The following is a 55,952-nucleotide window of genomic DNA, read 5'->3' on the forward strand; positions in this document are numbered from 1 at the left end:
TGGGGCGTGCTCGGCAGCACCCTGCCGGTCCGGTTCCCGGAGTCCCTGCGGCTGCCCGACTGCGCGCTCACGCCGTTCGCGGTCCAGCCCGGCCAGGTACTGCTCCCGGAGCGCTGCGGGGTGGCGCTGCGCGTCGACGGCTCCTTCGGCACCTGGGTGGGCACCTGGCGCCCCGCAGAGCGGCAGCTCCATCAACTCGCCGCCCCCGAGGGCTGGCTGGCGGGCAGCGGCCTGTGGACACCGGACGGCGTGCTGAGACTGCCGTACGCCACCCGGGACGAACCCTGCGCGGTGGCCCACCTGATCCCGCCGGCCACGCCCGTGGAACCGGAGCCGGCCACACCGGAAGTGACGCTTCCGGAGCCCGCCACGCCTCGCCCCGTCCCGTTGCAACAGGCTCCCCTGGGCCGACTTGTAACGAACTAGCTGCGGTTGGCGTGGCCGCCTGGATTCGCCCCGTGGTGCGCCGGATAAAATCGCCCGGCTGTAAGAAAGATCATGTTGACGGGGTGAACTCACCAGATGAGCGACGCAAGCACGACGCAGCCGCTGTCCGCCGACGCCCAGGAGGCGGCCGGTCACGGCCGGCACCGGGGTCAGGTCTCGGCTCAGGACGGCACCACGGCCCCCAGCGGGCGGCACCGCAAGCCGGCCGAGGACAAGGCCGAGGCGGCTGCCTGACAGTACGCCGAGGGGGCTCCGCCGTCCATACCCGGACGGCGGAGCCCCCTCGCACATCACGCCCTACGGCGGTACGCGCTTCACGGCTGCTCCCTCTTCAGGCCCAGCACCTCCGCCGCCGCGAACGTCTCGTCCGTCGGCCGGTCCGCGAAGTGGGCGCCCAGGACGGCGTCCAGCTCCTCGAAGCCGAAGGTGTCCCCCTTGCTGTCGAACTTCGCCCGCACCCGCGGCCGTTCGACCACCGCGACCATCCCGCCGTGCACCACGAGCAGCTGCCCGTTGACGCGTGCGGCGGCCGGTGACGCCAAGTACCCGACGAGCGGCGCGACATGCTCGGGCGCGAGCGGGTCGAGGCCCTCGGCGGGCCGGTCGAGCCCGGCGAAGACGTCCTCCGTCATCCGGGTCCGGGCGCGCGGACAGATCGCGTTGACCGTCACGCCGTACTTGGCGAGCGCCAGTGCGCTGGACGTCGTCAGTCCGACGATCCCGCCCTTCGCCGCCGCGTAGTTGGGCTGCCCCGCCGATCCGGCGAGGAACGCCTCCGAGGAGGTGTTCACGATCCGCCCGTACACCGGGGCGCCCGCCGCCTTGGACCGCTCCCGCCAGTGCGCGGAGGCGAAGCGGGTGGTGTTGAAGTGGCCCTTGAGGTGGACCCGGATCACCGAGTCCCACTCACCCTCCGCCATCGAGAAGACCATACGGTCGCGCAGGATGCCCGCGTTGTTGACGACGATGTCGAGCCTGCCGAACTCCGTGATCGCCGATTCGACCAGGTCACGGGCGCGCCGGAAGTCGGAGACATCGCCGGTGTGGACGAGGGCGGTGCCGCCTGCCGCGCGGATCTCGGCCGCGACCTCCTCGGCCGGGCCCGCAGACGCCTCGCCGGAGCCGTCGCGCCCGGGCTGCCCGTAGTCGTTGACGACGACCGCCGCTCCCAGCCGGGCCAGTTCCAGTGCCTCGGCCCGGCCGAGCCCGCGCCCGGCCCCGGTGACGATCGCCGTGAGCCCTTCCAGTGGCAGTGACAGCTGTGCCGTCCGTGGGTCCGCCATCCGTGGGTCCGCCCCTCAGATCTCTATGCAGGTGCGCAGGGCGGTCCCGGTGCGCATCTGGTCCAGGGCCTCGTTGATCTCCGCGAGCGGGACGCGGTGGGTGATGAGCCCGGCGAGGTCGATCCGGCCGGCCCGCCACAGGGCGATGGTCCGCTCGTAGGAGGTCAGGACGTCCCCGCCGCCGTACATCGAGGGCAGGATCCGCTTCTCGTCGAAGAACAGCTCGAACATGTTGAGCTGGAGGTGGTCGTCCATGGCGCCCGCGCCGACGACGACGAGGGTGCCGCCGCGCCGGGTGTTCTCGTAGGCGGTGCGGGCGGTGGCGGAACGGCCGACGACCTCGAAGACGTAGTCGAAGCCCTCGCCGCCGGTGACCTCCTGCTTCGCGCCCGGCAGTTCCTCCGGCGAGACCGCCCGCGTGGCGCCGAACCGGAGCGCGGACTCACGGCGGGAGGCGACGGGATCGACGGCGACGATCTCGGCGGCGCCCTTGAGCCGCGCGCCCTGCACGGCGGAGATGCCGACCCCGCCGCAGCCGATGACGGCGACCGACGAACCGGCCGCCACGTCGGCGGTGTTGAGCGCGGCGCCCAGGCCGGTGGTCACCCCGCAGCCGATGAGCGCGGCGATGTCGAAGGGCACGTCGTCGGGGATCGGGACCGCGCAGCCCGCGTCCACGACGACCTCCTCGGCGAAGGTGCCGGTGCCCGCGAAACCGAACACATCCCCTCCGGGACGCCGGAAGTTGGGCGTTCCCGCGTTCATGAACCCGGCCAGGCACAGTTCGGTCTGGCCGCGCTTGCAGGCGGGACAGGCGCCGCAGGCGGGCAGCCAGCAGACCACCACCCGGTCACCGGGCTTCACCCGGGTGACGCCCTCGCCCACCTCCAGGACCTCGCCCGCGCCCTCGTGTCCGGGCACGAACGGCGCGGGCTGCGGCAGCACCCCGCCCATCGCGGAGAGGTCCGAGTGGCACAGCCCGGTGGCCCGGACCCGGATCCTGACCCGGCCCGGGCCGAACCCGACCGCCTCGACATCGTCGAGGACCTCCAGCTTGTCCTGGCCGATCTCGTGCAGTACGGCTGCGCGCATGGTGCGGCTCCCCTCAGGGCGTCCAGGGTTCGGTGTCGGGTTCGGTATCGGGTTCGGTATCGGGTTCGGTATCGGGTTCGCTGTCGGGTTCGGGTTCAAGTTCAGGAGTGTTCGACGATCGTGTCGGCGAGGACGGCGGCGTCGTCGCGCTCGACGGCGCTCACGGCCACCCGTACCTCGCCCTGCCCGCGCCACATCCGGATGCACAGGGTCTCGCCGGGGAAGACGACCCCGGCGAAGCGGGTGGTGTACGACCGCACCCGGCTCACGTCCCCGTCGAGCAGGGTGTCGACGACCGCCTTCAGGGTGATCCCGTAGGTGCACAGGCCGTGCAGGATGGGCCGGTCGAACCCGGCGCGCTTGGCGAACTCGGGGTCGGCGTGCAGCGGGTTGTAGTCGCCGGAGAGGCGGTAGAGCAGCGCCTGGTCCTCGCGCACGGCCCGCTCGACGGTCCGGTCCGGCTCCCCGGCGGGCGGGTCGAGGCGTCCGGACGGCCCCCGGTCGCCGCCCCAGCCGCCCTCCCCGCGGACGAAGATCTGGGCGTCGTTGGTCCACAGCGGGCCGTCGGCGTCGGCCACCTCGGTGCGCATGACGAGGACGGCGGCCTTGCCCTTGTCGTACACGGCGGCGATACGGCCCGTCGCGGTGGCGGCGCCCTCGGTCGGCAGGGGGCGGTGGATCTCCAGGCGCTGGCCGCCGTGCAGGACGCGGGCGAGGTCGACGTCGACGCCGGGCATGGACAGTCCGCTGATCACACCGGGTGAGCCGGAACCCGCGACGGTGGCGAAGCTCGGCAGGACGTGCAGGCGCGACTCCAGGGTGTACCGCAGCTCGTCGGGGTCGGTGGCGGGGGTCCCGGCGCCGATCCCGAGGTGGTAGAGCTGGACGTCCTTACGGGTCCAGGAGATCTCGCCGGACCGGGGTTCGGCGGCGAGGGCCTTGGCTGCGTCGATGGGCATGGGGCTCCTGTGTGTCCTTCGAGGGCACGGTCCTGTCGTCCTGTCCAAGACCTCGGTGCGACCGTCCGCACCGATCGGGCGCACCGAGGCCGTCGCGCGCCGATCTAGAACGCGTTCCAGTCCGGCGCCTTTTGTATAGCCCAGGGCTCGACAGTTGTGAAGGCTCCTGACGGAGTGTCAGAGACGGTGGCAGGGATGGTGGCGGAGATCCGGGCGGCCGGGCCTGCGGGAGGGCCCGGGGCTGTGACATTTGTACCGGCCGACCGGTGACATCACGATCTGCCGGAGCGCCGCCCGGGGCCGTAGCGTCGAGGATGTGGACACCGCTGGAACGGGGGCAGCAGAGATGACGAGGTCGACACCGGGTGCGGACCGGTCCGGGCGGAGGCGTGCGCTCGCCTCCCGGGCGGAGGCCTGGAGTGCGCGCGTACGACAAACCGCGCAGCGGCGCCAGGAGTGCAAAGAGGCCGAGCCCCCGGGCCCGCCGCCGCACCCCTTCGCCCTGCTCCCCTGGCTGCTGCTGGGCATGGGCGCCTTCTCCAACCTCTTCCAGGGCGAGACCCCCAACCCGCTGCTCGGCGGCCTGGGCGTGCTCACCTTCAACTCCTGCTACATCTACGTCGCCCTCCGCGCCTTCGTGAAGGAGAAGCGGGAGTCGCTCTCCACCCGGGTGGCGCTGGCCGTCATGGCGCTGGTGACCATCGGCCTCGCCCTCGGCTACGGCGGCAGCTGGGTGCTGTTCTTCCCGCTGCTGGGCCTCGCCACGGGCGCGTCCCTGCGCGGCCGGCCGCTGAAGTTCGCCGGGGTGGCGCTGGCTGTCGTGGCGGGCGCGGTCGCCTTCCACCGCGAGGGCTGGGGCGGTCTGGACACCGCGTACGCCACCTGGATCTCGACGATCGTGACGGCCGTGATCCTGAGCCTGTCCGAAGCCGTCCGGGAGCTGCGGGCGGCGCGCGAGGAGCTGGCCCGTCAGGCGGTCGACCAGGAGCGGCTGCGCTTCTCCCGCGATCTGCACGATCTGCTCGGGCACACCCTCTCGGTGATCGTGGTGAAGTCGGAGGCGGCCCGCAGGCTGGCCCCCGCCCGGCTCGACGCGGCCCTGACCCAGATCGCGGACATCGAGTCGGTGGGCCGGCAGGCGCTGACGGAGATACGGGAGGCGGTCACCGGCTACCGCGAGGGCAGCCTCGCGACCGAGCTGGACCGGGCCCACTCGGCGCTGACCGCGGCGGGCGTCGAACCGGTGGTGCACCGGTCGGGCTCGCCCGTGGAACCGCGGACCGCCGCCCTGCTGGGCTGGGTGGTGCGTGAGGCGGTCACCAACGTGGTCCGGCACAGCGGCGCCACCCGCTGCGAGATCACGGTGTCGGGGACACCGGAGCGGGTCTCCCTCACGATCACCGACAACGGCACGGGCGCCACCGACCCCGACGGCACGGGCGCCACCGACCCCGACGGCTACGGAACCGAGCGCACCGGCACGGGCCTGACCGGCCTGCGCGAGCGCCTGGCGGCGGCAGGCGGCTCGCTGACGGCGGGCCCGGGCCGGCGCGGCGGCTTCACGGTCACCGCGGAGCTCCCGGTGGAGCCGGGCTTCCCGGGACCGGAGCGACCGCGCGCGGTGGTCGGCTTCGCCGCACCCGCAAGGGAGGTGCCGTCCCTGCAGGCCGGCTCTACGCTGGGGCCGTGAACGACATGCCCGGTGGCCGACCGGTGAACGAGATGCCCCGCGACCGCCGTCCCGCCCGCTCGATCAGGGTCCTGCTGGCGGAGGACCAGGGCATGATGCGCGGGGCGCTGGCGCTGCTGCTGGGGCTGGAACCGGACATCGAGGTCGTCGCGCAGGTGGGCACCGGCGACGCGATCGTGGACGCGGCCCTGGTCCACCGCCCCGATGTGGCCCTGCTCGACATCGAACTGCCCGGCATCAGCGGCCTGGACGCCGCCGCCGTCCTGCGCGAGGAGGCGCCCGGCTGCCGGGTGCTGATCCTGACGACGTTCGGCCGGCCCGGCTATCTGCGCCGGGCCATGGAGGCGGGGGCCTCCGGGTTCCTGGTCAAGGACGGTCCGGTGGAGGAGCTGGCGGAGGCGATCCGCCGGGTGCTGACCGGCGAGACGGTGGTCGATCCGGCGCTCGCCGCGGCCGCGCTCAGCGCCGGCCCCAGCCCTCTCACGGCCCGCGAGTGCGACGTACTGAAGGCGTCGGCGGACGGGGCGACGGTCGCCGACATCGCGGCGCGGCTGCACCTCTCGGAGTCCACCGTCCGCAACTACCTCTCCGCGGCCATCGGCAAGACCGGCACCCGCAACCGCACGGAGGCCCTGCGCGAGGCCCGCCACCAGGGTTGGCTGTAGCGCAAGGGGGCGTCAGGGCCGGGGCCGTCAGGAGAAGGTCAGATCCCGGCGCGGGTGCGCCGCAGCACCCGCAGCGAGCCGGTGTCGGAGACCTCGGTGAAGGCGCCGGAGGCCAGGGCGCGCAGGTAGACCCGGTAGGGAGCCTGCCCGGTGAACTCGTCGACGGGGTCGGGGAAGACGTCGTGGATGACGAGGAGGCCGCCCTCGGCGACATGCGGGGCCCAGCCCTCGTAGTCGGCGGTGGCGTGCTCGTCGGTGTGACCGCCGTCGACGAAGACGAGACCGAGCGGCGAGTTCCAGATCTTCGCGATCTGCGGGGAGCGTCCGACCAGGGCGACGACGTGCTCCTCCAGACCCGCCCGGTGCAGGGTGCGGCGGAAGGTGGGCAGCGTGTCCATCAGCCCGATCTCGGGATCGACGGTCTCCGGGTCGTGGTACTCCCAGCCCGGCTGCTGCTCCTCGCTGCCCCGGTGGTGATCGACGGTGAGCGCGACGACCCCGGCCTCCCGGGCCGCGTCGGCCAGCAGCACCGTGGACCGCCCGCAGTAGGTCCCGACCTCCAGCAGCGGCAGCCCGAGCGCCCCGACCTCGACGGCAGCCGCGTACAACGCGAGCCCCTCGTCCACAGGCATGAACCCCTTGGCCGCCTCGAACGCGGCGACTACCTCGGGCTTGGGGACGGCGGCGCCGGGCATGGAGTGCCTTTCGGTCGTACGTCGGATCAGCGGGCCCATGCTGCCGTACCCCCGCCCGCTCATGCGACAGGGGGTACGGCAGTGGTGTTCCAGGGGCGCCGGGGGTGCACTTTCAGGGGCGCACGCGGAGTGGTCTTTCCGGGACGCCAGGGTGCACTTTCAGGGGCGCGGGGAGTGTTCTTTCAGCGGCCGGGGGCGCTCTCTCAAGGACGCGGGGAGTGGTCTCTCAACGGCCGGGGCGCTCTCTCAAGGACGCGGGAAGTGGTCTCTCAGCGGCCGGGGGCACTCTCTCAGGGACGGCGGGGGGGGTGGTCTTTCAGGGGCGCGGGGAACTGCGCGACAAGCCACGACGAACCCGCACCCCCAAAACAACGACACCCCCCGCCCCACACACAGGCGCTACGCGGTAACCGTCTCCCCCGGCAGCGACAGATCCAGCTCGACGGCCCGCTCCTCCCCATGATGGGACGCGGACGAGGCGAGCGGCCCATGCCCGAAGGCCTTGGCGGCGACGACATACGCCCCTCGCGCGGGCACGGTCAGCGCATAGCTCCCGTCCTCGCCCGAGACGGTCGCCCCGGCCTGCCGCCCCCGGTGGTCGATCAGCGTGACCGTGGCCCGGGCCACCGGCGCGCCCACGGCGTCCAGCACCAGCCCCCGGAAGCCACGCAGCACCTCCTCGGCGCGCTCGACGATCTCGTCCTCGGCGCTGCCGGCGAGCACCTGCGGCGCCCGCTTCGCCTTCGGCAGCATCAGGGCGAAGAGCAGCCCGACGGCGACGGCGCCGGTGGCGATCAGGAAGGAGACGCGGAAGCCGTGCATGGTGGGGACGGCGACGCCGTTCACGTCGTTCGCGGTGTTGGCGAGCACCATGCCGATGACGGCGCTGGACACGGACGTACCGATGGACCGCATCAGGGTGTTGAGGCCGTTGGCCGCGCCGGTCTCGGAGGCCGGGACCGCGCCGACGATCAGCGCGGGCAGCGAGGAGTAGGCGAGGCCGATGCCCGCGCCGAGGACGACCGCGATGACCAGGCTCTGCCAGGCCGCGCTCATCAGGCCGAGTCCGGCGCCGTAGCCGACCGCGATGATCACCATGCCGAGGATCAGGGTGACCTTGGGACCGTACTTGGCGGACACCCGGGCGTAGACGGGCGCGGTGAACATCATGGTCAGGCCGAGCGGGGCGACCAGCAGTCCGGCGACGACCATGGACTGGCCGAGGCCGTAGCCGGTGGCGGTGGGCAGCTGGAGCAGCTGCGGAAGGACGAGCGAGACGACGTAGAAGCTGACGCCGACCATGATCGAGGCGAGGTTGGTGAAGAGGACGGCGGGGCGGGCCGTGGTGCGCAGGTCCACCAGCGGGGCGGCGACGCGCAGCTCGTACACGCCCCACAGGACGAGGACGACGGCCGAGGCGGCGAACAGGCCGAGGGTGGTGCCGGAGGTCCAGCCCCAGTCGCTGCCCTTGGTGATCGGCAGCAGGAAGAGGACGAGGCCGGCGGAGAGGCCGAGCGCGCCCGGCAGGTCGAAGGAGCCCTCGGCGCGCATCGGGGACTCGGGGACGACGAGGAGGGTGAGGACGATGGAGAGGACACCGAGGCCCGCGGCGCCGTAGAAGAGGGCGTGCCAGTCGGCGTGCTGGGCGACCAGGGCCGCGGCGGGCAGGGCGAGGCCGCCGCCGACGCCGATCGAGGAGCTCATCAGGGCCATCGCGGAGCCGAGCTTCTCGCGGGGCAGCATGTCGCGCATCAGACCGATGCCGAGGGGGATGGCGCCCATCGCGAAGCCCTGCAGGGTGCGGCCCACGATCATCGGGAGCAGGGTGCTGGTGAGGGCGCTGACCAGGGCGCCGACGACCATCACGGCGAGGCTGAGGATCAGCATGCGCCGCTTGCCGTAGAGGTCGCCGAGGCGTCCCATGATCGGGGTGGCGACGGCGCCGGACAGCAGGGTGGAGGTCAGGACCCAGGTGGCGTTGCTCGGGGCGGTGTCCAGCAGCTGCGGCAGGTCCTTGATGACCGGGACGAGCAGGGTCTGCATCACCGCGACCACGATGCCCGCGAAGGCGAGCACGGGGACGACGGCTCCGCTCGCCTGGCGGGTGGGCCGGTCGGTCGTGTGCGTCATGGGGTGGGGGCCTCCGGGGCGGGATGTTCAGGGGTACGTGGAAGCTGAACCTGTATGCACGGGCAACTATTCCGATGCTTTGGCGTACTAACAATTTCTTTAGCTTCTCTTGGGAAACCAGCCCGGGCCGAAATCCCGGTGCAAGGGGCACAAGCCGGTTGAGACCATGACGCCCATGCTGAAGTCCGCCGCCACCACCCGCCCCCGGACAACCCTCCGCACCCCTGCCCCCGCCTGGCTGGTCGTGGCCCTCGCGTGCGCCGGCCAGTTCCTCGTCGTCCTGGACGTGTCCGTCGTGAACGTCGCGCTCCCCTCGATCCGCGCGAACCTGGGCATGAGCCCCTCGGCGTTGCAGTGGGTGGTGAACTCCTACGCCATCGCCTTCGCCGGTTTCATGCTGCTCGGCGGCCGGGCCGGAGACCTCTACGGCCGCAAGCGGATGTTCCTCACCGGGCTCGCCCTGTTCACGCTGGCCTCCCTGGCAGGCGGCCTCGCCCAGGCGGGACCGCAGCTCCTGCTCGCGCGGGCCGTGCAGGGCCTGGGTGCGGCGGTCCTCGCCCCGTCGACGCTGACGATCGTCACCTCCGCCGTGCCCGAAGGGGCCGCGCGGGCACGGGCGATCGCCACGTGGACGGCGGTCGGCGCGGGCGGCGGCGCCGCGGGCGGGCTGGTCGGCGGGGCGCTGGTGGACCTGATGTCCTGGCGCTGGGTGCTGCTGATCAACGTGCCCGTCGGAGCCGTCGTCCTGCTCGGCTCGCTGCGCGGCCTCGCCGAGAGCCGGGCCGGAGACGGACGGCGCCTGGACCTCCCCGGAGCGCTCCTGGTCACCGCCGGCCTCGCCACACTGGCCTACGGCGTCTCCCGGACGGAGGCCGACGGCTGGACCGCGGCGGCGACCCTCGTCCCGCTGGCCGCCGGACTCGCCCTCATCGGGCTCTTCCTCGCCGTCGAGGCGCGCACGGCGGCCCCGCTGATGCCGCTCGGACTGTTCCGGCTGCGCTCGGTGTCGTCGGCTAACGCGGCGATGTTCCTGTGCGGCTCCGCGATGTTCTCGATGTGGTTCTTCATGACGCTGTACGCGCAGAACGTCCTCAGCTACGACCCGCTGGAGGCCGGTCTCGCCCTGGTGCCCAGCTCCCTGGCGATCATCCTCGGATCCAAACTCGCGCCCCGTCTGATGCGGACGGCCGGCGCCCGCACCGTGGCCACGCTCGGCACGCTCGTCGCCGCGGTCGGCTTCGGCTGGCAGTCGACGATGAGCGCCGACACCGGGTACGTCACCGGGATCATGCTGCCGGGCGTGCTGATGATGCTGGGCGCGGGCCTGGCCTCGACCCCGCTCGCCTCACTGGCCACCTCCGGGGCCGCTCCGGGCGAGGCCGGTCTGGTCTCGGGCCTGGTCAACACCTCGCGCACGATGGGCGGCTCACTGGGCCTGGCGGTCCTGTCCACCCTCGCGGCGGCCCGCACCGGCGGCATCGGTACGCCGCAGGCCCTGACGGCGGGGTACGCGCTGGCCTTCCGGACGGGGACGGGGGTGCTGCTGGTGGGGGCGCTGCTGATGCTCCTGTGGCTCCCCCGGAGAATCTCCGCACACTCCGTCACCGCCTGAGGCAACGGTCCGCCCCCCTCATGGCCTCCTTCGTATATCCAGGAGGCGCACAAGGGGGAATCGAAACAGGCCGGGGACACCGAGTTCCAGGCCTTCGTCATCGGCCGCCGGCCGCGGCGCCGCTCCGGCCCCTCGCCGGGGGCATCCTCGCGACCGGCACGGACCAGGGCGCGGAATGGCGCGTCACCCTCGATGTCCGGCCGGCGCCGGTCGACGTCGAGGACGCCCGTTCCTCGATGAACGCGATGGCGGGGTAGGGCTGGGCCCCGGGCGGGAACACCCCCGGGGAGCCGGTCGGCAGAAGCGCCTGGCCAAACGGCCGGGACGAGACCATGGCGGGCAAGGACATCGACGCCGTCGCGGTCCCCCTCGCCCCGGCCTCCGGCGGACCTGGGCGCCTGGTGATCGGCCATGTGGCCAAGACCGCCGGGCAGGTGACCTGCCGGCTCCCCGTACGACTGGTTCGTCTGCCTGGCCCCGCAAGGCACGGAGTACAGGCCGGCGGAGGTGACGGGACAGCGCGGCGGCCGGGCGGGGGCGCGGTTCCCGGGTCCGGGCGGGGGTGCCCGTTAGGGTGGCGGGCGTGTCTTACACCGGTCCGCACTCCGAGCCCTTCGGCCCCACCGACCCGTACGACCCCTACGGCTCACCTCGGCCACGCCGCTCACCGCTGCGGCGCACGCTGACCGTGGCGCTGGCCGCGCTCGTGCCCGGGGCGCTGCTGGGATGGCTGGTGTACGAGGCGCTGGGCGGATCGGGAAACGGCGGGAACAGCGGGAACGGGGCGGCGGGGGCGGGGGCCCCGACAGGGGCCGTCGGCTCACCCTCCGGCGCCATCCCCGACGACAAGGCCGACACCCTCTCCTCCTCGGCCTCCGCCTCCGCTGCCTCCCCCGGCCAGGCCCCCGCCACCCCCCTCAAGGGCAAGGTCGTCGTCATCGACCCCGGGCACAACGTCACCAACTCCCAGCACACCGCCGAGATCAACCGCAAGGTCGACATCGGCACCAACCTCAAGGAGTGCGACACCACGGGGACGTCCACCAACTCGGGGTACAGCGAGGCGAGGTTCACCCTCGATGTGGCGCACCGGCTGCGCACGCTGTTGCAGGAGCAGGGCGCGACGGTGAAGCTGACCCAGGACGGGGACCGGCCGTTCGGTCCGTGCGTCGACGAGCGGGCCCGGATCGGGAACGCGGCGCATGCCGACGCGGTGGTGTCGATCCACGCGGACGGATCGGCGGAGGGCAACCGGGGCTTCCATGTGATCCTGCCGGGCCTGGTGCACGAGGGCGCCGCCGACACCCGGTCGATCGTCGCCCCGTCGAAGGACCTGGGGAAGCTGATCGCGGCCGACTTCGCGCACAGCACGGGCAGTTCACCGTCCAACTACATCGGCGACGGCACCGGCCTCGACACCCGCAAGGACCTCGGCGGTCTGAATCTGTCAACGGTGCCCAAGGTGTTCATCGAGTGCGGCAACATGCGCGACACCAAGGACGCGGCCCTGCTGACCAGCGCCGCCTGGCGGCAGAGGGCGGCGCAGGGCATCTCCGAGGGAATCTCGGATTTCTTGGGGAATTGACGACCGATAGGCCTTCTCCCGCCTCGGTACAGCGCCGGTCTCGTCACACGTGAGGGCCTGCGCGGTCTCAATCTGTCAACGGTTCCCCACGCGTTCATCGAGTTCGGCCCCCCGCGCGATACCAAGGACACGGCACCGCTGACCAGCGGCGCCCGGAGGCAGACGGCGGCGCAGGGGATCTCTGAGGGAATCGTGAGTTTCCTGGGCGGGTAGTGATCCGCACGCTGATCCCGGCGGACAGTCCGATCGCGCGGGCGATAGTGTCGTCCCTGCGATCAGGGGGTTCCACGCGCTTCACACCGGGGCCCGAGGGCGGCATGGTGACAGCGACGCCTGAACCGGACGTACCGATGACGACGAGACGACTGACGAAGGACCTGAAGTGAATATCCGCTCCCTCACTCGAGGCGACGGCGTGGTGATCGGAGCAGCGGTGTTGCTGTTCATCGCGTCGTTCCTCGACAACTATTCGTACGACGGCGCTTCCGACAGCATCGACATCCCGAGCCTGTGGTCGAACGGACCGGTTCTCCTCAGCGTCGTCCTGGCGGGTCTCATCAGTGCCGCGCTCGTCGTCGTCTCCCGCGCCCTGCCGCAGCCCCGCAAGGTGGCCGGTCTGGAGCTGGGTCCCTTCGGCGTCGCGTTCGCGGTGTTCGCCGCGTGGAGCGCTCTCGGCAACGTCATCGACCCGGTGGGCGGCCTGGACAACTTCGAGGGCAGCTCCAACGCCCCCAGCGCCGGCACGGGCCTGATCATCGCCCTGATCGCCACCCTGATCATGGCCGGTGCCGCCGTCGCCACCCCCCTCGTGCCCGCTCTGCAGGCCGGGCTCGTCCCCGCGCCCAAGCCGCCGACGCCTCAGCCGTACGGGGCCCAGCCGCCGGCCGGTTACGGGTATCCGGGGGCTCAGCAGCCGGGCGGGTTCGGTGGGCAGCCGCAGCCGGGGCAGGCGTTCGGGGGGCAGCCGGGGCCGGCCGCGCAGCCGCCGGCGCCGGACTTCTCGCCGTTCTGGTTCGCGGTGCCGGTGCCGCGGCCGCTGTACGCGGAGGACGGTGCGCCGATGCCGATCGCGGAGCTGGCGCCGGGTACGTGGTACCTCGCGGTCGAGCAGGGGGCCCAGGGTCTGGTCGCCCAGACGCAGGACGGGCGGCGTGGTGTGCTGCGGGACACCTCGGGCATCCAGCGCGGCTGAGTTCGCGGTCCTCGCCGCACTCCTTCACACGGCCCCTCGCCCTTCCGGGTGGGGGGCCGTTGTCGTACAGTCGCAGCCCGGTCCCGGATCTGACGGTTCGTCAGGAGGCGGCTATGCGGCTCGGTCTCGCGCTCGGCTACTGGGGTCGTGGCCCCGCGCCCGGTCATGTGGAGCTGGCGCTGGAGGCGGAGCGGCTCGGGTACGGATCGGTGTGGACGGCGGAGTCCTGGGGGTCGGACGCGTTCACTCCGCTGACCTGGATCGCGGCGCGGACCTCGCGGATCGGGCTGGGGACGGCGGTGGCGCAGATGGCGGCGCGTTCCCCCACGACGACGGCGATGCAGGCGCTGACGCTGGACCATCTGTCGGGCGGGCGGATGATGCTGGGGCTGGGGCTGTCGGGTCCGCAGGTGGTGGAGGGCTGGTACGGGCGGCCGTTCCCGAAGTCGCCGCTGACCGCGACCCGGGAGTACGTGGAGGTCGTACGGCAGGTGCTGGCGCGGCGTGCGCCGGTGGAGCTGGAGGGGCGGTTCCACTCCCACCCGTACCGGGGAGCGGACGGTACCGGGCTGGGGCGGCCGCTGAAGTCGATCACTCATCCGTTGCGTGCGGATCTGCCGGTGCTGCTGGGTGCGGAGGGGCCGCGGAACGTGGCGCAGACCGTGCGGATCGCGGACGGGTGGCTGCCGTTGTACTGGTCGCCGAGCCGACCGGATGCGTACGGGCCGGGGCTGGAGGGGCTGCGGGAGGGGTTCGTCGTGGCGCCGCTGGTGCGGGCCGCGGTGTGCGCCGATGTGTCCGAGGGGCTGTTGCCGGTGAAGGCGATGCTCGGGTTCTACATCGGGGGCATGGGGCACGCGACCCGTAACTTCCACGCCGATCTGATGGGGCGCATGGGGTACGAGGAGGAGGCGCGGCGGATTCAGGAGCTGTTCCTGGCGGGGCGGCGGGAGGAGGCGGTGCTGGCGGTGCCCGACGCCTTCGCGGACGAGATCTCCTTGGTCGGTCCGCGGGAGCGGATCGCGGAGCGGCTCGAGGCGTGGCGGAAGGGGCCGGTGACGGATCTGCTGGTGGTGGCTCCGGATCCGGGGACGTTGCGGGTGCTGGCCGAGCTCAACTCGTAGACGGATAAAGGGGTTCGGTGAGGGCGTAGGGGGTGGGGTGGAGCAGGACGCGCCGGGTGTCCTGGCGGCCGAGTTCGTCGTGGTAGGCGATCTGGTGGGCCAGGTACTGGTGTTCGCAGATGAGGGAGAGGGGGCGATGGACTCGCTGGGTGCCGGGGGTGCCGTCGCGGTTGGCGACGAAGACGAGCAGGCTCAGGGGTAGGAGAGGGTGTCGCCGTTGTCCGTCGGCTGGGGCTCGGCCACGCCCGCCTTGACGAGGGTTCCGGCGTAGTCGCGGAAGGCACCGAGGACGAGCGGGGTGGCGAAGGGCCGGAGCGAGGCCACCGATTCCTCCTGCCGGTCGAGGACGAGTTCGGCGGCGGGCCGGCCGGAGGAGGAGCCGCCGTACCTGGGGGTCCTTGGAGAGGTCCGCCTTGGAGGCCATCCTGGCGTCGAGGGGCGAGGGGCAGCGCGCCGACGACGTACCGGGGCACGCGACTGGCCCACCAGATCGACCAGCCCGCCAGCCAGCGGGCCACCTCGTGGATGAACCGGACGAACTCATTTGCCGCGATTGGCGTCCAGCAGGTACATGGTGATGTGCTCGAAGGGGCGCGGGGTGTTGCCGGAGACGAGCAGCGCGATCAGTCCGGCGAGCCCACGACCTGTTCACCCTCGACGAGGCGTGGGCGAGGGTGGTGGCGGGCTACGGGCTGGCGGCGGTGGTCTACCTGTTCGTCGGACACGCGATCGCGAATCGAGTCCACCGCCGCTGATGACACCGCTGCCGTCACTCGCAGCAGTCCACCTCAAGCCCCCAAGGCAGCTGCTCCCCGCCGAACACCGCACACGTGGCCTCATGCCCGCCCAGCGCGGCCACCGCGAGCAGCAACGACCCGGCAGTCCACGCGGTCAGCTCCTGCGGCCATATCGCCCGGTCCTCGAAGACATAGCCGGTCCAGTACAGCCCCGACTCCGCGTCCCGCAGATGCTGGATGGACTGGAGGATCTCCAGCGCCCGGTCGGACTCCCCCACCGCCCACAGCGCGAGGGCGAGTTCGGCCGACTCCCCGCCCGTCACCCACGGGTTGGGCACGACGCACCGCACACCGAGTCCGGGTACGACGAACCGCTGCCAGTCCTCCTCTATACGGGACTTGGCCTCCGCTCCGGTCAACGCGCCGCCCAGCACCGGGTAGTACCAGTCCATGGAGTAGCGGTCCTTGTCGAGGAACCGCTCGGGGTGGCGCCGTATGGCGTGCCGCAGCGCGCCCGCGGCCAACTCCCAGTCCGGCTGGGCCTCCTCCCGCTGCTCGGCGATGGCGAGCGCGCAGCGCAGCGCCTGGTGGATGGAGGAGGAGCCGGTGAGGAGCGCGTCGGCGGTGGGGGTGCCGTCGTCGCCCTGCCGCCAGCCGATCTGGCCGCCGGGCTGCTGGAGCCGCAGCACCCATTCGACGGCGGCGTAGACGGCCGGCCACATGCGGTCGAGGAAGGTGTCGTCACCGGTGGAGAGGTAGTGGTGCCAGACGCCGACGGCGATGTAGGCGACGAAGTTGGACTCGCGGCCGGTGTCGGTGACGTCGTCGAAGGCGCCGTCGGCGTAGGCGGCGTACCAGGAGCCGTCCTCGTTCTGGTGCCGGGCGAGCCACAGGTAGGCGCGCTCGGCGGCCTCGTGCTCGCCGGCCGCGTCCAGGGCCATCGCCGCCTCGGTGTGGTCCCACGGGTCGAGGTGGTGGCCCCGGAACCACGGGATCGCGCCGTCCTCCCGCTGTACGGCGAGGATGCCGGCGACGGTCGCGGCGGCCTGCTCGGCGGTGAGGACCCCGGGCAGGACGAGGTGTTCTGTCCGGGGGGTGGTCACTTGGCCGCCACCCGGGGCAGGTGCGGCTTGGTGGCGTAGGCGACGAAGCTCTTGCCGATGAGCGGGTTGAGCGCCTGTTCGGCGACCCGGGTGGCCAGCGGCTTCTTCATGATGTCCCAGACCAGGAGCTTGTGGTACGCCCGCACGGGCAGCGCCTTGTCGTTGTCGACGCCGAACGCGCACTTCAGCCACCAGTACGGCGAGTGCAGCGCGTGGGCGTGGTGGGTGCCGTACGGCTTCAGTCCCGCCTCGCGGATCTTCCCGAGGAGTTCGTCCGCCCGGTAGATGCGGATGTGGCCGCCCTCGACCTCGTGGTAGGCGTCGGAGAGGGCCCAGCAGACCTTCTCGGGGCCGTAGCGGGGCACGGTGATGGCGATCCGGCCGCCGGGCTTGAGCACCCGGACCATCTCGGTGAGCACCCCCTTGTCGTCGGGGATGTGTTCCATGACCTCGGAGATGATGACGACGTCGAAGGACTCGTCGGGGAAGGGCAGCGCGAGGGCGTCGCCCTCCATGGCCGTCGCGGTGGCCCCTTCCGGCGCCTCCCCGGCCTCCTTCATCGCGGCGAACCACTTGGCGACCTCGCGGATCTCCTCGCCGTTCTGGTCGAGGGCCACGACCTGGGCGCCGCGCCGGTAGCACTCGAAGGCGTGCCGGCCGGCCCCGCAGCCGAGGTCCAGGACTCGGTCGCCCGGCGCGAGCGGGAACCGGGAGAAGTCGACGGTCAGCACGTGGCCCTGCTTTCGCGATCGGATGCTCGGTTTACGACGTCAACATCTTCGGGCACGGCGGTCGTCGGGCGGCGGGCACCCCCGGCTATCGCCTCGCGGTAGCGGGCCACGGTTCCCTCGGCGGCCCGTGCCCAGGTGAAGTTCGCGAGCACGCGCTCGCGTCCGGCCGCGCCGAGCCGGGCACGCAGGTCGGCGTCGCCGAGGAGCCGGCCGAGCCCGGCGGCGAGGGCGCCCGCGTCACCCGGGGGGACGGCGAGGCAGGTCTCGCCGTCACGTCCGGCGACCTCGGGTATGGCGCCGCCGGTGGTGGCGAGCAGCGGGGTGCCGGTGGCCATGGCCTCGGCGGCGGGCAGGCTGAAGCCCTCGTAGAGGGAGGGCACGCAGGCGACCTGCGCCGAGCGCACCAGGTCGACGAGTTCGGCGTCGGAGATGCCCTTGACGAACTCGACGGCGCCTTCGAGGCCGTAGCGTTCGATCGTCTGGGCGACGGGCCCTTCGGCGGGGCGCTTGCCGACGACGACGAGGTGGGCGTCGGGGTGCTCGGTGCGGACCTTCGCCAGGGCGTCGACGAGGTGGACCAGGCCCTTGAGGGGGACGTCCGCGCTGGAGGTCGTGACGATCCGGCCGGGCACGACGGGCACGGACGGGTCCGGGGAGAACAGGTCGGTGTCGGCGCCGATGTGGACGACGTGGATCCGGTCGTCGCGGACACCGAGGTGGTCGACGATCTCCTGGCGGGAGGTGCCGGAGACGGTGAGCACGGACGGCAGCCGGCGGGCGACGCGCTTCTGCATCCGGGTGAAGGCGTACCAGCGGCGTACGGAGTAGCGGCGCTGCCATCCTTCGGCGGCGTCGAGCTCCAGCTGCCGGTCGACGGTGATGGGGTGGTGGATGGTGGTGACGAGCGGTGCGCCGACATCTCCCAACAGGCCGTAGCCGAGGGTCTGGTTGTCGTGCACGACGTCGAACTCGCCGCGGCGGGCGCGCAGATGGCGGCGGGCGCGCAGGGAGAAGGTGAGCGGCTCGGGGAAGCCGCCGGTCCACATGGTGGCGACCTCGAGGGCGTCGATCCAGTCGCGGTACTCGTCGCGCCCGGGGGTCCGGAAGGGGTCCGGGGAGCGGTAGAGGTCGAGGCTGGGCAGCTCGGTCAGGGTCAGGCCGTCGTGGCCCTCGTCGAGGACGGGGTACGGCTGTGAGCCGATGACCTCGACGCGGTGGCCGAGCCGGACCAGTTCGCGCGATAGGTGCCGTACGTAGACGCCCTGGCCGCCGCAGAACGGGTTCCCCTTATAGGTGAGGAGCGCGATGTCGAGCGGTCGCCCGCCGTCAGCGGCAGGGTCACGCCGGGACCCCGCCTGACTGGCCTCAGCGGTCACTCCGGGCCCCCTTCTGCCTGCACTGTCCCGCGAGGTTACGACGAGACGCTAATCTAGAACAAGTTTCAGACTTGATCGTTCGGAAGGCTCCGAATCTATCGGCTGGCAGGGGTGCCGGAAGAAGTGGATCAGGTGATTCACGCCACGGCTCACACCGCCCCGGCCGCCCTGCCATGCTGTGTGATCACCGAGCCTCACCGACTGTCACGGAACGGTGCCCATGCCTGCGGAAGAGACCACTCAGCGCCCCGCCTCCTCCCTCACGGAGCGGCAGGAGGCCCGCCGCCGGCGGATCCTGCACGCGAGCGCGCAGCTGGCCAGCCGGGGCGGTTTCGACGCGGTGCAGATGCGGGAGGTCGCGGAGTCCTCGCAGGTCGCCCTCGGGACGCTGTACCGGTACTTCCCCTCCAAGGTGCATCTGCTGGTCGCCACCATGCAGGACCAGCTGGAGCACATGCACGGCACGCTCCGCAAGAAGCCGCCGTCCGGGGAGCGTCCGGCGGAGCGGGTCGCGGAGACCCTGATGCGGGCCTTCCGCGCGCTCCAGCGCGAGCCGCATCTGGCCGACGCGATGGTGCGCGCCCTGACCTTCGCCGACCGCAGCGTCTCCCCGGAGGTCGATCAGGTGTCCCGGCAGACGACGGCGATCATCCTCGACGCGATGGGTCTGACCGACCCCACGCCCGAGCAGCTGTCGGCGGTCCGCGTCATCGAGCACACCTGGCACTCGGCCCTGATCACCTGGCTCTCGGGGCGGGCCTCGATCGCCCAGGTGCGGATCGACATCGAGACGGTGTGCCGCCTGATCGACGTGACGGATCCGCAGCGGCAGCCGGGCTGATCACCTCAGGTCGCGCAGGAGGAGGCGGCCCGTGCCGTCCAGCTCCTCGCACCACCGTCCGTACAGGTCCGGCGCGGCCGGGTCGGTGATGATCGCCGCACCGGGCGCGAGGGCGGCCGCGTCGAGTGCGCACCGCATCCGTGTACCCCGCCCGGCCGGCGGCACGAAGACCTCCGGTGCCCCGAGGGGCCGGATTCCCGCCAGCTCCTGGCGGACACCCCGCCCGTCCCGCCAGACCTCGACCACCGTGCGCGTGCTCAGCGCGGCCGCGGCCGCCCCGCACCAGCGGTCGGGGCCGATCAGTGAATCGAAGTAGCCGAGGCGCGGCACCCCGTCCTCGTCCAGGGCCTCGGAGGCGTCGTCACGGACGGAGAAGGCGAGGTCGCCGTGGATCTCCGCCACCACGGGCGAGTCGGGGTGCAGGGCCCAGCCCACCACCTTGCCGAGCACCCGCGTCGGCAGCCTCGGATCGTCCAGCCCGACGCCGAAGTACATGCCCGGCCGGCGGCGTACGGCCGCGTCGAAGTCCAGGACCTGGATCTGCGAGGCGTCGTACCGGGGATCCGTCACACCGGCACGCGAAACCCGGCGGCACGCGAAACCCGGCGGCACGCGAAAACCTACGAGACGGGTTCCCTTCGCCGGCATGGTCCGGATCAGGTGTTGGGGGTCGCCTTCCGGCCCGACTGCTGCCTTCCGGCCTCTCAGCCCTACCGTCGACGTCGGCCTCAGCGGATGCCTTCGCGTCACGCTGCGGTCGGCTACTCCGGTCGGACTCCCTCACTCGCCTCGTAGGCCAATAACAGGATAAGACGGATGGAAGGGGATGAACCCCCCTGAGCCCAAGATTTTTCGGCCCGAGGGGATCCCCGAGGGGAGCTCAGTCCTCCGGAGGGAACACGGCCTCCCCGCTGTCGAGCAGGGTGATCGCGATCGCCTCCACCGGGCAGCTCTCCGCCGCCGTCAGCACCCGCTCGTTCGCGTCCGCGTCCGGGGCGACCGGATGGGACTGGCGGGCGGTGTCGAGGCGGAAGCCGTCCGGGGCGTGGTGGATGCACTGGGCCGAGCCGATGCACAGCGAGCGGTCGACCTCCACGTGCCAACGGTCCCCCATGGCCCGGTCAGCCTTCCCAGCCCGCCGGCAGATGGATCATCTTGTGCTCCAGGTACTCGCCGAAGCCCTCGGGCCCGAACTCCCGCCCCAGTCCGCTGTTCTTGTAGCCGCCGAACGGGCCGAGCATGTCGAGGCTGAAGGTGTTCACGGAGTACGTCCCCGTACGGACCTGGCGGGCGACCCCGATGCCGTGCGCCACGTCGGCCGTCCACACGCTGCCGCTCAGCCCGTAGTCGGAGTCGTTGGCGATCTTCAGGGCCTCGGACTCGTCGCCGTAGGGGAGCAGACAGATCACCGGGCCGAAGATCTCCTCGCGGGCGATCCGCATGGAGTTGTCGACGTCGCCGAAGAGGGTCGGCTCGACGTACCAGCCGCGGTCCAGGCCCGCCGGCCGGCCCCCGCCCGTGAGGACCTTCGCGCCCTCCTCCTGCCCGATCCGGATGTAGTCGAGGTTGCGGCGCTGCTGGCGCTCGGCGACCAGGGGACCCACCTGGGTGGCCGGGTCCAGCGGGTCGCCGACGACGAGGGCGCTCGCCGCGGCGGCGAAGGCGTCGGCGAACTCGTCGTAGCGCGAGCGCGGCAGCAGGATGCGGGTCTGGGCCACGCAGGCCTGCCCGTTGTTCATCCAGGCGGCCGGGACGATCCCGGCGACCGCGGACTCCAGGTCGGCGTCCGGCAGCACGATCGCGGCCGACTTGCCGCCGAGTTCCAGCGTGACGCGGGTGAGGTTGCGCGCGGCCACCTCCATGACCCGCTTGCCGGCCGCGACCGAGCCGGTGAAGGAGACCTTGTCGACACCGGGGTGCCCGACCAGGTACTCGCTGACCTCGCGGTCCGCCGGCAGGATCGACAGCACGCCCTCCGGCAGCCCGGCCTCGCGCGCGATGTCCGCCAGCAGATAGGCGTCCAGCGGCGACTCCGGCGACGGCTTGAGGATCACCGAGCAGCCGGTGAGCAGCGCGGGCGCGAGCTTGGCGGCGGCGACGAACTGGGGGACGTTCCAGGGGACGACGGCCGCGACCACGCCCACCGGTTCGCGCCGTACGAGGATCTTCCCGAGCACGCCGTCGCGGCGCTCCTCGTAGGTGAAGTTCCGGGCGACGGTGATCGCCGCGTCCCAGACCATCATCGCGCCGAGGGCCTGGGCGAGGACGCTCCAGGAGTACGGGGAGCCGTTCTCGGAGGAGATCACACGGGCGATCTCCTCGTGGCGCATCGCGATGCCGTCCTTGATCCGGGTGACGACCGCGATCCGCTCGTCGAGGGAGAGCCGGGCCCAGGGCCCCTCGTCGAAGGCCCGCCGGGCGACGGCGACGGCCCGGTCCACATCCGCCGCGGAGGCGTGCGGCACCCGCCCGATGACCTCCTCGGTGTGCGGCGAGATCACCTCGATGACGGCATCGCCCAGGGGATCCGTCAACTCTCCGCCGATGAACAGCTTTCCGTGTTCCACGAGCTCAGCCATGGCCACTGCCTTCGTCCGCATCATTTCTGACGGTGTTTCAGAAACTGATACCAGTTCTAGTTATAGTGGGCAATGGCCATGGATCGGCTGGGGCCGGGGGACGGAGGGCAGATGGCGGCGACGTTCGATCACGGCGGGGGTGTGCGGTCCCTGCGGGTGCCGATCCCGGACAATCCCCTGGGGTTCACGCTGGTGTACGTCGTGGACACCGACCGGGGGCCGGTGCTGGTCGACACGGGGTGGGACGACCCGGCGTCGATGGACGCGCTCGCCGACGGGCTCGCGGACTGCGGTACGGCCGTGTCGGAGGTGCACGGGGTCGTCATCACGCACCACCATCCCGACCACCACGGGCTCTCGGGCACGGTGCGCGAGGCGTCCGGGGCGTGGGTGGCGATGCACGCGGCGGACGCCTCGATCGTGCGCCGGGCGCGGGAGACCCGCGCCGAGCGCTGGTACACGTACATGGCGGCCAAGCTGGCCGCGGCGGGCGCCCCCGAGGAGCACATCGCCCCGCTCCGGTCGGCCCGGCGCCGTACGCTGCCCGGGCTCTCGCCCGCGCTGCCCGACCGGGAGATCGTGCCCGGCGAGCTCCTCGCACTGCCCGGCCGCCGGCTGCGGGCGATCTGGACGCCGGGCCACACCCCCGGCCATGTCTGCCTCCATCTGGAGGAGGAGCACCCGGCCGGCCTCCCGGGCCACGGGCGGCTGTTCTCCGGGGACCATCTCCTCCCCGAGATCAGCCCCCACATCGGGCTCTACGAGGACCCCGACGACACCACCGTCACCGACCCGCTCGGCGACTACCTCGACTCCCTCGAACGCGTCGGCCAGCTCGCCCCCGCCGAGGTCCTCCCGGCCCACCAGCATCCCTTCACCGACGCCCCGTCCCGGGTACGGGAGCTGCTCACCCACCACGAGACGCGCCTCACCGGTCTCCTCGCCCTGCTCGCCACCCCGCTCACCCCCTGGCAGCTCGCCGAACGCATGGAGTGGAACCGTCCCTGGGAACAGATCCCCTACGGGTCCCGCACCATCGCCGTCTCGGAGGCGGAGTCCCATCTGCGGCGCCTGGTGAAACTGGGGCGGGCGGAGGCGGTGCCGGGGAGTGATCCGGTGACGTACGTGGCCGCCTAGGGGAAACCGGGGGCGCTCAGGAGCGGTGCCGTTCACAGGAGGGAACCGCCGCGTTCACACCGCGGGTCTACGGTGCTCCCACCTCCGCCCCGGACCCCTAGGTGCCGCCGCCCATGGACCCGATCGCACAGCTTCTCGCCGAACGCGCCTGTCTGCGGCTGCTCCTCGACCTCGTCCGCCGTCTCGACGTCGGCGAACCCGGCTCCGTGGCCGAGCTGTTCACCGAGGACGGCGTCTGGATCTGGCCCGAGGGCGACCGGCTGGTGAAAGGCCGCGCCGCCCTTCGCGCCCACTTCGGCTCCCGCCCCGCCGACCGGCACGCGCGCCGGCTGATGGCGGACGTCCGGGTCGACGTGACCTCCCCGGACACGGCGACGGCCACCTCGTACTTCACGACGTACCGCACACACCCCGACCCGCCGACGCCCCCGCCCCCGGCTCCGGCCCCGGCTCCCGTAGGGATCGGCCACTACGAGGACACCCTGTGCCGCACCCCCGACGGCTCCTGGCTCCTCGCGGCCCGCACCCTGCGCCTGCCCTGCGACCGCCCCACACCCCGCCTCTAGGGGGCGTCCGGCCCGTCCACGGCCGACAGCGAACGGATCAACTCCCCGGCCGCCCCCAGGAGTCCGACCTCCTCCTCGCTCATCGTCGGATTCGCCGCCCGCCGCCGCAGCGCCTCCCCCAGGCCCTCCTCGTCGAGCCCGGAAGGGTCGGCGAGCAGCGCCGTCAGGGTCGCGCCGGCCGCCGCGGCGTACGGCTCGGCGGAGACGGCGGCCTGGGCGAGGATCACCGCCGACATGCCCCAGTCCAGGCCGGGATCGCCGTCCTCCGCGGTGCCCCAGTCGATGACCCGGGGGCCACCGGCGGTGAGGATCACGTTCTCGGGGTGGAGGTCGAGGTGCAGGACGCGCAGCCCGGGCCCGGACGGGGAGCCGCCCGGCACGGCGTGCAGCTCGCGCAGCAGCCGGGCGAGGACGGCGCCCCCCGTCGCGCAGTCCAGCGTGCCCGCCGCGAACGCCTGGAGCATCGTCGGCCCCTCCAGCCGCTCCAGCACCAGATCGGTGCGCGAGGCGGTGGTGCGTACGGCGGGCGCGGGATAGCCGTGCCGCCGTACGTGCTCCATGACCGCCGCCTCGGCGGCCGCGTCGCACCAGTCCTCCCGGGCGCGGCGCAGCACCCACGCCCCGTCGATCTCGTACACGTCCGCCGTCCGGCCGGAGCCGAGCAGTCTGCCCGGGACCGGCGCCCTCCCCGCAGTGGTCATGGCCCGAACCTAGCGGCCCGCCGCGAGCTGCGGCGTATGTCTCACAGCCACCCCTCAGGGTCCTGGCTACCAGCCGGTACAGTGTGCGGGTCGTCATCACACCCGTACGGGGGGAAGCCGGTGCAAACCCGGCGCTGACCCGCAACCGTGAGCCCCCCAGGGGGCGAGCCGGACTGCCCCGTAAGGAAGTTGACCGGCTCTCGTGCGCGGCGTCCCGCCGTCGTACGGCACCGTCGAGGTCTACGGAGTCGAGCCGCCGGGGTGTCCCGTGCTGCCCGGCTCCCGGACCTCCCGACCGGGAGAGGCAACCCGCCGATCATGAAGTTCCGCCGCAGCGCCACCGCGGTCGCCCTGAGCACCGGCGCGATCGCCACCGCGACCCTGCTCGCCGTGCTCGGCGGCTCCGCCCCCGCCACGGCCGCCACCCCCTCGCCGTCCCCGTCGGCCACCCTGCCCGACGGGCTGTACGGCACGGGCGACCCGACGTACGACGGGGTGTGGCGCCAGTCGCTGGCGCTGCTGGCCCAGCGCACGGTCGGTGTGCGGCCCGCACGCGAGTCGGTGGACTGGCTGGCGGGGCAGCAGTGCGCGGACGGCTCCTTCGCCGCGTTCCGCGCGGACCCGGCGCAGGCCTGCGCCGCCAAGACCGTGGTGGACACCAACAGCACGGGTGCGGCCGTCCAGGCGCTGGCCGAGATCGGCGGCCACGAGGCCCGGGTCGAGAAGAGCGTGGCCTGGCTGAAGTCCGTCCAGAACGCGGACGGCGGCTGGGGCTACTCGCCCGGCGGGGCCACCGACGCCAACTCCACCTCGGTCGTCATCGGCGCGCTCGCACAGGCCGGCGAGACGGTGCCGAACGTCCGCAAGGACGGCAGGTCCCCCTTCGACGCCCTGACGAAGCTCGCCCTGCCCTGCACCGACGAGGACGCGGGCGCCTTCGCCTACCAGCCCGACAGGAAGGGCGCGCTCACGGCCAACGCGGACGCGACGGCGGCGGCCGTGCTCGGGATGAACGGCGAGACCCTGGCCGTGACCCGCCAGGACGACGCCGACTCCGCGCCGGCCTGCGCGAAGGTTTCCGCCGACGAGCCCGGGCAGGCCGGGGAGAACGGCGCCGTCTGGCTCGCCCGGACCCTCGCCGAGGACGGCCACCTCACCTCCGCGCTGCCCGGCGCCGAGGACCAGCCCGACTACGGCAACACCGCCGACGCGGTCGTCGCCCTGTCCGCCGCCCGCCTGAACGACCAGGCCACGGCTCCCCTGCGCTGGCTGGAGGCGCACTCCGCCGACTGGGCCGCCCAGGCCGGCCCGGCCGCGTACGCCCAGCTGATCTTCGCGGCGCACGCCGCACGGGACGGCGACGTCCACGACTTCGGCGGCCGGGACCTGGTCGCCCTGCTCAACGCGACGGGCCCGGCCCCCGAGAGCGTGGACGCGGTCGAGACGGCCGACGCGCGCACCGCCGCCGAGGACGAGAAGGGCGGAAAGGGCGGCGGGGGCGGGCTGAGCACCGGCTGGGCCGTCGGTGCCGGTCTCCTCGTCGGCGCGATCGCCGGTTTCGTCCTGATCGGCCGCGGCCGCAAGCGGCAGCAGCCGTGACCCGGCCCGCCCGTGCCCTCCTCCTGCCGGCCCTGGCGCTGCTCCTGCTGACCGTGGCCCCGGCCCCGGCCCACGCCACCGGCTACCGCTACTGGTCGTTCTGGGAGCGCACCGGCGACCGGTGGACGTACGCGACCGAGGGCCCGGGGACGGCCCGCCCGGCCGACGGCACCGTCCAGGGCTTCCGTTTCGCGGTCAGCGCGGACTCCGCCGACGCGTCCCGCCCCCGCGGCGCGGCCTCGTTCGGCGCGATCTGCGCCCGTACGCCCGCCACGTCCGGCACGAAACGGATCGCCCTGGTCATCGACTTCGGCACCCGGTCCGACGCCCCCTCGGGCGAGGCCCCGCCGACCCTCCGGTGGGCCTGCGCCCAGGTCCCCCCGACCGCGACCACCACCGAGGCCCTGGCCACGGTCGCCAAACCCCTCCGCTACGACACCAACGCCCTCCTCTGCGCCATCGCGGGCTACCCGAGGACGGGCTGCGGAGAACAGGTGCCGGCGACGCAGCAGAAGCCCGCCGCCGGGAAGAAGAAGGACAGCGGCCCGTCCGTGGGCGTGTACGCGGGCGCGGCGGCGGTGGCGGCCCTGGCAGGAGCGGCACTCTGGCAGGCCCGGCGGCGGAGACATGGGTCCTAGCCCGCGCAACGCACCACCCCCCGCGCCATCGCGCCCGGTCCACCCCGCCGCCTGGTGGCTCTGGTCCCTCTCCCTCGGCACGGCCGCCACCCGCACCACCAACCCCCTCCTCCTGTCCCTCCTCCTCGCCACCTCCGCCTACGTCGTGGTCACCTGCCGCCCCCGCACCCCCGCCCCCTGGACCCGCTCCTACCCCGCCTTCCTCAAGCTCGCCCTGGCCGTGATAGCCATCCGGCTCCTGTTCACCGTCGTCCTCGGCTCCCCCGTCCCCGGCGCCCACACCCTCCTCACCCTCCCCGAGGTCCCCCTCCCCACCTGGGCGCAGGGCATCCGTCTGGGCGGCCGGGTCACCGCCGAGGCCCTCCTCTTCTCCTTCTACGACGCCCTCCGCCTCGCCACCCTCCTCGTCTGCGTCGGCGCGGCGAACGCCCTCGCCAGCCCGTCCCGGCTGCTCAAGTCCCTTCCCGGCGCCCTGTACGAGACCGGGGTGGCCGTGGTCGTGGCGCTCACCTTCGCCCCTCACCTCATCGCCGACGTCCACCGCCTGCGCGCCGCCCGCCGGCTGCGCGGCCGCCCCGACCGGGGCGTACGGGGCCTGCTCCAGGTGGGTCTGCCGGTCCTCGAGGGCGCCCTCGAACGCTCCGTCGCCCTCGCCGCCGCGATGGACGCCCGCGGCTACGGCCGTACCGCCGACGTCCCCGCCCCGGTCCGGCGTACGACGACCGTCCTCACCCTGGGCGGGCTGCTCGGCGTGTGCGCGGGGACGTACGGACTGCTCACGGCGGCCGGAGCGACGTACGGCCTCCCCCTGCTGCTCGCCGGACTCGCCGCCGCGCTCGCCGGACTGCGCCTCGGCGGCCGCCGCTCCCCCCGCACCCGCTACCGTCCCGACCGCTGGACCCCGCGCGCCCTTCTCGTCGCGGGCTCCGGCATGGCGACGGCCGCGCTCCTCACCCTGGCGGCCGCCACGGACCCGGCGGCCCTGCACCCCGGTGTCGTCCCGCTCACCGCGCCCGCCCTCCCGCTCTGGCCGGCGGCGGCGATCCTCCTCGGTCTCCTGCCCGCCTTCCTGCCCGCCTTCCGGTCGGCTTTCCGATCCGCCTTCCGATCCGCCTTCCGATCCGCCTTCCGATCCGAGGAGCAGCCGTCGTGATCCGCTTCGAGAACGTGTCCGTGACCTACGACGGCCTGTCCCGGCCCACCCTCCGCGACGTCGACCTGACCGTCCCCGAGGGGGAGCTCGTCCTCCTCGCGGGCCCGTCCGGCGCCGGCAAGTCCACGCTCCTCGGCACGGTCTGCGGTCTGGTCCCGCACTTCACCGGCGGCACCCTGCGCGGCCGGGTCACGGTCGACGGCCGGGACACCAGGACCCACAAGCCGCGCGAACTCGCCGACATCGTGGGCACGGTGGGCCAGGACCCGCTGTCCCACTTCGTGACGGACACGGTGGAGGACGAGCTGGCGTACGGCATGGAGTCGCTCGGACTGCCCCCGGCCGTGATGCGGCGCCGGGTCGAGGAGACCCTCGACCTCCTCGGCCTCGCCGCCCTGCGCGACCGGCCGCTCGCCGCGCTCTCGGGGGGCCAGCAGCAGCGCGTCGCGATCGGCTCGGTCCTCACCCCGCACCCACGGGTGCTCGTCCTCGACGAACCGACCTCCGCGCTCGACCCGGCCGCCGCCGAGGAGGTCCTCGCCGTCCTCCTGCGCCTGGTCCACGACCTCGGTACGACGGTGCTGCTCGCGGAGCACCGGCTGGAACGCGTCCTCCAGTACGCCGACCGGGTCGTCCTCCTCCCAGCCCCGGGAACGGCCCCGGGAGCGGCCCCGGGAGCGGCCCCGCGCCTGGGCACCCCGGCCGAGATGATGGCCGTGTCGCCGGTGTACCCGCCGGTGGTGGACCTGGGGCGGCTGGCGGGCTGGTCGCCCCTGCCCCTGACGGTGCGCGACGCCCGCCGCCGTGCGGCCGGCCTGCGCGAACGCCTCGACGGAGCCCGGCCCGGGACACCCGCGGCGCACCACCCCCGGCCCCTGCAGCCACCCCCTTCCCGCCCCGCCCGCCGTCTCTTCCGCAGAGCCGCCCCGGTGGCCGTCACCACCACCCCCGCACCCCCCGCCGAAGCCCGCGCCCTCTCCGTCCGGCGAGGCCGGATCCAAGCATTGCGCCGCGTCGACCTCGCCGTCGCCCCCGGCGAGACCGTCGCGCTGATGGGCCGCAACGGCGCCGGGAAGTCCACCCTGCTCGCCGCCTTCACCGGCCTCGTCGAGCCCTCCGCCGGGACGGTCCGGGTCGGCGGCGCGACCCCGCACCGCACCCCGCCCCGTGAGCTGGTGCGCCGGGTCGGGCTGGTGCCGCAGGAGCCCCGTGACCTGCTGTACGCCGACACGGTCGCCGACGAGTGCGCGGCGGCCGACCGGGACGCCGGGGCCGCCCCCGGCACCTGCCGTGACCTGGTGGGCGAGCTGCTCCCCGGCATCGCCGACGGCACCCACCCACGGGATCTGTCCGAGGGGCAGCGGCTGACGCTGGCGCTCGCCGTCGTCCTGACCGCCCGCCCGCCGCTGCTCCTGCTGGACGAGCCGACCCGGGGTCTGGACTACTCGGCGAAGGCCCGGCTGGTCGCCGTGGTGCGGGGGCTCGCGGCGGACGGGCACGCGATCGTCCTCGCCACCCACGACGTGGAGCTGGCCGCCGAGCTGGCCCACCGGGTGGTGCTGCTCGCCGACGGCGAGGTGATCGCCGACGGGCCGACGGCGGAGGTGGTCGTCTCCTCCCCGTCCTTCGCCCCGCAGGTGGCGAAGATCCTGGCCCCGAGGCCGTGGCTCACGGTCTCCCAGGTGCGGGAGGCGCTGGCGTGAGAGCCGTCCCTCTGGGCCCGCGCTCCCTCCTGTCCTTGCTGCTGGCCGGCGCGGTGGGGGTGATCGCCTTCGGCTGGCCGTTCCTCGCCCCGCCCGACTCCTCGCTGAACGCCCACGCCCAGGACGCGCCCTGGCTCTTCGCGGGGCTGCTGGTGCTGCTGGTCGCGGTGGTCGCGGCGACGATCTCGGAGTCGGGGCTCGGTGCGAAGGCGGTGGCGATGCTGGGCGTGCTCGCCGCGACGGGGGCCGCGCTGCGCCCGATCGGGGCCGGCACGGCCGGTATCGAGCCGATGTTCTTCCTGATGGTGCTGAGCGGGCGGGTGCTCGGCCCGGGCTTCGGGTTCGTCCTCGGCTCGGTCACGATGTTCGCGTCCGCCCTGCTCACGGGCGGGGTGGGCCCCTGGCTGCCGTTCCAGATGATGGCGATGGGCTGGTTCACGATGGGCGCGGGCCTGCTCCCGGGCCGGGCGGGCCTCAGGGGCCGTACGGAACTGGCGCTGCTCGCCCTCTACGGTTTCCTCGCCGCCTTCGCGTACGGCACGGCGATGAATCTGGCGGGCTGGCCCTTCATGGGCGCGCTGGCCTCGGGCATCGCCTTCGACCCGGACGCTGCGGTCCCCGCCAACCTGGCCCGTTTCGTCGCGTACTGCGGGGCGACCTCGCTGGGCTGGGACCTCGGACGGGCGGTCGTGACCGTGGTGCTGACGCTGACGGCCGGTCCGGCCGTGCTCCGGGCGCTACGCAGAGCCACCCGGCGGGCCGCGTTCGAGACCGGGGTCACTTTCCAGGACCGTTGACCGGTGAACCACCCCACATGACTCGCATCACCTACTACCCGACCTAGTGGTGCATATCGGACGCCATGTCCACGCCATCAGGCCCTCTGACCTGCGCTTTGAGAGCCAGGTCACACAAGCGGCGTTCACCCCAAGTACGGCCACAACTAGCAAAAGGGGTCTTTGCGGACGCCTCTCGATCCTGCTTCTCTGGATGACGTCGCACGGCGCCGACAAGCCCACGGGCCTCGGCGCCGACGCATGCGGGCAGTCCGCCGCAGCACACCGCGACCGCATCTGCTCCCGAAGAAAAAGGTTCCCGCGTGTCTGTCTCGATCATCCGCCGCATCGCCGCCCCGAAGAAGGCCCTCACCACCGTCGCCCTGGCCGCCGCCACCGCCGGCATCGCCATGACCGCGGCACCGGCCCACGCGGCCACCGTGAGCAGCGCCTCCCAGGCCCAGGCGATCGCGCACAAGATGATCCCGGACGCCGGCCAGTACGCCGCCTTCTCCCACATCGTCCAGCACGAGAGCAACTGGAACGTCAGCGCCACCAACTCCTCCTCCGGCGCCTACGGCCTCGTCCAGGCCCTCCCCGGCTCCAAGATGGCCTCCGCCGGCTCCGACTGGAAGACCAACGCCGCCACCCAGATCAAGTGGGGCCTGGACTACATGAACTCCCGCTACGGCAGCCCCGCCGCCGCCTGGAACTTCTGGCAGGCCAACGGCTGGTACTGAGCCACACCCCCCGCGCGACCCACGAAGGCGGCGCTCCCCGATCTCCGGGGACCGCCGCCTTCGCCGTTTCCCCACATCGGCGTGGTCCACTGGGCCGGTGACCACCGAGCCCGCCGCGAAGGACCCCGAGGCGCGCGGCGCCCGCCTCACTCCCGTCCTGCTCACCCTGACCGCGGTCAGCGGTCTGATCGACGCGATCAGCTATCTCGGCCTCGGCCATGTCTTCACCGCGAACATGACGGGCAACGTGGTCGTCCTCGGGTTCGCCGCCGCGGGCGCCCCCGGCTTCTCCGCCCGCCACACCGCGACCTCCCTGGCCTTCTTCCTGGCGGGCGCGGCGACGGGCGGCCGGGTCGTCCGGCGGGTCGGCGACGTCTCCCGCCGCACTCTGGCCCGGGTCACGTTCGCCGCCGAGGCCGTCCTGCTGGCCGCCGCCTCGGCCGTCGCCTTCGTCACCGCCGAGCACGGGCGGGTCCGGATCTACGCGGTGATCGCGCTCACCGCCTACGCGATGGGCCTGCGCAACGCGATCGTCCAGAAACTCGCCGTGCCCGCCCTCACCACGACCACCGTGCTGACCATGACCCTGACCGGCCTGGCCTCCGACTCGCACGCGGGCGGCGGCCCGGGCAGCCACACCTTCCGTCGTACGGCGGCCGTGGTCGCGATGTTCGCCGGAGCCGTCCTGGGCGCGGCCCTGGTCCTGCACCACGGCATCGCGCTCCCCCTGCTCGTCGCGGCGGTGACCTCCGGGGTGCTGGCACTGCTGGCGTCCGGGAAGGAGTGAGTGCGCGCCCGCGCCGGGACCACTGGGGCCGACCCGGGGCGTGTGCCTATCTGCGCGACCTGCCCGACGCCGAACTGCGCCTCTTCGACACCGGGCACTTCGCGCTGGAGACCCATCTGCCGGAGATCGCCCCGCTGATCGCGGACTTCCTGGACCGGCTCAGCCCGCGGCGACCCGCAGCTCCTTCACCCCGTTGATCCAGGCCGACCGCAGCCGGCGCGGATCCTCGACGAGCCGCAGCCCCGGCAGGGCGTCGGCAACCGCGTTGAAGATCAGGTTGATCTCCAGGACGGCGAGCGACTTGCCGAGGCAGAAGTGCGGCCCGCCGCCGCCGAACCCGAGATGGGGATTGGGATCCCTCAGCACATCGAACTCGTCGGGCCGGTCGAACACCTCGGGGTCGTGATTGGCGGAGGCGTAGAAGATCCCGACCCGGTCGCCCTTCCTGATCTGCTTGCCGCCGAGTTCGGTGTCCTGGGTGGCGGTGCGCTGGAAGGAGACGACGGGGGTGGCCCAGCGCACGATCTCCTCGGCGGCGGTCTCGGGCCGGCGCTCCTTGTACAGCTCCCACTGCTCGGGGTGGGTGAGGAAGGCGTGCATCCCGTGCGTGATCGCGTTGCGGGTCGTCTCATTGCCCGCGACGGCGAGCATGAGCACGAAGAACCCGAACTCGTCGGAGTTGAGGTTCCCCTCGTCCGAGGCGGCCACGAGGGTGCTGACGATGTCATGCGCCGGGCACTGCTTCCGCTCCGCCGCCATGTTCATCGCGTACGAGATCAGCTCGGCGGCGGACTGCTGGCCGACCTCGGCCGTGATGGCGTACTCGGGATCGTCGTACGCGATCATCTTGTTGGACCACTCGAAGATCTTGGCGCGGTCGTCCTGGGGGATGCCGATCAGCTCGGCGATGGCCTGAAGGGGCAGCTCACAGGCGACGGAGGTGACGAAGTCGAAGGGGCCCTCGTGCGCACCGGCGCCCGCGGCGATGTCCCGGGCCCGCAGCCGCAGCCGGTCCTCCAGCCCCCGGATGGCCCGGGGGGTGAACCCTCGCTGCACGATCTGCCGTACGCGCGTGTGCTCGGGCGGGTCCATGTTGAGCATGATGAACCGCTGGGCGTCGATCGACTCCCGCTGGATGTGCTCGTTGAAGCGGATGATCGCGGTGTTGAGGTAGGAGGAGAAGATCTCGGGGTGCGTGGACACGTACTTCACATCCGCGTGCCGGGTGACGGCCCAGTACCCCTCGTCCTGGAAGCCGGCGGCATTGCCCGACTGCGGGATCCAGCGGACCGGTTCGGCGCGCCGCAGTTCGGCGAACTCGGGCAGGGGCACACGGTGTTGCAGCAGGTCGGGGTCGGTGAAGTCGAACCCGTCGGGAAGCGCTGGACAGGGCATCGGCAGCTCCAGCCAGAGGGCAGCTTTTCTGACGGTTCATCAGAAATAGATTGCCGAGAAGGTAGTTCAGACCACTGAAGGCTGCAAGACCCTTGCGGTGACGCACATCACGTCCGCAGACTGCTCGGAAGAACTAGAACACGTACTAGTTCCTCGGAGGAGGATCCGCACCCATGGCCGCCGAACCCGTGATCGTGGAAGCAGTCCGCACCCCCATCGGCAAGCGCGGCGGCGCGCTGGCCAACCTTCACCCCGCCTACCTCCTGGGCGAGACCTACCGCGAGCTCCTCGGCCGCACCGGCATCCCCGCCGACGCGGTCGAACAGATCGTCGGCGGCACGGTGACCCATGCCGGCGAACAGTCCATGAACCCGGCCCGCACGGCCTGGCTGACCATGGGCCTTCCCTACGAGACCCCGGCGACGACGGTCGACTGCCAGTGCGGCTCCTCGCAGCAGGCGTCGCACATGACGGCGAACATGATCGCGGCGGGCGTCATCGACGTCGGCATCAGCTGCGGCGTGGAGGCGATGTCCCGGGTCCCCCTGGGCTCGGGCTCGAAGCACGGCCCGGGCAAACCGTTCCCGGACGAATGGAACGTAGACCTGCCGAACCAGTTCGAGGCGGCGGAACGCATCGCGCGCCACCGGGGTCTGACGAGGCAGGACGTCGACCGGCTCGGCCTGCTGTCGCAACAACGCGCCGCTGTGGCCTGGTCGGAGGAGCGCTTCAAGAAGGAGACCTTCGCGGTCCAGGTCCCCACGACGGAGGAGGAACAGGCGGCAGGCCAGGGCATGTGGCGCCTGGTGGACCGGGACGAGGGCCTGCGCGACACCACGGCCGAAGCACTCGCGGGCCTGAAGCCCATCATGCCGACGGCCGTCCACACGGCCGGCAACTCCTCACAGATCAGCGACGGAGCGGCGGCCATCATGTGGGCGTCGAAACGCATGGCACGAGCCCTGAAACTGAAGCCGAGGGCCCGCATCGTCGCCCAGACCCTGGTCGGCGCGGACCCCCACTTCCACCTGGACGGCCCGATCGACGCGACCCGCGCGGTCCTCGGCAAGGCGGGCATGACGCTGAAGGACATCGACCTGATCGAGATCAACGAGGCCTTCGCCTCGGTGGTCCTGTCCTGGGCGAAGGTCTTCGACCAGAACCTCGACAAGGTCAACGTCAACGGCGGCGCGATCGCCCTGGGCCACCCGGTCGGCTCGACGGGCGCCCGCCTCATCACCACGGCCCTGCACGAACTGGAGCGCACGGACAAGGAGTTCGCCCTGATCACGATGTGCGCGGGGGGCGCGGTGGCGACGGGGACGATCATCCAGCGGCTGTGAGGTCCGCGGTCCAGGAGAGGAACTCCGAGAACGCGGCGGGCCGGAGGGTGAGGATCGGGCCCGCCGGGTTCTTGGAGTCGCGGACGGCGACGGTGGTGGAGGAGTACTCGCTGACCTCTACACAATCACCGCCCTGGTCACCACTGTAGGACGACTTACGCCAGGTGCTCTCCATAGCGCTCCTCCCTCACCCGCCGGATCAACTCCGCCGAGTCCTTGAGCGAGAGCGCGGCGGCTCGGAGATGATCGTAACGGAGTGAACAGTCCTTGACGGTGTCCGAGTTCGCGGTCGGATGTCCGCTGCCGTAGCCCTCCGTATAGACGATGGTCGGGTCGCCAGCGAACCGGTAGAGGTTGAACGAGCCTTGCGACCCCGCGTGCGCGCCGACGGAGAAGGGCAGCACCTGGATGTTGATCCGGGGATTCCGCTCGAACGACAACAGGTGCGCCAGTTGCTCGCGCATGACCTCTCGGCCGCCGATCTCCTGGTGCAGCACTCCCTCAGTGAGTACAACCCAGAAGACCGGCGGGTCGTTCTTCTCGAAGATGCGCTGGCGAGCGAGTCGGACCGTGACCCGGTCATCGAGGTCGTTCTCGTCGAGCACGCCAAGGACGGCACGCGCATACGCTCGCGTCTGGAGCAAACCATGCACGATGTTGGCCTGGAAGACGCAGATCTCGACGGCCCGCGCTTCCAGCTCAGCGGTCTGCCTGAACCAAGCCGGAAGTTGACTGCGAAGCACAAGGTGGACGAGCCGAGTGAAGAACCCACCGGTCACGAGCGCCGCATCCACCCGCTCACTGAACTCGGGCGTGGGAACCTTCCGCGCGGTCTCGATCTGCCCCACCAGCGAGCCGGTGTAGTTGAGCACATCGCCCAACTGCCGTTGCGTGAGCCCAGCCTCCTCCCGCAACCGGCGCAGCTCGAAACCGTAGTAGTCGAGGGGCGAAGCACCAGGGTCGAGGACGTTGATGTGGACCACGGGGAGTCCCCTCTCACGACGGCACGCGTTGCATTCGTTCGGTAGCCCAGGGTAGTCACGACAGGTCACGCTCGTCCCGTGAACGGACAACTCCCCTCCACCTACACCCCGCCGATCCCCACGCAATACCGCATGACCCTCACCGTCGGCGCGCACTCGGCTGGCCACGTCCGCCGCATCATCCGCAGATTCCTCAAGGACTGGGAGCTCGAACCCCTCACGGAATCCGTCGAGTTGGCGACGACAGAACTGGTCGCCAACGTCTACCGCCACGTCCCGGACCGTCGCTGCGAGTTGCTCCTGCTGAAGCAGCCTGAGGGAGTCCGGGTGGAGGTGACGGACTACCACGCCGAACTCCCCGCCCGACCCCTCACCTTGGACCCGGATTCGGAAACGGGACGCGGCCTCTTCCTCCTGGGCGCTCTGGTCGACAAGTGGGGCGTGTCGCCGACACCCGGGGGCGGAAAGACGGTGTGGCTCGAGTGTTGAGACCCACGGACACCCAGTCACTCAAAACGGTCGAGGAACTTTTCCGCGAATGCTCGATACGACTGCGCGTACACGTCACTCATGCCTGAGATACGCGCCAGTTCATCCACCACCATCCCCCTGGCCACCTCGACGCGCCCGTCCAGCGCACGCACGACAGGAAGAACCTTGGCCCTCTCATGTTCCATCAGAAGCCCTGGAGCCTCCAGATCACGCGAGAAGTTCACCCACTCCGAATATTTCTTGATAAAAGGTTCACCGTACTCACTCACGGCGCGGGCCATCGACTCGGCCACACTCTGGACATCCCCACCCTGCCGAAATTCCCAAAGGCGGAATGAATTTTCCGGCATGAGATACCCGAGCGACTTCGAAATAACCGGCATCGGCTCCTTCGGAAGATCGTCCCGCAGCGCACGCATCACTTCGTCAAGCCGATCGAATCGCACACCCACGACCGGATTGACCCCCAAGAAAGCCGGAAGGCCATACGTGGCCACATTGAGCCCGATCCATCCGCTCGCCCCCTCCCCGCCATCCCGCAGGAGGGAACCGCAACACTTGCGGAAACCAAGCGCAGCCAGAGCTCTTTGGCAGCCAGTGAGAGCCTCACTCTTCAGCGAGGTCATACGACCTCCTGTGGCCGTCAGGTAACCACCTCAGCGTGACATCGACGCCTGAAGCAGGTTGCATGCAGAGGACCAAGACGGCAAGGCTTCTCGCACCTGCTTTAGGCTCATATCTGAATAGTCGGGCGGCACGTCGCCGATCCCTTCAGCTTCAAGCACATAAAACTCTGCCAGATCACCCGATACCGTGAGGTGCGCCTCAGGAAAGAAATCGAATCTTGTACGAATAGATTCACCCAATCGATCCGGAACACTGGACACAACCGTAAACGCCGCGAGGGGAACGTGCCGTGTCGGCGAGTTCCAGTGGAACGAGCGAAGACCGCGGACCACCAACAGCGCCGAATTCCCTACTTCAAACTGCAAGGAGGTGCGCAGTTCGAAAAGAAGACCGGCCGTGGCGGTCAAATGGGACACCCGGGAGTCGAGCAACTGCACCTCTTGCAGCGCATCCACCTCTCGCAGGGGATCCACTTCAACCGGGTCGATAACTGCAGAATACGGCCTGGCATGGATGAGGTCATCTATCGAAATCATGGGATCGGGATGTGGTTGTAGGGGTCAGCCTTACTGACCGTCTGCCCGGTCAAGGGATTTACTGACTGGCCTGCTTTATTCATGTACACCACATAACCCTTCGGGTACTGATATTTTCCGGTGGTGACAGGATCCATCACCCGAACTTGCACCACCCGAGGATCGAGGCCCTTGGTTCCGGTCGGAATATCGTAAACCCAGCCCTTACCCGTGGCGACCGGTGTGCCGGCGGCCCCCTTGGGCAGCGGCAATACCTCTCCGGCAGGCCCGGCCACCGAGCCGATGGAGCAGTTGCCGTTGTGAACGAGTACCGGAGTCTTGCCCGCGAGCACATAGTACGTGTGGAAACCGTCGACGGTCAGGTTGCGGGTTTCCTGCTGCCGGTGGAACGCGGACACCGCGTCGACGGTAACCACGTCTCCGTGGTCCGTCCTCAGGGTCATGCCGGGCCGCAGAGCACCCGTATCGAGCCAGGCGTGCTCGGAGGGCGACCAGAACGGATGATGATCGGTTGCGACGATCTCGGCGGGACCGTCCTCTGTTGCCACTCCGACTTCCGTGAAGTCCTTGTCCTCATCGGTGACGATGGTGGCGAGGACTGTACGCTCCTCAGTCGTTCCGGACTCCGGGTCCGTGGCGATGATCTTTTCGCCGACCTCGACGTCCTTGATCGGCTTGCTCGTGCCGTCCGCCATCAGGACTTCGGTCTCCGGCGTGAAGCTGTTCTTGAAGCACACCTTTCCGCCACGCCCGAGGGCGTACTGCAGGATGATGTCGAAACCGACGTTGCCGCATATCGGGCAGGTGTTGACCGTGTCGATGCTTTTTACGTGGGCCCAGCCCCCGTAGTAGTCCATGAGGTTCTTGCAGGACATGTCGACGCCCTGGCTGAACGTGCAGCGCTCACGGAAGTACAGCTCGTAGTTCAGCTCGTCGCTGACGTTCGGCATGTAGGTGCCGAGGTTCTTCATCTGGCCGACGCTCGGGAGGCCGTCGCCACCGAGGTAGTCCTTGCCCAGGTCCGAACTGGGCGGGGGCGCGGCTCCGTCTCCCAGATCGGTGACCACGGGGTCCGACGGAATCGGGTCATCCGTGTAGGTCGGGTAATCCCCTTCCTCCCCTGAGCAGTCGAACGGGTTGCAGCTCTCCAGCCCTGTCGGATCCATCCGGTTGACCGGATCGTTTTCGCTGTAGCTGTATGCGGAGAGGTTCTGCGGGATGTACGGGGTGCTGAGCGGGTCCGGGCTGAGGAACCGGGCGAGCCGGGGATCGTAGGCGCGGGCTCCGAGGAGGGACAGGCCCGTACTGGTGTCTTCCGTCTTGCCCAGGAAACCGCTGTCCGTCCCCGTCGGCAGGCTCCCGTCACGCTCGTCGCCGAACGGGGTGTAGCGGCGGCGAGTCGACTTGCCCGTGTCGGCGTCGACCACGAGCTGCGTGGAGGCCTGCGGGTCGGCCATCAGGTAGAAGAGCTTGCCACCCGTGACGCTGTTGCCCGTGGTGGTGCGCATGGCCACGGTGGACGAGCCGCTGCTGTAGTAGCGGGTGGCGGTGGCTGCCGTGCCGTCGCTGGTGCGCAGTTCCATACCACCGAGGTAGGCGACCGTCTCTTCAGGAGTGGTGCGGACCAGGAGGTTGCCGTCGGCGTCGTAGGCGTAACGGGTCAGTTCGCTGCCACTGGACGTGGTCGTCTTCACGTCGGCCAGTTGGCCGAGCCGGCTCCAGGTGTAGTCGGTGGCCTTGGTGTCCCCGGCCGTCTCGACTCGTGTGAGCATCTGGCCCGCGTCGTCGTAGGTGAGGTCCTCGACCGTGGTGGCGCCGGCGGATTGCGTGATGACCTTGCGGACGCCGTGCGGCTGGTCCGCGTTCGCGGTGGTCCAGTTGTCGGTGTCGTCGTAGCCCGGGTAGAGGTAGTCGCGGGTGGTGACCTCGCCCGTGGCGTTCGTGTCGGTGACGAGCTGGAGGTTGCCGAGGCGGTCGTACGTGTAGGCCGTCTGGTACGGGTCCTCGCCGGTGAAGTCGGAGGTGGTGTTCAGTGAGCAGGAGGCCGCCACCGCGCGGGTGGAGGCGTTGGTCAGCCGGGCCTGACCGTCGTAGTGGAAGCACTGCGTCTGCCCGGTCTGACCGGCGGCCAGCTCCTGGAGCCCGGTGATCTTGCCGTCGTAGTCGTAGTCGTAGAGGTCTTGCTGCTTCTCGCTGGTGAACTGGCCGACGGAGGTGGTCGTGGTAATGCCTCGCAGCCAGCGGGTTCCCTTGGCGAGGACGTAGCTGTAGCTGCGCTGAGCGCTGACACCGGTCAGCCCTGTCGTTGGGGCGCCGTAGTAACGGTCGGTGAGCAGCCCGTAGGCGTCGTAGACCGTCGTCCTGACGTAGGTCCGGGTGTCCGAGGTGAGGCTGCGGGGCTGCCCGTAGGCGGTGTAGCCGGCCGTGACGGTCTCCGCGGCTAGCCCCCCGGCATTGGGGTAGGTGACGGTGGCGATGTGGTCCGCGGCGTCATAGGTGTACGCCGTCGTGTAGTCGCCGGCCAACCCGGTGACGGCTGCCGGGATGGTGACCGTGGTACTCAAGGGTCTGCCCCGGCCATCGAATCCGTTCGACTTGACGGTGTAGGTGTTGCCGTCGGTGTCGTGACTCGTGGTCGCCGTGATCTGGCCCTTGCCGCCGGACACGCCCAGCCCGTCCCAGGTCCAGGCCGCGAGCTCCGTCGTACCGCTGTTGACGGAGATGCGGCGGCCCAGGGTGTCGTACTGGTAGCTCAGGACCGTCTTGGCGGTGCCGGTGTCGGGATCGATGTTTCCGGACGCCGTGCCGACCCGGCCGTTGGCGTCGTAGACCGTGGTGGAGATCCCGGCGTCCGGGTCGTCCACCCGAGTGCGCTGACCGGCCCAGTCGTAGGTGTAGGCCGTGGTGTTGCCGCGCGCGTCGGTGATCTGCTTCAGCAAGCCGGTGGCGTTGTAGTCGTACTGCGTGGTGAAGGCCGAGCTGCCGTTGTGCTCGACCACCTTCGACGTCTGGCCGTAGACGTCGGTGTACGTGTCCGTGGGATCGGCGGCGGCGGGTGTGACCGTGACGTAGTCACCGTGGTAGGCCGTCAGCTTCCGGCCCTCCTGAACGCCCCGGGCTCCCTCGCCGTCGCCGACGAGGATCTGCGATTCCGTCGTGCGGCCCGCCCAGTCCAGGGTCAGCTCCGTGTAGGACGGCAGGTCCTCGATCGCAGGGTTGACCGGGCCGCCGGAGCCCGCGGTGCCCTGGTTGCGGAAGACCGCCGAAGTACCGGTGACATTGCCGGACGAGTCGTAGCGGACCACGGCGACCTGGCGGTTGGGCACCTCCTCCCCGGTGGACGGATCCGTCCCGTCGGGGATGGGTGCCTGGGTTTCGCGGGCTCTTCCGAGGCCGTCGGAGTACGCGTAGGAAGTCAGGTAGGTGGTGCCCGACTGCAGAGTGCGGGTGCCCACGCGGGGGAAACCGGTCACCGAGTCGGGAATACCACTGCTGGTGGCGGTGGGAATGCTGTAGTCGAACTTGAGCGACGGAGAGGTGCCGGTTTCGGTCGGCTTCCACACCTCGATGGGGCGACCCGCGCCGTCCAGGACGACCTTGGTGATGTCGCCGTTCGCGTCCTTGGTCTGCGTCACCGTCCCCCAGTAACGGGATGTCCACGCCGTGGTCGTGAGTGGACCACGCGAAGTGACGAGCCCATCCGGGTCGGGCGTGGTCGTGGTGATGCCGTTCAGCGGCCAGACGTTGGCCGGGCTGTAGGTCGTGGTGGTCCGGTTACTGCTCGCGTCCTCGGTCCAGATCACCCGGCCCGCGTCGTCGTAACCGGATTTGACGGGCTGGTAGGCACTCGACTTGGTGTACGTCCGGACTTCCGTGGCGTTGCCGTCGACTGGCTTGTTGGTGTCCACGGAGGAGGCTCCGTCGAACAGGGTGGCCGTGTATCCGTCCTGGTTGGCAGCAGCCCGGTTGTCGCAGCGCTCCGCGTAGTGACGCGTCTCGTCGACCAGAATCATCCACCGCTGGATGCTGCTGCCGTCGTAGAGATCGGTGTTGTATGCGCGGCCGTAGGTGGTGCAGCGGTTGTCGGAGACGCTCTGTTCACCCTGGTCATCGGTGCGCACCGGCAATCCGTAGGTGGTCGAGGTGGAAGAGGCGTCGTCGTACACGTCCTCGACGACGTGAGTGCGCCAGCCGGTGGAGATCTTCGTCTCGGTCGTGGTGCGGTCCTCCCGCACGAATCGTGCATCGGGCAAGCCGTCGTACTGAGAGGTGTTGTGGGTCCAGTAGTGGTGGAACACTCGCTGCTGCGAGCTGCCGGCGTCGTCGCGAGTGGAGCTCTCTATCGTGCGGCTCTGCAACCAGGGCGAGTCGGTGTAGGACGTGCCCTCGCCGTCGGTGACCGACACCGAACGCGTGGCTGACGTGTCGGTCTTGGATGTGCGGTCGCCGTCCAGTCCCCGGAAGAGCCAGTGGAACAGGGAGTGCTTGACGGTGCCGGTGCCGTTCGTGACCTCTACACGCTGGTAGCCCCGCCAGTCCGACCAGGTTTCATCACTGTCCGGAACCAGGGGGTCGTCGGTGAAGCGCCAGCCGGCGCCGCCCTGGTAGTCGTAGGTGGTGGTCATCACCGGCGCACCGTCCTGGTCGCTGGTGACGGTCGGGTCGACGGTCACCTTGCTGACCAAGAACTTCTTGAACCAGCCGGTCTGTGCCGCAGTGGCGCCCTCAGGGGTCCACTTCTGCCAGTAGCAGTCCTTCGTATTGGAGGCCTGGCTGGGCAGGTCGTCCGCGCTGCACGGGTTCGGCGAGTCGTACGTGACGCTCGTGGTGGCGCCCAGATCACCGTGGATGGTGTTGATGCGGCGGAAGTTGAGTTCGCCGGTGCCGACCTGGTTGTCCAGGTCGGTGCCATTGAAGTTGACGACCGGGAAGATCACGTCGCCGCCCGTGCCGTACGTCTCCCGCTGAAGGTAGTCCAGCCAGAGCGTGCTACCGACCGTTCCGTCCGGGTTGGGCAGGCCGTGCTTGGTCTGGTACTGCTGCACGAGGTCCCAGCCATTGGCGCCGGTGTTCAGCGCGAAGGTCTTGACGTCCCAGAGCATGTCCTTGCCGAAGAAGGTCGGGTAGTACGTCTTGCCCGCGCAGTAGTAGTCCGTGGAAGTGCCGTTGCACAGCAGGTCGACGGGCACGTCCGGATACGACGACGGGCTGGAGGCGATCGAGGGGCAGGCATCCGGCTCACTGCGCAGCGGATCCGCGTCCGCCATACGTTCGACGCACCGGCCGGTGTGCGTGAATTCGACCTTGCCGGTCGGCTTGGAGCTCGCGATCTGGGTGGGCCACCCATATTCGATCTTGGTCAGATAGCCGCTGGCCGTGTAGGAGCGGGCTTTGTCGGTGTTGGCGACCGATCGGTAGTAGTTGGTCTCCCGGTCGTAGAAGTAGACCGATTCGACCTCGTTCGCGTCCACGGTCCGGTCCAGGCTCCACCGCCACGCCTGCGTGCACGGTTCGGGGAACTGGGAGTAACAGGGCTCGCCCGTGTTGTTGCCGACGACCGGGATGGTGAAGACGGAGGAGGTCGCGCCGCCGGAGCGTTCGGAGCGGCCCCAGCCGAAGTAGTAACGCTGGCCGTCCTGGGTGGAGATGACCCAGTACTCGTCGTCCGCGCCGTACCCTCCGCTCAGGTGCTGCACTCTCCAGCCCGGGTCGTCCTGTACGTGGTAGGAGCCGGTGCCGTTGTCATCCTGGACGAGGGTGGAGGTCACCCCGTTGAGGTTGATGACGTAGATGGCTCCGTCGGGTTCCACGGATCTGTTGGGCGACGCCCAGCACATGTCGCCGATCGACCTCAGTCCGTCCTCGGAGCAGTTGCGGTAGCGCCGCTCGATGTAGCCGACGTTCAGGTCCCAGCCCATGCCGACCCAGGACGCCTGGTTGTTGGAGGCCGAGGTGCGGCCGTCGACCGACTGCGAGTTGTAGGACAGGGCCAGGGACGGCGCCTTGCCCATCGCGGGCGTGGGAAGGCTGAACGGGTAGCTGTAGGTGAAGGCACCGGAGCCGGTCGCCACATCCCATGACCCGGTCGGAGAGAGCGTGGAAGCTCGGTAGTCACCGCTCTCGGAGGAGGAGCCGCTGGTGAGGGCGTAGACAGAGCTGGAGGTGCTGTCCAACTGCGTGGAGAGACCGTCGGCGTCGGGCTCCGCCACGACTGTCGCCGTGAGTGTGCCCTCAGCCGTGTCGTTCTCGGCGGGCACGAACTCGCGGTCCGAGCACTCCTCGGCCTCTGGTGTCTGCAAGGCGCATGCGGGCAGCTTCACCAACCGGAGCCGAGAGGCGAAGTCGCCGCCGTAGGCGTACTGGAAGCCCGAGTAGTCGATACTGATCTGGACCTGGCCGACCGCTGCGACGCCGTCCGTACGGATGACCTGGACACCGAGGCCGATACCCCCCGCCGGGGCTACTTCCTGCCTGTCGAGTACCCGTACATCGACCTGCTCCGGCGAGATGGTCTCCGACTCGTCCCCGGAGCCGTCTGCGGTCGACTCCGACGGTTCCGGCGAAGCGCTGGGGTCCTGCTCAGGATCGGCAGAGGCGGATCCAGCCTCGGGCGCCTTGGACGTGTCAGTCGGGCCTGCGGCCGGAGAAGGCGATTCGGAGCCCGCGAGCTGCGACCGGGAAAGCTGGGGAGCAGTATCGGAAACGTCGGCAGCCGGTGCGACTTCAACGACTTCGGCGACCTGGGTGTCACTGGCATCCGCGGCGGACGTCGCGGTGGGCGTCACCGTGCCCGGATCTCCGGGGGCTGCCTGCGAGAGATCCACCGTCGCCTCGGCGGCGTCGGGCCACTCAGGTGCCGGCAGCGCCTCTCCGGGCTCCTCCGCCTGCTGCGACGGCACGGTGCCCACCGACTGCGACGGCACCAACGGTGTCGTGTCTCCCGCAGCAGCGACAGCCTGTTGCGGCGTCATGACCGACATGGTTGACAGCAGGCCCGTCAGAAGCGTGCCTGCCACCGTCACGGACAGCAAACGCGCACGCCGAGCTGCCATTGAGTGCCCCCACCCCATGCGCCCCACGCCTGTTCGGCATGGGTCTCACTTCAGAAGTTGATCAGTGAAGCGAGAAGGTAATGCGGGTGAAGAACCTGTGAACAGGGGGAATGTAAAACGGTTCCATCACTTCGGTATGGCGTTGGTCACAGCCTTCGCCGCCGGTCCGTCCCGTGCGTCACTGCCCGCAGTCCAGCTGATCGTCGATCTGTGTCGCCGTCATGGTGCCGTCGGACGTCCAGTACTCGCCCGGCTTGAGTTTCCTCGGCTTGATCTCGTCCAGAGGGAGTACGCCGTCGAGGCCGTTGCCGTCCGGGGCCGTGTAGAGGACGTCGAGGGTGGTCGCGGCGGTGGGGAGGGGGGTGGCGTGGTGGGTGAAGCCCTCGGCGGTCCAGAGGGGGACCACGCCGTCCTTGCGGATCGCCGATGTCGTGGGGTCGGAGGCCCACCACAGGGCGGGGGGATTGTCGTCCTCGGCCGCGTCCCAGTCGTAGACCTCGACGCGGCGGATCTCGTCCGTGGGGCACATCGGGAACTTCACGACGAGGGTGTCGCCGTCGAACCTGGCGCCCACGGACGGGGGCACGGGGTGGGTGGGGAGGAAGCGGGTGCAGCCGGAGGTGGCCAGGGCGGCGAGCAGGGGGAGGAGAAGGAGCACTGCGGTGCGGATCTTTGACGCTCGCATACGGCCGTCCCCCTCGGTCGTCCGGCTCCCCTCAAGCAACATGCCCTGCCGGCCCGCTCCGGGGAGCGGGCCGTAAGCCAACGGTTCGGTCTCAGCCGCTGGGGGTGGGGTGCTTCGTGGCCGGGACCGGGTCCGTGCGTTCCGGGAGTTTCGCCGAGCGGGCGCGCGGGCCCATCAGGACGTACGACAGGCCGAAGCCGGCGAGGACGACCGCCGCGCCGCCTGCCGCGTCCAGGACCCAGTGGTTGCCCGTCGCGACGATCGCCGAGACCGTGAAGAACGGGTGCAGCAGGCCGAGGGCCTTCATCCACCAGCGGGGGGCGACGATCGCGATGACCAGGCCGCACCACAGGGACCAGCCGAAGTGGAGGGACGGCATCGCCGCGTACTGGTTGGTCAGGGCGGTGAGGGTGCCGTAGTCGGGCTTGGAGAAGTCCTGGACGCCGTGGACCGTGTCGATGACGCCGAGGGCGGGCATCAGGCGCGGCGGGGCCAGGGGGTAGAGCCAGAAGCCGACCAGGGCCAGGAGGGTCGCGAAGCCGAGGGAGGCGCGGGCCCAGCGGTAGTCGACCGGGCGGCGCCAGTACAGGACGGCGAGGACGGTCAGCGGGACGACGAAGTGGAAGGACTCGTAGTAGAAGTCGAAGAAGCCGCGCAGCCAGTCGACGCCCACGACCCAGTGGTTGACGGTGTGCTCGATGTCGATGTGCAGGAAGCGTTCGAGGTCGAGGATCTCCTGGCCGTGGGCCTCCGCGCGGACCCGGCCCGCGGAGTTCGAGCCGCCGGTCGCCGCCAGCCGTACCTGCTGGTACGCCGCGTAGGTGACGCGGATGAGGAGCAGTTCCAGCAACAGGTTCGGGCGGGTCAGGACGCGCTTGAGGAACGGCAGCAGCGGGACCCCGCGCAGCCGCGCCGGGACCGGGGGCGCGTACTCGGTGGGGATCGGGGCCCGGTAGTAGGGCGAGGTGCGGGAGAGGAACGGGATCGCCGTCGCCGCGGCGATGGCCGCCAGCAGGACGGCGTTGTCCCGCAGCGGGTAGAGCGCCGGCATGTTCGGCAGCATCATGCGCGCCGGGAGGGTCATGACGAGGACGACGGCGACCGGCCAGACGTACCGGTCGGAGGCGCGTTTGCCGACCCGTCCCACCACCGCCAGCAGCACCCACAGCAGCTGGTGCTGCCAGGTCGTCGGGGAGAGCGCGATCGCCGCGCAGCCGGTGAGGGCCACCGCCAGCAGGAGCTGGCCGTCGCGGGCGTAGCGGACCGCCCGGCGTACGCCGAGGACGGCGACGGCCGCGCCGAGCGCCAGGAACAGGCCGATCTCCAGCGGGCCGGTCAGACCGAGGCGCAGCAGGGCGCCGTGCAGGGACTGGTTGGCGAGGGCGTCCGCGCTGCCGCCGAGGCCGACCCCCGCCATGTGGTGCACCCAGTAGGCGTACGAGTCGTGCGGCATCGCCGCCCAGGCGAGCGCCGTGACCCCGGCGAACGTCGCACCGGTCGCGGCGGCGGCACGGCGGCGGCCGGTGAACCACAGCAGGGCCGCGAAGAGCAGCACCGGGGGCTGGAGCGCGGCCGCCAGGCCGATCAGCGCGCCGCCCGCCTTCTGGCCGCGTACGACGAAGCAGCCGAGCAGGACCAGCAGCACCGGGATGATGCTGGTCTGGCCGAGCCAGAGGGTGTTGCGCACCGGCAGCGACAGCATGAGTAGGCTGATCGCGACGGGCGCGGCGAGCAGGGACGTCCGTCTGCTCACCGGCTGTGGCAGGGCGCGCGCGGCCACCAGGCCGAGGGCGACGACCAGGAGCAGTGTGCCGAACGTCCACCCCCAGCCGAGGGCCTGTTCCGCCGCCTTGGTGAGCGGCTTGAGGACGAGTCCCCCGAAAGGGGTGCCCGTGAAGCGCGTGGAGTCGTAGATCGAGCCGTTGACGTGCAGGACGCCGTTGGGTCCGACCCAGGTCTCCAGGTCCGTCAGCCGTTCCCCGCGCGGGGTGCCGAGGACGACGGCCACCTGGCGTACGGCGAGGACCGCCGCGAGCATCCAGAGGCCCAGACGGGCCGCGCGCAGACGTGCCGCCCTCGTCGTGCCGACCGCGGTCGCCCCGAAGGCCTCCGCCGGTCGCCCGCTGTGCTCCGCATTCGCCACGCCTCGTCGGCCTCCCGCCCCGTGCGTCCCACGCACCGTCGCGTGAGTGTGTCCTGAACGAACCCTATGAGGCCCGAGCCGCCCCCGGAGAGAGACGCAGGCCATCCCCGCTTCACCTGACGTCGACTCTCCTTTTGTCCGGAAGACGATAGTGCGCCGGGGGAGAGGTTGCCTCCGCAGGGCGCGATGTGGGTCACAGCACGGCCGGAACTGGCACTTCGCACGAACGGAACGCCCGCTTCAACCGTACCGTCGTACGCCCGTACGACACTGAGGGCAGCGGGACGGCTGCGCGTGGTGAACGGACGGGCAGACAGTCGTACACCCACAAGAGGCGCACAGTGGTGAAGAGGGACAGCGGCGGGCATTGACCGGCATCGGCGGACGACGGACGGATGGCGACGGACCCACGGAGGGGCTGCGGCACATGGGCGGCTTGGTCGGCACGATCGGTTCACCGAGGGGGCGCGTGAGACCGCGCGCGGAGCGGCGGGGCGCCGGGGCGCGGCCGCTCGTGCGGGTCGCCGCCGTCCTCCTGGCGCTGCTGGCGCTCCAGCTCGGGTCGCTCGTCGCGCCGGCGTACGCCTGCGCCTGCGGTGCCCTGGTGCCGGGCGACGGCCGGCAGCTCACGGTCGGCCGCGAGGTGTCCGTGGTGCGCTGGGACGGCAAGCAGGAGCAGATCGTGATGAGCCTGCGGGTCGGGGGCGACGCCGAGCGGGCCGCCTGGATCATGCCGGTCCCGCACCGGGCGACGGTGGAGCTCGGGGACGCGGAGCTGTTCGACCAGCTGGCCACCGCCACCGCGCCGGTGCAGCGCGCCCGTACCCACCTCTGGCCGCAGGACGGCGACTGGCCGCTGACCGCCGGGGACGGCCGGGGCGGCCCGCCGCGCCCGCCGGGCGGCAGCGGCGAGGTGGGCGTGGTCGGCCGGGAGCGGCTCGGGCCGTTCGACGTGGCCCGGCTGACCGCCACCGATCCCGCCGCCCTGGACGACTGGCTGACCTCGAACGACTTCGCGCTCCCGGCCCGCCTCGAGACCGCGCTGCGGCCGTACGTCGAACGGCGGTGGGAGTACGTCGCCGTCAGGCTGACCCCCGAGACCGCCGGCAGTGTCCTCGACGGCGAGCTCCAGCCGCTGCACCTCACCTTCGCCGCCGACGCCCCCGTCTACCCGATGCGGCTGTCCCGGCTCGCGGCCACCCCGCAGTCGCTGGGCCTGTACGTCCTCGCCGCCCACCGCATGGAACCGGTGGCCCGGATCGGCGGCGAGCGGCCCCGTGTCACCTTCGCGGGCCGGGTCGGCGCCTCGGCCGGCGGCCCGCTCGGTGAGCTGGCGCAGGGCACGCCGTTCCTGACGGCCGTCGCCCAGGAGTTCCCGCGCCCCTCGGCGATCTCCGGGGACCACGAGCTGCGCCGGGCGGCCGCCGACACGACGTTCCGCCAGGTGATCTACGAGGACCGGCTGCTCAGGGTGCTCGGGATACCGGTATGGCTGCTGACGGTGGTCGGCGGCCTCGTCGCGACCGCCGCGGCCTCCGTCACCCTCGCCCTCCACAGACGCCACACCCACAGAGCCACCCAACCGGGGCCCCGCCACGCGTCGGGGCACCATTCGGCCGCGCAGGGCGGGGCGACGAGCGGGTCCATGGGCGGGGCGACGAGCGGGTCCATCGGCGGGGCGACGAGCGGGACACCGGGTGGATCGCAGGGCTCGGCGCCGGATGCGGCACAGGCCGGGACGCCGGGCAGGACGATGAGCGGGACGATCAGCGGGGTGCCGGGTGAAGCCCCGGGCGCGGCACAGGCCGGGGCGCCCGGCGGAGCTCCAGGACGGACGCCGGGTGCGGCGCGCGCCGGGGCGCCCGGCGGGACACCGGGTGGATCGCAGGGCTCGGCGCCGGATGCGGCACAGGCCGGGAGGCCGGGCGGGGCGATGAGCGGGACGATGAGCGGGGTGCCGGGTGAAGCCCCGGGCGCGGCACAGGCCGGGGCGCCCGGCGGAGCTCCAGGACGGACGCCGGGTGCGGCGCGCGCCGGGGCGCCCGGCGGGGCGGCTGGTCGGTCGCGGCTTCGGGTTCCGGGGCGGACCACCCCGCTGGTTCCTCCGATGCCCGGTGTCCCTGCGGTGCCTCCGATGCCCACAGCTCGTCCGGCCGCGGCGGGCGTCCCACCGAAGCCCACGAGCCGCCCGAACGGGGCGGCCGTAACCCCCATGCCTCCCATGCCTCCCATGCCGCCTGAGCCGCAGCGGACTCCTCAGCCCCAGTCGAGCGCGCGTCACGCGCAGTCCGCGCAGCGGCCACGGTGGTCGCCGTGGCCGCAACGAGCCCGTCAGACCCAGGCCCAGGCCTCTCCTGCGCCTCCGCCCCCGCCCCATCCGCCGACCGCGCACGCGACCCCGGCCCCGCCCGTCGCGCCCCCGCGCTCCCCCGCGGCTCCGAAGCCCTTCACTCTCCCGGTGACGCCTGAGCCGAACGGGTGAATTCGGGGGGCGGGAAATCGGAGAGGCCCGTTGGGCGGGAACCCGCGCGCGGCGGGGCACGTTGACAGGACCGGTCAGCGGTTCTGATCAGTCGCAGGCACACGGGAGGCAGAGCGCATGAGCGAGTCACAGGTCTGGGAGGCCGTCGACGCCTACTTCACCGACCATCTCGCCCCGGACGACGAGGTGACCGCGGCCGCGCTGCGCGACAGCGAGGCCGCCGGGCTCCCCGGGATCAACGTCACGGCGAACCAGGGCAAGCTGCTCCGGCTGCTGGCCGAGATCCAGGGCGCGCGGACGATCCTGGAGATCGGCACGCTCGGCGGCTACAGCACGATCTGGCTGGCCCGCGCGCTCCCCGCCGACGGCCGGCTGATCTCCCTGGAGTACGACCCCCGGCACGCGGAGGTCGCCGTGCGCAACATCGCCCGCGCGGGCCTGGACAAGGTGGTGGAGGTGCGGGTCGGCGCGGCCCTGGAGTCGCTGCCCCGGCTGGCCGACGAGAACCCGCCGCCGTTCGACCTGGTCTTCATCGACGCCGACAAGGCCAACAACCCCCACTACCTGGAGTGGGCGCTCAGACTCACCAGCACGGGCAGCCTGATCGTCGTCGACAACGTCGTACGGAGCGGCCGGGTGGTCGACGCGGGCAGCACGGACGGGGACGTCCGGGGCACCCGCGCCGCGATCGAACTGATCGGCTCCCACCCCCGGCTCAGCGGGACCGCGATCCAGACGGTGGGGGCCAAGGGCTACGACGGTTTCGCGCTGGCCCGCGTCCTGGCGTAGCCCTTCCGGCGGCCGGAGAGCACCTACATCTCGTGGTAGAAGCCCACGTTGACGCTGCGCGGCCCGGTGCGGTCGACGACGACGATCTCGCCGGAGCCGCCGCGCGGCAGCGGTACCGTGCCGCCGTACGCGATCTGCTGGGCGTACTCGCCGACGAGCAGCCGCACTTCGGACGACGGCTCGTCCTGCGAGCCGCGCAGCCAGGAGACCTGCCAGGTGCCCTCGGGGCCGCACAGGAACTCCAGGTGCACCCGGGAGACGAACAGCCAGTCCTCGGGCGTCACGAGACGGCACACGGACTTGTCCCGGCCCACCCGCAGCACGGCGCCCGGGTCACTGGGCGCGTCGGCCATGAGCATGCCGGCCGTGGCGCCCTCTTCCGTCCCGGAGACGGTGGCCATGGTGAGTTCGAGCACATGCGCTCCTTCATGAAGCCGTGATGCGACGGCTGGATGACGACTGGAAAAGCCGCTGAACAGTGTTTGCACAGCGGCGGCATGATAAATCGCCCGGGCCGGTCACGTCCGGCACAATGGAGGCATGACCGAGCGAAAGCCACCGGGTGTCCCGTTCGAGTCGTGGGTCGACAAACAGATCCGTGACGCCGAACGGCGTGGGGAGTTCGATCAACTGCCGGGCGCGGGGAAGCCGTTGCCGCCGGGCACCGACAGCACGTACGACGAACTGTGGTGGATCAAGCGCAAGATGGCCCGTGAGGGGCTCTCGGTGCTGCCTCCGACGCTCGCCCTGCGCAAGGAGGCGGAGGACGCCCTCGCGGCGGCGTACGCGGCGCCCTCGGAGCGCATCGTCCGGAAGATCATCACGGACGTCAACGTCAAGCTCCGGGACATGATGTTCAAGCCGCCGCCCGGCCCCCCGCTGGGTATGAAGCCGTACGACGTGGAAGCGGTCGTACGGGAGTGGCGGGAGCGCCGGGCGGCGAAGGGATCCGCCGACGGGACCACGGGTGACGGGTCACACGTGTAGGAGCCGTTCCGACAGTTCGCGGTAGTCGCGCAGGGCCAGCCGGAGCTGTTCGGTGTCGGGCGCCGTCGCCTCGCTCTCGCGGTCCGTGGGCTGCCAGGAGCCGCGCAGGGTCCGGCGGCGGCGGTTCACGGCGGCGGTGACGCGTTCGGCGAGTTCCTCCAGTACGTGGTCGGCCTCCGCGACGGCGTCCCGGGGTCCGTCCACGAAGCCGACGACGGCGTGCCGCATCCGCGAGGCGAGTTCGTCGCACTCCTCCCGCGGCAGCAGCGCCTCGGCCTCCCCGGACGTCTTCCCCGGCTCTGCGGCCTTTGCCGTCTCCCCCGGCCGGGCCGCCCGGGCGGGCGCGGCGGTACTGGAGCGCACGGCCGCCCGTGCCTTCTCCAGCGGGGTGAGGGGCCGGCGGCTCTCCGCCTCCTGCGGATCCCGGTCGTCCCGGGCGTCCCTGGCGTCCCTGGCGTCCCTGGCGTCCTGGCTCGTGTCGGTCATCGTGTCTCACGCTTCCTTCGTCTGGCGCAGGTGCCGGCGGGGCCGGTCCAGCAGGTCGTCGAAGAGGGCGCGGGCCTCGACCATGGCGGCCCGCAGGTCCTCGGTCCCGGGCGCGGAACTGTGCCGCCCGCCCGCCCCCGTGTCCGCTCCTGCTTCGCCCCCGAGGCCTCCGGTCTCCTTCAAGCCTCCGGCAGCCCCGGCGTCCCCGCCACCCCCGACACCGGCCCGCACCCCCGCCGCCCGGTGCACGCGCCGGTAGCCGTGGACGTGGTCGGCGTGGTGGACGGTGAGCGCGGCGAGCTGCTCCTCGTACCGGGTGCCGTCCGGGAAACCGCGGGCGCCGGCCACCTCGGCGAGGAGCCGGTCCGCCTCGGCGACCGCCTCCCCCGGGGAGTCGACGAACCGCTCCTGCGCGGCCGTCCAACGGGTCTCGAACCGCTCGCGCTCCGCGGCTTCCAGCGGCCGTTCCCGCAGCCCGCCGTGCCGCTCCACAAGCCCGCCGAGTTCCCGCTCGGCCGCCTTGACGTCCCCGTCGTGCCGGGCCACGGCCCGGTCGTACTCGGGCCCGAAGCGCTGCTTCAGGCTCCGTCCGCCGTGCGCGCCCCGGGCCCGCACGGCCAGGACCGCCGCCACGGCGACGACGGCCGCCGCGGCCACGATCAGAGCGATGATCACGCCTGTGGACATGGTTGCCTTCCGGTGTGCCGGCCCCGCGGGCCGGTTCGCCTGGTTTCCGTCCCGGGTTGCCCGTGGGACCCCTCCCAAACGGGTTCCGCACCGGGGCGCTCCCCGGAAGGAACGCCGAGGGCTCGGGGGCTCGCCGGAGGCACATCGGGGGCACACATATCCGGTTGCGCGCCCCGTGCACCGTGTCCGCAGAATGAGCGGATGACCTGGACCGTAGCCCCGGAAGCCGCCGACTCCGCCGTCGCCGCCGCCCTCTGGCGGGAGTACTACACGGAGGTCAGCGACCGCTGGTACCTGCTGCACGAGGGCCGCCGCACCGACCCCGGCGAGCTGGAGCGGGAGATCGCCGCCCGGACCTGGGCGGAACTGACCCCGCCCGGCGGCCGGTTGCTGGTGGGGCGCTACGACGGTGAGCCGGGCGGCTGCGCGGGCGTGCGGCTGCTGGACGCGGCGACCGCCGAGCTGAAGCGGGTGTTCGTACGGGAGGGGCTGCGCGGGAAGGGCGGGGCGCCGCTGCTGGTGCGGGCCGCCGAGGACGCCGCCCGCGCGCTCGGCGCCACCCGGATGATCCTGGACACCCGCAGCGACCTGGTCGAGGCCCGGGCGCTGTACGCGCGGCAGGGCTACACGGAGACCGCACGGCACAACGACGACCCGTACGCCGAGCTCTGGTTCACCAAGCGGCTCATCTGATCCCGGGCTCCGGCCGCCCCTCGTGCGGCTGTTCGCGGTCGGAGCCGCACAGCTCGTCGTTGAGTTCCCTGACCAGCTGGGCGAGGTCGGTGGACCGGTCGGGGCCCCACCAGTCGCCGAGCAGTTCCGCCAGCGACTCCTCCCGAACCCGGGCCAGGTCCTCGGCGACCTCCCGGCCCTGCGGGGTGAGCATCAGGTCCAGTCCCTCGCGTACGGCGAAACGGCGTTCCTCGATCTGGCGCGCGGCCTCGATGACCACCGGGAACGGGACGGTGGTGCGCTCGGCGAGCACACCCGGCTCGACGCTGCCGTACCGCTTCATCCGCAGCAGCAGCCAGCTCGCGGCGGGGAGAAGGTCGTGTCCGGCGCGGGCGGTGATCGTGCGGTAGACCTCGCGGCGGCCCTCGCGGGTGCCGAGGACGGACAGCGCCCGGCACACCTCGTCGTACGAGGACCGCTCGACGGGGTTGCTGGCGAGGGTCTCGGTGACGTCGGGCGCGGTGACCGAGCCGCGCAGCGGGTCCTCCTTCAGGAACCAGGCCAGGACGAAGCCGAGGAGGGCGACGGGGGCGGCGTACAGGAAGACGTCGGTGATGGCGGACGCGTACGCGTGCAGGGCCTGCGGCTGCAGGGAGGACGGCAGTTCGGCGATGTCGCGCGGGTCGGACTCCAGGGACCGCACCGAGAGGCCGGAGGGGAGGTCGGCGCCCCGGAAGGCGTCCGTGAGCTTGTCGCCGAGGCCGTTCGCGAAGACCGTGCCGAAGACGGCGACGCCGAAGGAGGCGCCGATGGAGCGGAAGAAGGTGGCGCCGGAGGTGGCGACGCCGAGGTCCTCGTAGCCGACGGCGTTCTGCACGATGAGGACGAGGACCTGCATGACCAGGCCGAGGCCCAGGCCGAAGACGAAGAAGTAGGTGCTCATCTCGCCCGTGGAGCTGTTCTCGTCGAGCTGGTGCAGCAGGAGCAGGCCGATCGTGGTGACACCGGTGCCGAGGACCGGGAAGACCTTCCAGCGGCCGGTGCGGCTGACGATCTGTCCGGAGCCCGTGGACGACAGCAGCATGCCGGCCACCATCGGCAGCATGTGCACCCCGGACATGGTCGGGGAGACGCCTTGCACGACCTGGAGGAAGGTCGGCAGATAGGTCATCGCGCCGAACATCGCGAAGCCGACGATGAAGCTGATGACGGCGGAGAGCGTGAAGGTGCGGATGCGGAACAGCTTGAGCGGGAGGACCGGTTCGGCGGCCCGCCGCTCCACGGCCACGAACAGGGCGGCGAGGGCGACGCCCAGGACGGCGAGTCCGACGATCTGCGGCGAGGCCCAGTCCCAGGTGGTGCCGCCGAGGGAGGCGACCAGGACCAGACAGGTGGCGACGGCGGCGATGAGCAGGGTGCCGAGGTAGTCGATGACGTGCCGGGTGCCCTTGCGCGGGATGCGCAGGACGGTCGCGATGACGGCGAGCGCGACGACGCCGACGGGCAGGTTGACGTAGAACACCCAGCGCCAGCTCAGATGCTCGGTGAACAGGCCGCCGAGCAGCGGGCCGAGGACGCTGGTGGTGCCGAACACCGCACCGAACAGGCCCTGGTAGCGGCCGCGTTCGCGGGGCGGGACGATGTCGCCGACGATCGCCATCGACAGCACCATCAACCCGCCGCCGCCGAGGCCCTGGAGCGCCCGGAAGGCGATCAACTGGGGCATGTTTTGCGCCATTCCGCAGAGCGCCGAGGCGATCAGGAAGAGCACGATCGCGGCCTGGAAGAGCTTCTTGCGTCCGTACTGGTCGCCGAGTTTGCCCCAGAGCGGGGTCGCGGCCGTCGACGCGAGCAGATACGCGGTGACGACCCAGCTCAGATGCTCGAGACCGCCCAGATCGCTGACGATGGTGGGCAGGGCGGTGGACACGATCGTCTGGTCCAGGGCGGCGAGGAGCATGCCGAGCAGGAGGGCGCCGATGGAGACGAGGACGTTTCCGGACACGTGTTCCTCACGTGGATCCGCGGTCCTGCTGTGCGCGTCCAAGGCCATGGATACCTCCTGAGGCTCTCGTGCCACTGTCCATCGTGATCGGTGTGACCCGTTATGGCCTCCCGAGTCCTCATGGGCACCGAGGGAAAACCCGACGGAACGCGGCATTCCGGGGCGGGGCGAGTCGGCCGTGTGGAGGATCTGCATAAACTCTGGAGTTCTCATGGGGAGGGACGAACACGTGAGCGATCGGACGGGGTGGCAGGGGCGACCGGGGCCGCCGCACGGGCACCCGTGCCCGGAGTGCGGGGCACTGCGCGCACCCGACAACACCCCGTCCTGCGCCTGCGCCCAGCGCGCCTCCGACGCCCTGCGCGACACCCGCACGGCGGAGGCGGCCGCCGCGGAGGACTTCGATCCCCTGCGCATACGGCCGTACGTCGAACTGGGGGGAACAACCGAACCGGAACCGACGGCCGGAGGCACAGGAACGGCGAACGCCGGGCTTGACCGGGGCACGGGCCCGGGAACGGCGAACGCCGGGCCGGGCCGGGGCGCGGGCCCGGGAACGGCGAACGCCGGGCCGGGCCAGAGCGCGAGCCCGGGGGCGGCGAACGCCGGACCGGGCCAGAGCGCGAGCCCGGGGGCGGCGAACGCCGGACCGGGCCAGAGCGCGAGCCCGGGGGCGGCGAACGCCGGGCTTGACCGGGGCGTGGGCCCGGGGGCGGCGAACGCCGGGCCGGGCCGGAGTGGGGGCATGGGAATCGGCGGGGACTTTGCGCCTGACGGGGGTCTGGGGAGCAGCGGGAGCCCGCGGATCGGCGGAGGCCGCGGATCCACGAGCGGAGACTCCGGCCGGCTCGGACACCCGGGCGTCGGCAAGGAGTCGGCGGGGAGCCCGAGGACTGGTGGCAGTCCGGGGAGCGTGAGCGCAGACCTGGGCCGGAGCGGAAACCCGG

The 55,952-nt window shown here is 71.5% G+C and carries 50 protein-coding genes, 2 pseudogenes and 1 riboswitch (1 of these 53 cut by a window edge); of the genes and pseudogenes, 27 read left to right on the top strand and 25 right to left on the bottom strand.

Going from position 1 to position 55,952, the window contains the following annotated elements; genetic code table 11:
• Positions 1–426, top strand: partial view of a hypothetical protein gene (locus ACYQ8Q_RS14185; RefSeq protein ID WP_460064996.1) — the 3' end only. 723 nt of this gene lie to the left of the window's left edge; 426 of the gene's 1,149 nt are visible here — the last part of the coding sequence; the start codon falls outside the window, past its left edge; it ends in the stop codon at positions 424–426.
• Positions 427–522: 96 nt separating this feature from the next.
• Positions 523–681, top strand: coding sequence for a hypothetical protein (locus tag ACYQ8Q_RS14190; protein WP_460064997.1), 159 nt, complete (start codon positions 523–525; stop codon positions 679–681).
• Between the two features lie 80 nt (positions 682–761).
• On the opposite strand, the gene ACYQ8Q_RS14195 is transcribed toward ACYQ8Q_RS14190, so the two are convergent.
• The 3 genes from ACYQ8Q_RS14195 to ACYQ8Q_RS14205 form a co-directional block, all read right to left on the bottom strand.
• A complete protein-coding gene (locus tag ACYQ8Q_RS14195; RefSeq protein ID WP_460073310.1) occupies positions 762–1,706 on the bottom strand; it encodes a 3-oxoacyl-ACP reductase in 945 nt (314 codons plus the stop codon).
• A 39-nt stretch (positions 1,707–1,745) separates the two neighbouring features.
• The gene (locus tag ACYQ8Q_RS14200; protein WP_460064999.1) at positions 1,746–2,822 is read right to left on the bottom strand and encodes a Zn-dependent alcohol dehydrogenase; all 1,077 of its coding nucleotides are present in this window, start codon (positions 2,820–2,822) and stop codon (positions 1,746–1,748) included.
• A gap of 101 nt (positions 2,823–2,923) precedes the next feature.
• Complete coding sequence (locus ACYQ8Q_RS14205) at positions 2,924–3,781, bottom strand: MaoC/PaaZ C-terminal domain-containing protein (RefSeq protein WP_460065000.1); 858 nt, start codon at positions 3,779–3,781, stop codon at positions 2,924–2,926.
• Positions 3,782–4,127: 346 nt separating this feature from the next.
• On the opposite strand from ACYQ8Q_RS14205, the gene ACYQ8Q_RS14210 reads away from it, so the two are divergent.
• Together ACYQ8Q_RS14210 and ACYQ8Q_RS14215 are read left to right on the top strand one after the other, a co-directional pair.
• Positions 4,128–5,471, top strand: a complete 1,344-nt coding sequence (locus ACYQ8Q_RS14210) for a sensor histidine kinase (protein WP_460065002.1) — start codon at positions 4,128–4,130, stop codon at positions 5,469–5,471.
• A gap of 32 nt (positions 5,472–5,503) precedes the next feature.
• Positions 5,504–6,136: a response regulator gene (locus ACYQ8Q_RS14215; protein ID WP_460073312.1), complete on the top strand. Its 633-nt coding sequence runs from the start codon at positions 5,504–5,506 to the stop codon at positions 6,134–6,136.
• A 38-nt stretch (positions 6,137–6,174) separates the two neighbouring features.
• On the opposite strand, the gene ACYQ8Q_RS14220 is transcribed toward ACYQ8Q_RS14215, so the two are convergent.
• Positions 6,175–6,831, bottom strand: a complete 657-nt coding sequence (locus tag ACYQ8Q_RS14220; RefSeq protein WP_460073314.1) for a class I SAM-dependent methyltransferase — start codon at positions 6,829–6,831, stop codon at positions 6,175–6,177.
• 399 nt (positions 6,832–7,230) lie between these two features.
• Positions 7,231–8,961 (bottom strand): MFS transporter, encoded by a 1,731-nt coding sequence (locus tag ACYQ8Q_RS14225; protein ID WP_460065004.1) that lies wholly within the window; start codon positions 8,959–8,961, stop codon positions 7,231–7,233.
• A gap of 166 nt (positions 8,962–9,127) precedes the next feature.
• Here ACYQ8Q_RS14225 and ACYQ8Q_RS14230 point away from each other — a divergent pair, with 166 nt between their 5' ends.
• The 5 genes from ACYQ8Q_RS14230 to ACYQ8Q_RS14250 all read left to right on the top strand — a co-directional run bounded on the left by ACYQ8Q_RS14230 (position 9,128) and on the right by ACYQ8Q_RS14250 (position 14,676).
• Positions 9,128–10,573 (top strand): DHA2 family efflux MFS transporter permease subunit, encoded by a 1,446-nt coding sequence (locus ACYQ8Q_RS14230; protein WP_460065006.1) that lies wholly within the window; start codon positions 9,128–9,130, stop codon positions 10,571–10,573.
• Between the two features lie 583 nt (positions 10,574–11,156).
• Positions 11,157–12,158, top strand: a complete 1,002-nt coding sequence (locus ACYQ8Q_RS14235; protein ID WP_460065007.1) for an N-acetylmuramoyl-L-alanine amidase — start codon at positions 11,157–11,159, stop codon at positions 12,156–12,158.
• Positions 12,159–12,540: 382 nt separating this feature from the next.
• Positions 12,541–13,350 carry a DUF5336 domain-containing protein gene (locus ACYQ8Q_RS14240; protein ID WP_460065009.1) on the top strand — a complete coding sequence of 270 codons (810 nt, stop codon included), beginning with the start codon at positions 12,541–12,543 and terminating at the stop codon, positions 13,348–13,350.
• Between the two features lie 113 nt (positions 13,351–13,463).
• The gene (locus ACYQ8Q_RS14245; protein WP_460065011.1) at positions 13,464–14,474 is read left to right on the top strand and encodes an LLM class F420-dependent oxidoreductase; all 1,011 of its coding nucleotides are present in this window, start codon (positions 13,464–13,466) and stop codon (positions 14,472–14,474) included.
• 37 nt (positions 14,475–14,511) lie between these two features.
• Entirely contained in the window at positions 14,512–14,676 is a 165-nt protein-coding gene (locus ACYQ8Q_RS14250) for a hypothetical protein (RefSeq protein WP_460065013.1), read from the top strand.
• Here ACYQ8Q_RS14250 and ACYQ8Q_RS14255 read toward each other — a convergent pair.
• The 4 genes from ACYQ8Q_RS14255 to ACYQ8Q_RS14270 all read right to left on the bottom strand — a co-directional run bounded on the left by ACYQ8Q_RS14255 (position 14,667) and on the right by ACYQ8Q_RS14270 (position 18,421).
• Positions 14,667–14,798 carry a hypothetical protein gene (locus ACYQ8Q_RS14255; RefSeq protein ID WP_460065015.1) on the bottom strand — a complete coding sequence of 44 codons (132 nt, stop codon included), beginning with the start codon at positions 14,796–14,798 and terminating at the stop codon, positions 14,667–14,669. The two genes, ACYQ8Q_RS14250 and ACYQ8Q_RS14255, sit on opposite strands and share 10 nt — an antisense overlap.
• A 445-nt stretch (positions 14,799–15,243) precedes the next feature.
• Positions 15,244–16,314 (bottom strand): prenyltransferase/squalene oxidase repeat-containing protein, encoded by a 1,071-nt coding sequence (locus ACYQ8Q_RS14260; protein WP_460065017.1) that lies wholly within the window; start codon positions 16,312–16,314, stop codon positions 15,244–15,246.
• Complete coding sequence (locus ACYQ8Q_RS14265; RefSeq protein ID WP_460065019.1) at positions 16,311–17,045, bottom strand: class I SAM-dependent methyltransferase; 735 nt, start codon at positions 17,043–17,045, stop codon at positions 16,311–16,313. The genes ACYQ8Q_RS14260 and ACYQ8Q_RS14265 overlap by 4 nt, the downstream gene beginning before the upstream one ends.
• Positions 17,039–18,421 carry a glycosyltransferase family 4 protein gene (locus ACYQ8Q_RS14270; protein ID WP_460065021.1) on the bottom strand — a complete coding sequence of 461 codons (1,383 nt, stop codon included), beginning with the start codon at positions 18,419–18,421 and terminating at the stop codon, positions 17,039–17,041. Before ACYQ8Q_RS14270 ends, ACYQ8Q_RS14265 begins: the two co-directional genes overlap by 7 nt.
• A gap of 220 nt (positions 18,422–18,641) precedes the next feature.
• Between ACYQ8Q_RS14270 and ACYQ8Q_RS14275 the strand changes: the two genes are divergently transcribed.
• Positions 18,642–19,262 carry a TetR family transcriptional regulator gene (locus ACYQ8Q_RS14275; RefSeq protein WP_460065022.1) on the top strand — a complete coding sequence of 207 codons (621 nt, stop codon included), beginning with the start codon at positions 18,642–18,644 and terminating at the stop codon, positions 19,260–19,262.
• Here the strand turns inward: ACYQ8Q_RS14275 and ACYQ8Q_RS14280 are convergent, their stop codons facing one another.
• The 3 genes from ACYQ8Q_RS14280 to ACYQ8Q_RS14290 all read right to left on the bottom strand — a co-directional run bounded on the left by ACYQ8Q_RS14280 (position 19,263) and on the right by ACYQ8Q_RS14290 (position 21,841).
• On the bottom strand, positions 19,263–19,832 hold the full coding sequence (locus ACYQ8Q_RS14280) for a hypothetical protein (protein ID WP_460065023.1): 570 nt from the start codon (positions 19,830–19,832) through the stop codon (positions 19,263–19,265).
• Positions 19,833–20,142: 310 nt separating this feature from the next.
• Entirely contained in the window at positions 20,143–20,376 is a 234-nt protein-coding gene (locus ACYQ8Q_RS14285) for a ferredoxin (protein ID WP_055635455.1), read from the bottom strand.
• Between the two features lie 7 nt (positions 20,377–20,383).
• Positions 20,384–21,841 (bottom strand): aldehyde dehydrogenase, encoded by a 1,458-nt coding sequence (locus ACYQ8Q_RS14290; RefSeq protein WP_460065024.1) that lies wholly within the window; start codon positions 21,839–21,841, stop codon positions 20,384–20,386.
• A gap of 111 nt (positions 21,842–21,952) precedes the next feature.
• Here ACYQ8Q_RS14290 and ACYQ8Q_RS14295 point away from each other — a divergent pair, with 111 nt between their 5' ends.
• Both ACYQ8Q_RS14295 and ACYQ8Q_RS14300 read left to right on the top strand, forming a co-directional pair.
• Positions 21,953–22,978 carry an MBL fold metallo-hydrolase gene (locus ACYQ8Q_RS14295; RefSeq protein WP_460065025.1) on the top strand — a complete coding sequence of 342 codons (1,026 nt, stop codon included), beginning with the start codon at positions 21,953–21,955 and terminating at the stop codon, positions 22,976–22,978.
• Between the two features lie 113 nt (positions 22,979–23,091).
• Complete coding sequence (locus ACYQ8Q_RS14300) at positions 23,092–23,544, top strand: nuclear transport factor 2 family protein (protein ID WP_460065027.1); 453 nt, start codon at positions 23,092–23,094, stop codon at positions 23,542–23,544.
• On the opposite strand, the gene ACYQ8Q_RS14305 is transcribed toward ACYQ8Q_RS14300, so the two are convergent.
• A complete protein-coding gene (locus tag ACYQ8Q_RS14305; RefSeq protein WP_460065030.1) occupies positions 23,541–24,245 on the bottom strand; it encodes a phosphotransferase in 705 nt (234 codons plus the stop codon). The two genes, ACYQ8Q_RS14300 and ACYQ8Q_RS14305, sit on opposite strands and share 4 nt — an antisense overlap.
• Positions 24,246–24,325: 80 nt before the next feature.
• Positions 24,326–24,444, top strand: a riboswitch (cobalamin riboswitch).
• A gap of 119 nt (positions 24,445–24,563) precedes the next feature.
• On the opposite strand from ACYQ8Q_RS14305, the gene ACYQ8Q_RS14310 reads away from it, so the two are divergent.
• The 8 genes and pseudogenes from ACYQ8Q_RS14310 to ACYQ8Q_RS14345 form a co-directional block, all read left to right on the top strand.
• Positions 24,564–25,844, top strand: coding sequence for a prenyltransferase/squalene oxidase repeat-containing protein (locus tag ACYQ8Q_RS14310; RefSeq protein WP_460065033.1), 1,281 nt, complete (start codon positions 24,564–24,566; stop codon positions 25,842–25,844).
• Positions 25,841–26,482 (top strand): SCO2322 family protein, encoded by a 642-nt coding sequence (locus ACYQ8Q_RS14315; protein WP_460065034.1) that lies wholly within the window; start codon positions 25,841–25,843, stop codon positions 26,480–26,482. Before ACYQ8Q_RS14310 ends, ACYQ8Q_RS14315 begins: the two co-directional genes overlap by 4 nt.
• A complete protein-coding gene (locus ACYQ8Q_RS14320; RefSeq protein WP_460065037.1) occupies positions 26,472–27,635 on the top strand; it encodes a CbiQ family ECF transporter T component in 1,164 nt (387 codons plus the stop codon). Before ACYQ8Q_RS14315 ends, ACYQ8Q_RS14320 begins: the two co-directional genes overlap by 11 nt.
• Positions 27,632–29,338, top strand: a complete 1,707-nt coding sequence (locus tag ACYQ8Q_RS14325) for an ABC transporter ATP-binding protein (RefSeq protein WP_460065039.1) — start codon at positions 27,632–27,634, stop codon at positions 29,336–29,338. The genes ACYQ8Q_RS14320 and ACYQ8Q_RS14325 overlap by 4 nt, the downstream gene beginning before the upstream one ends.
• A complete protein-coding gene (locus tag ACYQ8Q_RS14330; RefSeq protein ID WP_460065041.1) occupies positions 29,299–30,135 on the top strand; it encodes an ECF transporter S component in 837 nt (278 codons plus the stop codon). Before ACYQ8Q_RS14325 ends, ACYQ8Q_RS14330 begins: the two co-directional genes overlap by 40 nt.
• A gap of 302 nt (positions 30,136–30,437) precedes the next feature.
• Positions 30,438–30,854 (top strand): aggregation-promoting factor C-terminal-like domain-containing protein, encoded by a 417-nt coding sequence (locus tag ACYQ8Q_RS14335; protein ID WP_460060929.1) that lies wholly within the window; start codon positions 30,438–30,440, stop codon positions 30,852–30,854.
• A 97-nt stretch (positions 30,855–30,951) separates the two neighbouring features.
• On the top strand, positions 30,952–31,641 hold the full coding sequence (locus tag ACYQ8Q_RS14340; RefSeq protein WP_460065043.1) for a YoaK family protein: 690 nt from the start codon (positions 30,952–30,954) through the stop codon (positions 31,639–31,641).
• Between the two features lie 32 nt (positions 31,642–31,673).
• Positions 31,674–31,838: pseudogene (locus ACYQ8Q_RS14345) on the top strand (alpha/beta hydrolase); the annotation flags it as partial.
• Here ACYQ8Q_RS14345 and ACYQ8Q_RS14350 read toward each other — a convergent pair.
• On the bottom strand, positions 31,801–33,036 hold the full coding sequence (locus ACYQ8Q_RS14350; protein ID WP_460065045.1) for a cytochrome P450: 1,236 nt from the start codon (positions 33,034–33,036) through the stop codon (positions 31,801–31,803). The pseudogene ACYQ8Q_RS14345 and the gene ACYQ8Q_RS14350 overlap by 38 nt on opposite strands.
• Positions 33,037–33,209: 173 nt before the next feature.
• On the opposite strand from ACYQ8Q_RS14350, the gene ACYQ8Q_RS14355 reads away from it, so the two are divergent.
• Complete coding sequence (locus ACYQ8Q_RS14355) at positions 33,210–34,379, top strand: steroid 3-ketoacyl-CoA thiolase (protein WP_460065047.1); 1,170 nt, start codon at positions 33,210–33,212, stop codon at positions 34,377–34,379.
• On the opposite strand, the gene ACYQ8Q_RS14360 is transcribed toward ACYQ8Q_RS14355, so the two are convergent.
• Positions 34,363–34,554, bottom strand: a complete 192-nt coding sequence (locus tag ACYQ8Q_RS14360; RefSeq protein WP_460065048.1) for a DUF397 domain-containing protein — start codon at positions 34,552–34,554, stop codon at positions 34,363–34,365. The two genes, ACYQ8Q_RS14355 and ACYQ8Q_RS14360, sit on opposite strands and share 17 nt — an antisense overlap.
• Positions 34,535–35,362 carry a helix-turn-helix domain-containing protein gene (locus ACYQ8Q_RS14365; RefSeq protein WP_460065050.1) on the bottom strand — a complete coding sequence of 276 codons (828 nt, stop codon included), beginning with the start codon at positions 35,360–35,362 and terminating at the stop codon, positions 34,535–34,537. The genes ACYQ8Q_RS14360 and ACYQ8Q_RS14365 overlap by 20 nt, the downstream gene beginning before the upstream one ends.
• Before the next feature lie 78 nt (positions 35,363–35,440).
• Here ACYQ8Q_RS14365 and ACYQ8Q_RS14370 point away from each other — a divergent pair, with 78 nt between their 5' ends.
• On the top strand, positions 35,441–35,851 hold the full coding sequence (locus ACYQ8Q_RS14370; protein ID WP_460065053.1) for an ATP-binding protein: 411 nt from the start codon (positions 35,441–35,443) through the stop codon (positions 35,849–35,851).
• Positions 35,852–35,868: 17 nt separating this feature from the next.
• Here ACYQ8Q_RS14370 and ACYQ8Q_RS14375 read toward each other — a convergent pair whose 3' ends face one another.
• From ACYQ8Q_RS14375 to ACYQ8Q_RS14395, 5 genes are all read right to left on the bottom strand, one after another.
• Complete coding sequence (locus tag ACYQ8Q_RS14375) at positions 35,869–36,480, bottom strand: hypothetical protein (RefSeq protein ID WP_460065055.1); 612 nt, start codon at positions 36,478–36,480, stop codon at positions 35,869–35,871.
• 30 nt (positions 36,481–36,510) lie between these two features.
• A complete protein-coding gene (locus tag ACYQ8Q_RS14380; protein ID WP_460065057.1) occupies positions 36,511–37,017 on the bottom strand; it encodes a hypothetical protein in 507 nt (168 codons plus the stop codon).
• Positions 37,014–43,337 carry an RHS repeat-associated core domain-containing protein gene (locus tag ACYQ8Q_RS14385; RefSeq protein WP_460065059.1) on the bottom strand — a complete coding sequence of 2,108 codons (6,324 nt, stop codon included), beginning with the start codon at positions 43,335–43,337 and terminating at the stop codon, positions 37,014–37,016. The genes ACYQ8Q_RS14380 and ACYQ8Q_RS14385 overlap by 4 nt, the downstream gene beginning before the upstream one ends.
• A gap of 910 nt (positions 43,338–44,247) precedes the next feature.
• The gene (locus ACYQ8Q_RS14390; protein WP_460065061.1) at positions 44,248–44,754 is read right to left on the bottom strand and encodes a hypothetical protein; all 507 of its coding nucleotides are present in this window, start codon (positions 44,752–44,754) and stop codon (positions 44,248–44,250) included.
• A 91-nt stretch (positions 44,755–44,845) separates the two neighbouring features.
• Positions 44,846–46,897 carry a bifunctional glycosyltransferase 87/phosphatase PAP2 family protein gene (locus ACYQ8Q_RS14395; protein WP_460065063.1) on the bottom strand — a complete coding sequence of 684 codons (2,052 nt, stop codon included), beginning with the start codon at positions 46,895–46,897 and terminating at the stop codon, positions 44,846–44,848.
• A 469-nt stretch (positions 46,898–47,366) separates the two neighbouring features.
• Here ACYQ8Q_RS14395 and ACYQ8Q_RS14400 point away from each other — a divergent pair, with 469 nt between their 5' ends.
• Together ACYQ8Q_RS14400 and ACYQ8Q_RS14405 are read left to right on the top strand one after the other, a co-directional pair.
• On the top strand, positions 47,367–49,379 hold the full coding sequence (locus tag ACYQ8Q_RS14400) for a DUF2330 domain-containing protein (protein ID WP_460065064.1): 2,013 nt from the start codon (positions 47,367–47,369) through the stop codon (positions 49,377–49,379).
• A gap of 117 nt (positions 49,380–49,496) precedes the next feature.
• Positions 49,497–50,168, top strand: a complete 672-nt coding sequence (locus tag ACYQ8Q_RS14405) for an O-methyltransferase (protein ID WP_460065066.1) — start codon at positions 49,497–49,499, stop codon at positions 50,166–50,168.
• Positions 50,169–50,191: 23 nt separating this feature from the next.
• Here the strand turns inward: ACYQ8Q_RS14405 and ACYQ8Q_RS14410 are convergent, their stop codons facing one another.
• Complete coding sequence (locus ACYQ8Q_RS14410; protein ID WP_133909798.1) at positions 50,192–50,584, bottom strand: hypothetical protein; 393 nt, start codon at positions 50,582–50,584, stop codon at positions 50,192–50,194.
• Between the two features lie 124 nt (positions 50,585–50,708).
• On the opposite strand from ACYQ8Q_RS14410, the gene ACYQ8Q_RS14415 reads away from it, so the two are divergent.
• Positions 50,709–51,155, top strand: coding sequence for a DnaJ family domain-containing protein (locus ACYQ8Q_RS14415; RefSeq protein ID WP_460065068.1), 447 nt, complete (start codon positions 50,709–50,711; stop codon positions 51,153–51,155).
• On the opposite strand, the gene ACYQ8Q_RS14420 is transcribed toward ACYQ8Q_RS14415, so the two are convergent.
• Positions 51,144–51,641 carry a hypothetical protein gene (locus ACYQ8Q_RS14420; RefSeq protein ID WP_460065069.1) on the bottom strand — a complete coding sequence of 166 codons (498 nt, stop codon included), beginning with the start codon at positions 51,639–51,641 and terminating at the stop codon, positions 51,144–51,146. The genes ACYQ8Q_RS14415 and ACYQ8Q_RS14420 overlap by 12 nt on opposite strands.
• Positions 51,642–51,647: 6 nt before the next feature.
• Positions 51,648–52,328 (bottom strand): hypothetical protein, encoded by a 681-nt coding sequence (locus tag ACYQ8Q_RS14425; RefSeq protein WP_460065071.1) that lies wholly within the window; start codon positions 52,326–52,328, stop codon positions 51,648–51,650.
• Positions 52,329–52,529: 201 nt separating this feature from the next.
• Here ACYQ8Q_RS14425 and ACYQ8Q_RS14430 point away from each other — a divergent pair, with 201 nt between their 5' ends.
• Positions 52,530–53,021 carry a GNAT family N-acetyltransferase gene (locus ACYQ8Q_RS14430; protein WP_460065072.1) on the top strand — a complete coding sequence of 164 codons (492 nt, stop codon included), beginning with the start codon at positions 52,530–52,532 and terminating at the stop codon, positions 53,019–53,021.
• On the opposite strand, the gene ACYQ8Q_RS14435 is transcribed toward ACYQ8Q_RS14430, so the two are convergent.
• On the bottom strand, positions 53,014–55,053 hold the full coding sequence (locus tag ACYQ8Q_RS14435) for an MDR family MFS transporter (RefSeq protein WP_460065074.1): 2,040 nt from the start codon (positions 55,051–55,053) through the stop codon (positions 53,014–53,016). The genes ACYQ8Q_RS14430 and ACYQ8Q_RS14435 overlap by 8 nt on opposite strands.
• A gap of 163 nt (positions 55,054–55,216) precedes the next feature.
• On the opposite strand from ACYQ8Q_RS14435, the pseudogene ACYQ8Q_RS14440 reads away from it, so the two are divergent.
• Positions 55,217–55,451 (top strand): annotated as a pseudogene (locus ACYQ8Q_RS14440) (peptidoglycan-binding domain-containing protein); the annotation flags it as partial.
• Between the last annotated feature and the right edge of the window lie 501 nt (positions 55,452–55,952).

Source organism: Streptomyces sp. YKOK-I1 (assembly GCF_054660435.1).

What these genes read in the sequence shown, in the direction of transcription:
- ACYQ8Q_RS14190 (WP_460064997.1), top strand. Translation starts at nt 523, where the DNA reads ATGAGCGACGCAAGCACGACGCAGCCGCTGTCCGCCGACGCCCAGGAG.
- ACYQ8Q_RS14200 (WP_460064999.1), bottom strand. Translation starts at nt 2,822, where the DNA reads ATGCGCGCAGCCGTACTGCACGAGATCGGCCAGGACAAGCTGGAGGTC.
- ACYQ8Q_RS14205 (WP_460065000.1), bottom strand. Translation starts at nt 3,781, where the DNA reads ATGCCCATCGACGCAGCCAAGGCCCTCGCCGCCGAACCCCGGTCCGGC.
- ACYQ8Q_RS14210 (WP_460065002.1), top strand. Translation starts at nt 4,128, where the DNA reads ATGACGAGGTCGACACCGGGTGCGGACCGGTCCGGGCGGAGGCGTGCG.
- ACYQ8Q_RS14215 (WP_460073312.1), top strand. Translation starts at nt 5,504, where the DNA reads ATGCCCCGCGACCGCCGTCCCGCCCGCTCGATCAGGGTCCTGCTGGCG.
- ACYQ8Q_RS14220 (WP_460073314.1), bottom strand. Translation starts at nt 6,831, where the DNA reads ATGCCCGGCGCCGCCGTCCCCAAGCCCGAGGTAGTCGCCGCGTTCGAG.
- ACYQ8Q_RS14225 (WP_460065004.1), bottom strand. Translation starts at nt 8,961, where the DNA reads ATGACGCACACGACCGACCGGCCCACCCGCCAGGCGAGCGGAGCCGTC.
- ACYQ8Q_RS14230 (WP_460065006.1), top strand. Translation starts at nt 9,128, where the DNA reads ATGACGCCCATGCTGAAGTCCGCCGCCACCACCCGCCCCCGGACAACC.
- ACYQ8Q_RS14245 (WP_460065011.1), top strand. Translation starts at nt 13,464, where the DNA reads ATGCGGCTCGGTCTCGCGCTCGGCTACTGGGGTCGTGGCCCCGCGCCC.
- ACYQ8Q_RS14275 (WP_460065022.1), top strand. Translation starts at nt 18,642, where the DNA reads ATGCCTGCGGAAGAGACCACTCAGCGCCCCGCCTCCTCCCTCACGGAG.
- ACYQ8Q_RS14285 (WP_055635455.1), bottom strand. Translation starts at nt 20,376, where the DNA reads ATGGGGGACCGTTGGCACGTGGAGGTCGACCGCTCGCTGTGCATCGGC.
- ACYQ8Q_RS14290 (WP_460065024.1), bottom strand. Translation starts at nt 21,841, where the DNA reads ATGGCTGAGCTCGTGGAACACGGAAAGCTGTTCATCGGCGGAGAGTTG.
- ACYQ8Q_RS14295 (WP_460065025.1), top strand. Translation starts at nt 21,953, where the DNA reads ATGGCGGCGACGTTCGATCACGGCGGGGGTGTGCGGTCCCTGCGGGTG.
- ACYQ8Q_RS14300 (WP_460065027.1), top strand. Translation starts at nt 23,092, where the DNA reads ATGGACCCGATCGCACAGCTTCTCGCCGAACGCGCCTGTCTGCGGCTG.
- ACYQ8Q_RS14305 (WP_460065030.1), bottom strand. Translation starts at nt 24,245, where the DNA reads ATGACCACTGCGGGGAGGGCGCCGGTCCCGGGCAGACTGCTCGGCTCC.
- ACYQ8Q_RS14310 (WP_460065033.1), top strand. Translation starts at nt 24,564, where the DNA reads ATGAAGTTCCGCCGCAGCGCCACCGCGGTCGCCCTGAGCACCGGCGCG.
- ACYQ8Q_RS14320 (WP_460065037.1), top strand. Translation starts at nt 26,472, where the DNA reads ATGGGTCCTAGCCCGCGCAACGCACCACCCCCCGCGCCATCGCGCCCG.
- ACYQ8Q_RS14350 (WP_460065045.1), bottom strand. Translation starts at nt 33,036, where the DNA reads ATGCCCTGTCCAGCGCTTCCCGACGGGTTCGACTTCACCGACCCCGAC.
- ACYQ8Q_RS14355 (WP_460065047.1), top strand. Translation starts at nt 33,210, where the DNA reads ATGGCCGCCGAACCCGTGATCGTGGAAGCAGTCCGCACCCCCATCGGC.
- ACYQ8Q_RS14360 (WP_460065048.1), bottom strand. Translation starts at nt 34,554, where the DNA reads ATGGAGAGCACCTGGCGTAAGTCGTCCTACAGTGGTGACCAGGGCGGT.
- ACYQ8Q_RS14375 (WP_460065055.1), bottom strand. Translation starts at nt 36,480, where the DNA reads ATGACCTCGCTGAAGAGTGAGGCTCTCACTGGCTGCCAAAGAGCTCTG.
- ACYQ8Q_RS14380 (WP_460065057.1), bottom strand. Translation starts at nt 37,017, where the DNA reads ATGATTTCGATAGATGACCTCATCCATGCCAGGCCGTATTCTGCAGTT.
- ACYQ8Q_RS14390 (WP_460065061.1), bottom strand. Translation starts at nt 44,754, where the DNA reads ATGCGAGCGTCAAAGATCCGCACCGCAGTGCTCCTTCTCCTCCCCCTG.
- ACYQ8Q_RS14405 (WP_460065066.1), top strand. Translation starts at nt 49,497, where the DNA reads ATGAGCGAGTCACAGGTCTGGGAGGCCGTCGACGCCTACTTCACCGAC.
- ACYQ8Q_RS14415 (WP_460065068.1), top strand. Translation starts at nt 50,709, where the DNA reads ATGACCGAGCGAAAGCCACCGGGTGTCCCGTTCGAGTCGTGGGTCGAC.
- ACYQ8Q_RS14420 (WP_460065069.1), bottom strand. Translation starts at nt 51,641, where the DNA reads ATGACCGACACGAGCCAGGACGCCAGGGACGCCAGGGACGCCAGGGAC.
- ACYQ8Q_RS14425 (WP_460065071.1), bottom strand. Translation starts at nt 52,328, where the DNA reads ATGTCCACAGGCGTGATCATCGCTCTGATCGTGGCCGCGGCGGCCGTC.
- ACYQ8Q_RS14430 (WP_460065072.1), top strand. Translation starts at nt 52,530, where the DNA reads ATGACCTGGACCGTAGCCCCGGAAGCCGCCGACTCCGCCGTCGCCGCC.
- ACYQ8Q_RS14435 (WP_460065074.1), bottom strand. Translation starts at nt 55,053, where the DNA reads ATGGCCTTGGACGCGCACAGCAGGACCGCGGATCCACGTGAGGAACAC.